The 56,196-nt window shown below is 61.3% G+C and carries 55 protein-coding genes, 1 tRNA gene and 1 riboswitch (2 of these 57 cut by a window edge); of the genes, 39 read left to right on the top strand and 17 right to left on the bottom strand.

All coding sequences use genetic code 11. The features are described 5' to 3' along the window. The 8 genes from hslO to ACR0JN_RS10215 form a co-directional block, all read left to right on the top strand. Positions 1 to 125 carry the end of an Hsp33 family molecular chaperone HslO gene (gene hslO / locus ACR0JN_RS10250; RefSeq protein ID WP_480818072.1) on the top strand. It extends 862 nt beyond the left edge of the window, so 125 of the gene's 987 nt are visible here — the last part of the coding sequence; its start codon lies off the left edge, out of view; it ends in the stop codon at positions 123 to 125. Beyond that, complete coding sequence (locus tag ACR0JN_RS10245; RefSeq protein WP_480885420.1) at positions 100 to 714, top strand: CoA pyrophosphatase; 615 nt, start codon at positions 100 to 102, stop codon at positions 712 to 714. The genes hslO and ACR0JN_RS10245 overlap by 26 nt, the downstream gene beginning before the upstream one ends. After that, on the top strand, positions 711 to 1,865 hold the full coding sequence (locus tag ACR0JN_RS10240) for a CCA tRNA nucleotidyltransferase (RefSeq protein WP_480885419.1): 1,155 nt from the start codon (positions 711 to 713) through the stop codon (positions 1,863 to 1,865). Before ACR0JN_RS10245 ends, ACR0JN_RS10240 begins: the two co-directional genes overlap by 4 nt. Before the next feature lie 196 nt (positions 1,866 to 2,061). Beyond that, positions 2,062 to 3,900, top strand: coding sequence for an ABC transporter ATP-binding protein (locus tag ACR0JN_RS10235; protein ID WP_480885418.1), 1,839 nt, complete (start codon positions 2,062 to 2,064; stop codon positions 3,898 to 3,900). Then, on the top strand, positions 3,897 to 5,729 hold the full coding sequence (locus ACR0JN_RS10230) for an ABC transporter ATP-binding protein (protein WP_480885417.1): 1,833 nt from the start codon (positions 3,897 to 3,899) through the stop codon (positions 5,727 to 5,729). The genes ACR0JN_RS10235 and ACR0JN_RS10230 overlap by 4 nt, the downstream gene beginning before the upstream one ends. Positions 5,730 to 5,868: 139 nt before the next feature. Next, positions 5,869 to 7,098 (top strand): class I SAM-dependent RNA methyltransferase, encoded by a 1,230-nt coding sequence (locus tag ACR0JN_RS10225; protein ID WP_480885416.1) that lies wholly within the window; start codon positions 5,869 to 5,871, stop codon positions 7,096 to 7,098. Between the two features lie 21 nt (positions 7,099 to 7,119). Further along, positions 7,120 to 7,905, top strand: a complete 786-nt coding sequence (locus ACR0JN_RS10220; RefSeq protein WP_480885415.1) for an ion transporter — start codon at positions 7,120 to 7,122, stop codon at positions 7,903 to 7,905. Between the two features lie 56 nt (positions 7,906 to 7,961). Further along, a complete protein-coding gene (locus ACR0JN_RS10215; RefSeq protein ID WP_480818065.1) occupies positions 7,962 to 8,480 on the top strand; it encodes a L,D-transpeptidase family protein in 519 nt (172 codons plus the stop codon). Here the strand turns inward: ACR0JN_RS10215 and ACR0JN_RS10210 are convergent. The 7 genes from ACR0JN_RS10210 to cysQ all read right to left on the bottom strand — a co-directional run bounded on the left by ACR0JN_RS10210 (position 8,464) and on the right by cysQ (position 16,487). Further along, the gene (locus tag ACR0JN_RS10210; RefSeq protein WP_480885414.1) at positions 8,464 to 9,909 is read right to left on the bottom strand and encodes a nodulation protein NodH; all 1,446 of its coding nucleotides are present in this window, start codon (positions 9,907 to 9,909) and stop codon (positions 8,464 to 8,466) included. The two genes, ACR0JN_RS10215 and ACR0JN_RS10210, sit on opposite strands and share 17 nt — an antisense overlap. 6 nt (positions 9,910 to 9,915) lie before the next feature. Continuing rightward, on the bottom strand, positions 9,916 to 11,616 hold the full coding sequence (locus ACR0JN_RS10205; RefSeq protein WP_480885413.1) for a DUF5927 domain-containing protein: 1,701 nt from the start codon (positions 11,614 to 11,616) through the stop codon (positions 9,916 to 9,918). Further along, positions 11,613 to 12,599 carry a glycosyltransferase family 2 protein gene (locus ACR0JN_RS10200; protein WP_480885412.1) on the bottom strand — a complete coding sequence of 329 codons (987 nt, stop codon included), beginning with the start codon at positions 12,597 to 12,599 and terminating at the stop codon, positions 11,613 to 11,615. Before ACR0JN_RS10200 ends, ACR0JN_RS10205 begins: the two co-directional genes overlap by 4 nt. A gap of 188 nt (positions 12,600 to 12,787) precedes the next feature. Next, complete coding sequence (locus tag ACR0JN_RS10195; protein WP_480818061.1) at positions 12,788 to 13,876, bottom strand: glycosyltransferase family 2 protein; 1,089 nt, start codon at positions 13,874 to 13,876, stop codon at positions 12,788 to 12,790. After that, positions 13,836 to 14,819, bottom strand: a complete 984-nt coding sequence (gene galE, locus ACR0JN_RS10190) for a UDP-glucose 4-epimerase GalE (RefSeq protein WP_480818060.1) — start codon at positions 14,817 to 14,819, stop codon at positions 13,836 to 13,838. The genes ACR0JN_RS10195 and galE overlap by 41 nt, the downstream gene beginning before the upstream one ends. A gap of 70 nt (positions 14,820 to 14,889) precedes the next feature. After that, the gene (locus tag ACR0JN_RS10185) at positions 14,890 to 15,690 is read right to left on the bottom strand and encodes a 3-deoxy-manno-octulosonate cytidylyltransferase family protein (protein WP_480885411.1); all 801 of its coding nucleotides are present in this window, start codon (positions 15,688 to 15,690) and stop codon (positions 14,890 to 14,892) included. Further along, positions 15,690 to 16,487: a 3'(2'),5'-bisphosphate nucleotidase CysQ gene (gene cysQ / locus ACR0JN_RS10180; protein WP_480885410.1), complete on the bottom strand. Its 798-nt coding sequence runs from the start codon at positions 16,485 to 16,487 to the stop codon at positions 15,690 to 15,692. Before cysQ ends, ACR0JN_RS10185 begins: the two co-directional genes overlap by 1 nt. A 122-nt stretch (positions 16,488 to 16,609) precedes the next feature. On the opposite strand from cysQ, the gene ACR0JN_RS10175 reads away from it, so the two are divergent. Then, a complete protein-coding gene (locus tag ACR0JN_RS10175; RefSeq protein ID WP_480818057.1) occupies positions 16,610 to 17,431 on the top strand; it encodes an ABC transporter permease in 822 nt (273 codons plus the stop codon). Here ACR0JN_RS10175 and ACR0JN_RS10170 read toward each other — a convergent pair. Then, a complete protein-coding gene (locus ACR0JN_RS10170) occupies positions 17,428 to 18,030 on the bottom strand; it encodes an alpha-ketoglutarate-dependent dioxygenase AlkB family protein (protein WP_480885409.1) in 603 nt (200 codons plus the stop codon). The genes ACR0JN_RS10175 and ACR0JN_RS10170 overlap by 4 nt on opposite strands. Before the next feature lie 214 nt (positions 18,031 to 18,244). Here ACR0JN_RS10170 and dnaK point away from each other — a divergent pair, with 214 nt between their 5' ends. The 13 genes from dnaK (at position 18,245) to radC (ending at position 29,849) form a co-directional block, all read left to right on the top strand. After that, on the top strand, positions 18,245 to 20,152 hold the full coding sequence (gene dnaK / locus ACR0JN_RS10165; protein WP_480818055.1) for a molecular chaperone DnaK: 1,908 nt from the start codon (positions 18,245 to 18,247) through the stop codon (positions 20,150 to 20,152). Positions 20,153 to 20,226: 74 nt separating this feature from the next. After that, positions 20,227 to 21,375, top strand: a complete 1,149-nt coding sequence (dnaJ, locus tag ACR0JN_RS10160; protein ID WP_480818054.1) for a molecular chaperone DnaJ — start codon at positions 20,227 to 20,229, stop codon at positions 21,373 to 21,375. 174 nt (positions 21,376 to 21,549) lie between these two features. Then, positions 21,550 to 21,656: riboswitch (TPP riboswitch) on the top strand. Positions 21,657 to 21,701: 45 nt separating this feature from the next. Further along, a complete protein-coding gene (gene thiD, locus ACR0JN_RS10155) occupies positions 21,702 to 22,505 on the top strand; it encodes a bifunctional hydroxymethylpyrimidine kinase/phosphomethylpyrimidine kinase (RefSeq protein ID WP_480885408.1) in 804 nt (267 codons plus the stop codon). Beyond that, on the top strand, positions 22,502 to 23,479 hold the full coding sequence (locus ACR0JN_RS10150; protein WP_480885407.1) for an FAD-dependent oxidoreductase: 978 nt from the start codon (positions 22,502 to 22,504) through the stop codon (positions 23,477 to 23,479). Before thiD ends, ACR0JN_RS10150 begins: the two co-directional genes overlap by 4 nt. Further along, positions 23,463 to 23,657, top strand: a complete 195-nt coding sequence (thiS, locus tag ACR0JN_RS10145) for a sulfur carrier protein ThiS (RefSeq protein WP_480885406.1) — start codon at positions 23,463 to 23,465, stop codon at positions 23,655 to 23,657. Before ACR0JN_RS10150 ends, thiS begins: the two co-directional genes overlap by 17 nt. 3 nt (positions 23,658 to 23,660) lie before the next feature. Beyond that, positions 23,661 to 24,425, top strand: a complete 765-nt coding sequence (locus tag ACR0JN_RS10140) for a thiazole synthase (RefSeq protein ID WP_480885405.1) — start codon at positions 23,661 to 23,663, stop codon at positions 24,423 to 24,425. Then, positions 24,422 to 25,018, top strand: coding sequence for a thiamine phosphate synthase (locus tag ACR0JN_RS10135; RefSeq protein WP_480885404.1), 597 nt, complete (start codon positions 24,422 to 24,424; stop codon positions 25,016 to 25,018). Before ACR0JN_RS10140 ends, ACR0JN_RS10135 begins: the two co-directional genes overlap by 4 nt. Further along, positions 25,015 to 25,980, top strand: a complete 966-nt coding sequence (locus ACR0JN_RS10130) for a HesA/MoeB/ThiF family protein (protein ID WP_480885403.1) — start codon at positions 25,015 to 25,017, stop codon at positions 25,978 to 25,980. The genes ACR0JN_RS10135 and ACR0JN_RS10130 overlap by 4 nt, the downstream gene beginning before the upstream one ends. Before the next feature lie 18 nt (positions 25,981 to 25,998). Next, positions 25,999 to 26,934, top strand: a complete 936-nt coding sequence (locus ACR0JN_RS10125; protein WP_480885402.1) for an ABC transporter substrate-binding protein — start codon at positions 25,999 to 26,001, stop codon at positions 26,932 to 26,934. After that, positions 26,931 to 27,605 (top strand): thiaminase II, encoded by a 675-nt coding sequence (gene tenA, locus ACR0JN_RS10120; protein WP_480885401.1) that lies wholly within the window; start codon positions 26,931 to 26,933, stop codon positions 27,603 to 27,605. Before ACR0JN_RS10125 ends, tenA begins: the two co-directional genes overlap by 4 nt. Then, a complete protein-coding gene (locus ACR0JN_RS10115; RefSeq protein ID WP_480885400.1) occupies positions 27,602 to 28,327 on the top strand; it encodes an ABC transporter ATP-binding protein in 726 nt (241 codons plus the stop codon). The genes tenA and ACR0JN_RS10115 overlap by 4 nt, the downstream gene beginning before the upstream one ends. Next, positions 28,324 to 29,058, top strand: a complete 735-nt coding sequence (locus ACR0JN_RS10110; protein ID WP_480885399.1) for an ABC transporter permease — start codon at positions 28,324 to 28,326, stop codon at positions 29,056 to 29,058. The genes ACR0JN_RS10115 and ACR0JN_RS10110 overlap by 4 nt, the downstream gene beginning before the upstream one ends. Positions 29,059 to 29,093: 35 nt before the next feature. Then, the gene (gene radC, locus ACR0JN_RS10105; protein WP_480885398.1) at positions 29,094 to 29,849 is read left to right on the top strand and encodes a RadC family protein; all 756 of its coding nucleotides are present in this window, start codon (positions 29,094 to 29,096) and stop codon (positions 29,847 to 29,849) included. Positions 29,850 to 29,917: 68 nt separating this feature from the next. Here radC and ACR0JN_RS10100 read toward each other — a convergent pair whose 3' ends face one another. From ACR0JN_RS10100 to secA, 3 genes are all read right to left on the bottom strand, one after another. Continuing rightward, complete coding sequence (locus tag ACR0JN_RS10100) at positions 29,918 to 31,474, bottom strand: phosphate ABC transporter substrate-binding/OmpA family protein (protein WP_480885397.1); 1,557 nt, start codon at positions 31,472 to 31,474, stop codon at positions 29,918 to 29,920. Between the two features lie 24 nt (positions 31,475 to 31,498). Next, complete coding sequence (locus ACR0JN_RS10095) at positions 31,499 to 32,425, bottom strand: hypothetical protein (protein WP_480885396.1); 927 nt, start codon at positions 32,423 to 32,425, stop codon at positions 31,499 to 31,501. Positions 32,426 to 32,525: 100 nt separating this feature from the next. Further along, positions 32,526 to 35,243 carry a preprotein translocase subunit SecA gene (secA, locus tag ACR0JN_RS10090; RefSeq protein ID WP_480885395.1) on the bottom strand — a complete coding sequence of 906 codons (2,718 nt, stop codon included), beginning with the start codon at positions 35,241 to 35,243 and terminating at the stop codon, positions 32,526 to 32,528. Between the two features lie 176 nt (positions 35,244 to 35,419). Between secA and ACR0JN_RS10085 the strand changes: the two genes are divergently transcribed. From ACR0JN_RS10085 to mutT, 3 genes are read left to right on the top strand one after another with little or no spacing between them, the layout of a single operon-like run. Continuing rightward, positions 35,420 to 36,268, top strand: a complete 849-nt coding sequence (locus tag ACR0JN_RS10085; RefSeq protein ID WP_480885394.1) for a peptidylprolyl isomerase — start codon at positions 35,420 to 35,422, stop codon at positions 36,266 to 36,268. A 4-nt stretch (positions 36,269 to 36,272) separates the two neighbouring features. After that, complete coding sequence (gene argJ, locus ACR0JN_RS10080; protein WP_480885393.1) at positions 36,273 to 37,499, top strand: bifunctional glutamate N-acetyltransferase/amino-acid acetyltransferase ArgJ; 1,227 nt, start codon at positions 36,273 to 36,275, stop codon at positions 37,497 to 37,499. Then, positions 37,496 to 37,894: an 8-oxo-dGTP diphosphatase MutT gene (gene mutT / locus ACR0JN_RS10075; RefSeq protein ID WP_480885392.1), complete on the top strand. Its 399-nt coding sequence runs from the start codon at positions 37,496 to 37,498 to the stop codon at positions 37,892 to 37,894. Before argJ ends, mutT begins: the two co-directional genes overlap by 4 nt. 82 nt (positions 37,895 to 37,976) lie before the next feature. Here mutT and ACR0JN_RS10070 read toward each other — a convergent pair whose 3' ends face one another. Next, the gene (locus tag ACR0JN_RS10070) at positions 37,977 to 38,366 is read right to left on the bottom strand and encodes a hypothetical protein (RefSeq protein ID WP_480818037.1); all 390 of its coding nucleotides are present in this window, start codon (positions 38,364 to 38,366) and stop codon (positions 37,977 to 37,979) included. Between the two features lie 323 nt (positions 38,367 to 38,689). Between ACR0JN_RS10070 and ACR0JN_RS10065 the strand changes: the two genes are divergently transcribed. From ACR0JN_RS10065 to ACR0JN_RS10020, 10 genes are all read left to right on the top strand, one after another. Next, on the top strand, positions 38,690 to 40,663 hold the full coding sequence (locus ACR0JN_RS10065; protein ID WP_480885391.1) for an AMP-binding protein: 1,974 nt from the start codon (positions 38,690 to 38,692) through the stop codon (positions 40,661 to 40,663). A gap of 79 nt (positions 40,664 to 40,742) precedes the next feature. Then, on the top strand, positions 40,743 to 41,561 hold the full coding sequence (locus ACR0JN_RS10060) for an ABC transporter ATP-binding protein (RefSeq protein ID WP_480885390.1): 819 nt from the start codon (positions 40,743 to 40,745) through the stop codon (positions 41,559 to 41,561). Between the two features lie 29 nt (positions 41,562 to 41,590). Continuing rightward, a complete protein-coding gene (locus ACR0JN_RS10055; RefSeq protein WP_480818034.1) occupies positions 41,591 to 42,577 on the top strand; it encodes a branched-chain amino acid ABC transporter permease in 987 nt (328 codons plus the stop codon). Between the two features lie 3 nt (positions 42,578 to 42,580). Beyond that, positions 42,581 to 42,838, top strand: coding sequence for a hypothetical protein (locus tag ACR0JN_RS10050; RefSeq protein WP_480818033.1), 258 nt, complete (start codon positions 42,581 to 42,583; stop codon positions 42,836 to 42,838). Between the two features lie 3 nt (positions 42,839 to 42,841). Next, complete coding sequence (locus ACR0JN_RS10045; RefSeq protein WP_480885389.1) at positions 42,842 to 43,918, top strand: branched-chain amino acid ABC transporter permease; 1,077 nt, start codon at positions 42,842 to 42,844, stop codon at positions 43,916 to 43,918. 74 nt (positions 43,919 to 43,992) lie between these two features. After that, the gene (locus ACR0JN_RS10040; RefSeq protein ID WP_480885388.1) at positions 43,993 to 45,276 is read left to right on the top strand and encodes an ABC transporter substrate-binding protein; all 1,284 of its coding nucleotides are present in this window, start codon (positions 43,993 to 43,995) and stop codon (positions 45,274 to 45,276) included. Positions 45,277 to 45,348: 72 nt separating this feature from the next. After that, a complete protein-coding gene (locus ACR0JN_RS10035) occupies positions 45,349 to 46,182 on the top strand; it encodes an ABC transporter ATP-binding protein (RefSeq protein WP_480885387.1) in 834 nt (277 codons plus the stop codon). Positions 46,183 to 46,201: 19 nt separating this feature from the next. Next, positions 46,202 to 47,422, top strand: coding sequence for a phenylacetate--CoA ligase family protein (locus ACR0JN_RS10030; protein WP_480885386.1), 1,221 nt, complete (start codon positions 46,202 to 46,204; stop codon positions 47,420 to 47,422). A gap of 120 nt (positions 47,423 to 47,542) precedes the next feature. Then, positions 47,543 to 49,207, top strand: coding sequence for an ABC transporter permease (locus ACR0JN_RS10025; RefSeq protein WP_480885385.1), 1,665 nt, complete (start codon positions 47,543 to 47,545; stop codon positions 49,205 to 49,207). A 73-nt stretch (positions 49,208 to 49,280) separates the two neighbouring features. Next, positions 49,281 to 49,631 (top strand): DUF2794 domain-containing protein, encoded by a 351-nt coding sequence (locus tag ACR0JN_RS10020; RefSeq protein WP_480611930.1) that lies wholly within the window; start codon positions 49,281 to 49,283, stop codon positions 49,629 to 49,631. On the opposite strand, the gene ACR0JN_RS10015 is transcribed toward ACR0JN_RS10020, so the two are convergent. From ACR0JN_RS10015 to ACR0JN_RS10005, 3 genes are all read right to left on the bottom strand, one after another. Next, on the bottom strand, positions 49,628 to 50,365 hold the full coding sequence (locus ACR0JN_RS10015) for a C40 family peptidase (RefSeq protein ID WP_480818027.1): 738 nt from the start codon (positions 50,363 to 50,365) through the stop codon (positions 49,628 to 49,630). The genes ACR0JN_RS10020 and ACR0JN_RS10015 overlap by 4 nt on opposite strands. Further along, positions 50,362 to 51,741, bottom strand: a complete 1,380-nt coding sequence (locus tag ACR0JN_RS10010; RefSeq protein WP_480885384.1) for a leucyl aminopeptidase family protein — start codon at positions 51,739 to 51,741, stop codon at positions 50,362 to 50,364. The genes ACR0JN_RS10015 and ACR0JN_RS10010 overlap by 4 nt, the downstream gene beginning before the upstream one ends. 65 nt (positions 51,742 to 51,806) lie before the next feature. Further along, complete coding sequence (locus ACR0JN_RS10005) at positions 51,807 to 52,232, bottom strand: hypothetical protein (RefSeq protein ID WP_480818025.1); 426 nt, start codon at positions 52,230 to 52,232, stop codon at positions 51,807 to 51,809. A gap of 107 nt (positions 52,233 to 52,339) precedes the next feature. Between ACR0JN_RS10005 and ACR0JN_RS10000 the strand changes: the two genes are divergently transcribed. After that, positions 52,340 to 52,990: a carbonic anhydrase gene (locus tag ACR0JN_RS10000; protein WP_480818024.1), complete on the top strand. Its 651-nt coding sequence runs from the start codon at positions 52,340 to 52,342 to the stop codon at positions 52,988 to 52,990. 76 nt (positions 52,991 to 53,066) lie between these two features. Then, positions 53,067 to 53,603: an SRPBCC family protein gene (locus ACR0JN_RS09995; protein ID WP_480885383.1), complete on the top strand. Its 537-nt coding sequence runs from the start codon at positions 53,067 to 53,069 to the stop codon at positions 53,601 to 53,603. 29 nt (positions 53,604 to 53,632) lie between these two features. Here the strand turns inward: ACR0JN_RS09995 and ACR0JN_RS09990 are convergent. Then, positions 53,633 to 53,709: transfer RNA gene (locus tag ACR0JN_RS09990), tRNA-Arg, on the bottom strand. Between the two features lie 115 nt (positions 53,710 to 53,824). Between ACR0JN_RS09990 and ACR0JN_RS09985 the strand changes: the two genes are divergently transcribed. After that, on the top strand, positions 53,825 to 54,850 hold the full coding sequence (locus ACR0JN_RS09985) for a LacI family DNA-binding transcriptional regulator (protein ID WP_480885382.1): 1,026 nt from the start codon (positions 53,825 to 53,827) through the stop codon (positions 54,848 to 54,850). A 3-nt stretch (positions 54,851 to 54,853) separates the two neighbouring features. Next, positions 54,854 to 56,068, top strand: coding sequence for a winged helix-turn-helix domain-containing protein (locus tag ACR0JN_RS09980; RefSeq protein ID WP_480885381.1), 1,215 nt, complete (start codon positions 54,854 to 54,856; stop codon positions 56,066 to 56,068). 3 nt (positions 56,069 to 56,071) lie between these two features. On the opposite strand, the gene ACR0JN_RS09975 is transcribed toward ACR0JN_RS09980, so the two are convergent. Further along, positions 56,072 to 56,196: the 3' end of a fumarylacetoacetate hydrolase family protein gene (locus ACR0JN_RS09975; protein ID WP_480885380.1), read on the bottom strand. Its footprint extends 574 nt past the window's final position; 125 of the gene's 699 nt are visible here — the last part of the coding sequence; its start codon lies beyond the right edge, outside the window; it ends in the stop codon at positions 56,072 to 56,074.

Raw genomic sequence — 56,196 nt, 5'->3', positions numbered from 1 at the left:
AGGACATCGAAAAGATGACTACGCCCGAGGGCGATGTGACCGCCGACTGCCAGTTCTGCGGCGCGCATTATGTGCTTGATCCGGCGACGGTCGGCTTTGATGCCGATGATGCTACAGGTGCATGACCCCAGCGCCATGATCCGGGCGGCATTGGGCCGCCCCGGTCACGGGTCCAGCGATTTTGACCTGAACCCGGAAACCGTTCTGCCGCCGGGGCGCAAGCTCCGCCCGGCGGGGGTTCTGGTGCCGATCTCGGTCACAGGTGACTCGCCGCGTCTGATCCTGACGAAGCGGTCCTCGGCCCTGAAACACCATCCCGGCCAGATCGCCTTTCCGGGCGGTAAGCAGGACGAAGGCGATGTGGATGTCACCGCCGCTGCCTTGCGTGAGGCGCAAGAGGAAATCGGCCTGCCCCGGGACTTGCCCGAGGTTCTGGGCTTTTTGCCGACGCATGAAACGGTGACCTCGTTCTCGGTCACGCCGGTGGTTGCGATCATCCGGCAAACGTTTCAGGTCATCCCCGAGCCGGGCGAGGTGGATGAGGTGTTCTCGGTGCCGCTCTCTCATGTGTTGGACCCGGCAAATTATCTGATCGAGTCGCGCCGCTGGCGTGGCCACAGGCGAAAATACTTCACAGTGCCCTTCGGTCCCTATTACATCTGGGGCGCGACGGCTCGCATCCTGCGGGGGCTGGCAGCACGGGTGAGTGAATGAAGCAGATCAAAGCGCCGTGGGTTTCGGAACCTGCGACTCAGGCGGTATGTGCCGCGCTGACCGGATCAGGCGCGCAGGCGTTATTTGTCGGCGGCTGCGTGCGTAACGCGCTGCTGGGCGCGCCGGTCTCGGATATCGACATCGCCACCAATGCGCGCCCGGACAGGGTGGTCGAACTGGCGCAGGGCGCGGGCCTCAAGGCGATCCCAACCGGGATGGATCACGGCACGATCACCGTGGTCAGCCAGGGCATCCCGCACGAGATCACAACCTTCCGCCGCGATGTCGAAACCGACGGGCGGCGCGCCGTTGTGGCGTTTTCTGACACGGTCGAGGAAGACGCGGCGCGGCGCGATTTCACCATGAACGCGATCTACGCCCGGCCCGATGGCTCCGTGTTAGACCCGCTTGACAGCCTGCCGGATCTTGAGGCGCGGCATGTGCGTTTCATCGGAACGGCGTCGCATCGCATTCGCGAGGACTACCTACGCTCGCTGCGCTATTTCCGGTTTCACGCTTGGTACGGCAACCCCGAGGCCGGGTTCGATGCCGACGCGCTGGCGGCGATTTCGGCAAATCTGGAGGGCTTGGCAGGGTTGTCTCGAGAACGGGTCGGGGCGGAATTGTTGAAACTGCTGGGCGCGCCCGATCCGGCCCCGTCTGTGGCGGCGATGCGCAGCACTGGTGTTCTGGCACAACTGCTGCCGGGGGCGGATGACCGGGCGTTGGCATCCCTGATCCATCTGGAACAGGCCGCAGGGGCGGCACCGGACCCAGTGCGCCGACTGGCTGCCATCGCAACCCCCGAAGATGCCGCCACCCTGCGCCTGAGCCGCGCGCAACTGCAGCGCCTGACCCGGATGCGGGACGAGGCCGCCGGGACAACCAGTGTCGCCGAACTGGGATACCGATACGGGGATGAGGGCGGCTTGCACGAAACCCTGCTGCGCTGCGCCTTTCTGGAACAGCCATGGTCCGACGACCTGAAAACCGCGCTGCATCATGGGGCCGCCGCGCGGTTCCCGATCAAGGCCGCAGACCTGATCCCCGATTTCACCGGCCCCGCGCTAGGCAAAAAACTGGCTGAGCTCGAGGCGCGCTGGATCGCCTCGGGATTTGCCCTGACCCGCGACGATCTGCTGTCAGAATAGCGGGAAGTCTCAAAAGGGGATGACAAATTCGCGCGTTTGTGGTTACGTGCGCCTGTACCTGATTTGGAGGGAGGCATGCGAATGTATTACGGGATCTGGTTCGGCTAAAGCCGGAACGCTCGACCCGTAAGGGTGGTGTTCTGGCGCCATCTTTCTTCGCACGTCCTTATGTACCCGCTCAATCGGAGCACCCTCCATGTTTCGCTATTTCGAAAACCTTGTTGACCCTTTTGTTGCCTATACGGAATCCGACAGGCCGCCGACGCGGCTGTGGCCGTTCATGCTGGACTACTCGCGCCCGTTTTTCCGGGTGTTCTTCTGGGCGGGGCTGATCTCGGTCATCGTGGCAGGGGTCGAGATCGGGCTGATCTATTATATGGGCCGTGTTGTCGACTTGCTGGGTGGGTCTCCGTCCGAGGTCTGGCAGGACCACGGGACCGAGTTGCTGCTGATGGCCGCATTTGTTCTGTTTCTGCGGCCCCTGTTGCATCTGGTCGATGTTCTGTTGCTGAACAACACGATCCTGCCGAATTTCGGCACGCTGATCCGTTGGCGCGCGCATAAGCACGTCCTGCGCCAATCGGTCGGCTGGTTCGAGAATGATTTTGCCGGGCGCATCGCCAACCGCATCATGCAGACCCCACCTGCGGCGGGTGAGGTGGTGTTTCAGGTCTTTGACGCCATCTCCTTCTCGCTGGCCTACATGATCGGTGCCGCGATCCTGCTCTACGCCGCCGATCCGCGGCTGCTGATCCCGCTGCTGATCTGGTTTGCCTTCTACGCCCTGCTGGTGCGCTGGACGGTGCGGCGGGTCGGGCCTGCGTCCAAGGCGGCCTCGGACGCGCGGTCGACCGTGACCGGGCGTGTGGTGGACAGCTATACCAACATCCATTCGGTCAAGATGTTCGCCCATGACACGCAGGAACTGGACTACGCGCGCGAGGCCATTGAAGAGACCCGCCGCACCTTCCAGATTGAGATGCGAATTTTCACCATCATGGATGCCGTGCTGGTGGCGCTGAACGGTCTGCTGATCGTTGGCGTCGTGGGTTGGGCGATTTCGCTTTGGATGCAGGGCAGCGCCTCGGTCGGTGTGGTCGCGGCGGCAACCGCCCTGACCCTGCGTCTGAACGCCATGACCGGCTGGATCATGTGGGCTCTGACCAGTTTCTTCCGCGAATTGGGGATCGTCTCGGAAGGGATGGAAACGATTGCCCAGCCCATCGATCTGCTAGATGTGTCTGGCGCGAAAGCGCTGAATCTGACCCAAGGTGAGATTCAGGTGCGCGACCTGTCGCATCATTACGGGCGCACGACGGGCGGGCTGGATCACATCAGCATGACCATCCAACCAGGTGAAAAGATCGGCCTGATCGGGCGGTCCGGGGCCGGGAAATCGACCCTGGTGAAGCTGCTTTTGCGGTTTTACGATGTCGAACGCGGTGTGATCCTGATCGACGATCAGAACATTGCGCACGTGACGCAGGACAGCCTGCGCCTGCATATCGGCATGGTGCAGCAGGACAGCGCCTTGCTGCACCGCTCGGTCCGCGACAACATCCTCTATGGTCGTCCGAACGCGACCGAGGCGCAAATGATTGCCGCCGCAAAACAGGCCGAGGCGCATGAGTTCATCCTTGACCTGCAGGACCCGCAGGGGCGCACCGGCTATGACGCGCATGTTGGCGAGCGGGGCGTGAAACTGTCGGGAGGTCAGCGGCAGCGGGTGACGCTGGCCCGGGTAATCCTGAAAGACGCGCCGATCCTGCTGTTGGATGAGGCGACATCCGCCCTAGATTCCGAGGTCGAAGCATCCATTCAGGAGACCCTCTACGGCATGATGCAGGGCAAAACCGTGATCGCCATTGCTCACCGGCTAAGCACCATCGCCCAGATGGACCGCATTCTGGTGATGGATGCGGGCCGGATCGTCGAAGAGGGTACCCATGCTGATCTGCTGGCGCAGGGCGGTCTTTACGCCCAGTTCTGGGCGCGGCAATCTGGGGGCTTCATGAACCCGGAGGCCGCTGAATGAGGATCGCCGACCTCATCAACCCGTTCAAGGACACCGAAACGCCCCCGCCGCAAACGCTGGGGGCGTTCATCCGCTGGAGCTTGTCCGGGGCCTGGCCGATGCTGTTCGTCGCGGCCTTCTTCTCGGCCTTTGCCGGCACGATGGAAGCTGGAACGGCGTGGATTCTGGGCCGGGTGGTCGATATCGCGACCGCCAGCGGGCCCGAGGATTTTTTGCGCGCCGAGAACCTGTGGCTGATCTTTGGAGCGGTGGCGTTTTTTATGCTGCTGCGCCCGGTTTTCTTCGGGCTGTCCGCACTGTCGAACAACTACATCGTCATGCCCAACATCACCCCGCTGGTTCTGGCCAAGCTGAACCGTTGGACGTTGGGCCAGTCCGTCACCTATTTCGACGACGATTTCGCCGGACGGATTGCCCAAAAGCAGATGCAGACGTCGAACGCCATGGCCTCGGTCGTGTCGGAGACGATCAGCGCGATTGTCTTTGCGCTGGCCTCACTGGTCGGCTCTTTGCTTTTGTTAGGGTCTATTCACCCGCTGGTGATGCTGCCCTTTGCTGCCTGGCTTGTGGTCTATTTCCTGCTGGTGCGCTGGTATCTGCCGCGCATCCGCTTGCGCTCGGCCGCGCGGGCTGGGGCACGGGCGATGGTGTCGGGGCAGGTGGTGGATACGATCACCAATATCAAGACCGTCAAGCTGTTCGCCCATGCCGAGTTCGAGGATCAGGCGGCGCGAAACTCGATGGTCGACCTGCGCGAGAAGTCGTTGGATTTCGGGCGGCTCTCGGCCAGTTTCCGGTTCATCCTGATGACGCTGGCGGGCATCCTGCCGGTGCTGCTGTTGGGGGCTACCCTGTGGCTGTGGCAGTTCGGCATGGCGACGCCCGGGGATATCGTGGCGGCGGGCGCGATCTCGATCCGGATTGCGCAGATGACCGGCTGGGTCAGTTTTACCCTCATGGGCCTTTACGCAAATGTCGGCGAGATCGAGAACGGTATCAACACCCTCGCCAAGCGCGACCGGGTCGAGGATGCGGCGCAGGCCACGGATTTGGTCGTGACCGAGGGCGGTATCACCTTTGATGCAGTCAGCTTTGCTTACGGTCGTGATATCGGCGGTGTCACTGATCTGAATCTGGCCGTACAGCCCGGTGAGAAACTGGGCATCGTGGGTGCCTCGGGGGCCGGGAAATCAACTCTCGTTTCTCTGCTGCTCAGGCTCTATAACGGGGAAAAAGGCGCGATCCGCATTGATGGGCAGGATGTCTCGCAGGTCACGCAGGACAGTCTGCGCCGCCAGATCGGCATGGTCACGCAGGAAACCGCGATGTTCAATCGCTCTGCGCGCGCGAATATCCTCTATGGCCGCCCCGACGCATCTGAGGCCGAACTGATCGAAGCGGCGCACAAGGCCGAGGCGCATGAGTTCATTCTGGGATTGCAGGATGCGCATGGGCGCACGGGCTATGATGCCCATCTGGGCGAACGGGGCGTGAAACTCTCCGGCGGTCAGCGGCAACGCATCGCGTTGGCCCGCGCCATTCTGAAGGACGCGCCGATTCTGGTGCTGGATGAGGCAACCTCGGCGCTGGATTCCGAGGTTGAGGCCTCGATCCAGACCGCTCTGCATCGGGTGATGCAGGGCAAAACGGTTCTGGCCATCGCCCATCGTCTGTCGACGCTCAGCGAGATGGACCGGATCGTCGTTCTGGATCACGGACGGATCGTGGAAAGCGGCACGCATGAGGCGCTGTTGGAACAAGGCGGGCTTTACGCCCGGTTCTGGCATCGCCAGTCTGGCGACTTCATTCAGGCGGAAGCTGCCGAATAAGGGGCTTTTTGCAGTTCTGACAATCAAGCATCGAGATGCGCGTTCGACCGAAGGGAGAGGCAGCGTATTTCGATCCAATACAAATGCAAAAGACCCAAAGGGGTTTTTTTGTCCGCAAAGCCCGGCTATCAGGCCGGTCATGAGGCAGAACTTCACCATTAACCGTTTGGGGCATCAGGGCGACGGCATCGCCGAGGGTCCGGTCTACGCCCCGCGCACCCTGCCGGGTGAGGAGGTCAGCGGTGGGCTCGACGGTCAGGTTCTGACCGATATCCGCATTGAAACGCCCTCGGATCAACGCGTGAAACCGCCCTGCCGCCACTACAAGGCTTGCGGGGGGTGCCAGTTGCAGCACGCCTCGGACGCGTTTGTGGCCGATTGGAAAGTGGCGGTGGTGCGCAACGCGCTGGCCGCGCAGGGGCTTGATGCCCCGATGCGGCCCATTCGCACCTCGCCCGAACGATCCCGCCGTCGTGCGACCATTGCCGTCAGGCGGACAAAAAAGGGAACGCTGGCCGGATTCCATGGCCGCGCCTCGGACACGATCACTGAAATCCCAGATTGCCACCTGCTGGACCCGGCCCTGATCGCCGCCATTCCCGTGGCCGAGGCGCTGGCGGTTCTGGGCGGTAGCCGCAAGGGCGTGCTGGCCGTGACCCTGACCCTGTCCGAATCCGGTTTGGACGTGGCGGTCAAAGGCGGCAAGCCGCTGGACGGCCCGCTGGAACTGGCGCTGGCGCAGGCGACCGAGAAGCACGGGCTGGCGCGGCTCAGTTGGGACGGTGAGGTGATCGCCATGCGTCACCCGCCCGTGCAGCGGTTCGGAAGCGCCGAAGTGACGCCGCCGCCGGGGGCCTTTCTGCAGGCGACGAAAGATGGAGAACAGGCTCTAACACAGACGGTATCCGAGGCAACCGAAGGCGCAAAACGCATTGTCGATCTGTTTGCAGGCAGCGGAACCCTCTCGCTACCGCTGGCACAATCAGCGGAAATCCACGCGGTCGAAGGCGAGGCCGCGATGACGCAAGCGCTGGATCAGGGCTGGCGTCGCACCCAGGGCCTGAAACGCATCACCAGCGAGGCGCGTGACCTGTTTCGCCGTCCTCTGATGCCGGATGAACTGAAAGCTTTTGACGCCGTCGTTCTGGATCCGCCCCGTGCCGGGGCCGAGGCGCAGGTGGCCGAACTGGCGCAGGCCAAACGCCCGGTCATCGCCTATGTCTCGTGCAACCCGGTCACGTTCGCACGGGATGCTAAAACGCTGGTTAACGCGGGCTACACCCTTGAATGGGTACAGGTCGTTGACCAATTTCGATGGTCGTCACATACGGAACTTGCCGCGCGGTTTGTGCTGAACCCCGCAACTTGAGCAGACAGGAAAGAGGCAGACATGGGGTTCAAGCAGCGGTTGCTGTCCATTATCGAAGCGCCCGCCTTCGGGCGGTTCATCACCGGCGTTATCATCTTTAATGCGATCCTGCTGGGGATGGAGACCTCACCCACCCTGATGGAGGCCGCGGGCCCCCTGATCGTGATTCTGGATAAGCTGTGCCTTGCCATCTTCGTGGCCGAGATTGCGATGAAACTGATCGCCACGGGTCGTCGGTTTTTCACAAGCGGTTGGAATATCTTTGATTTTCTGATCGTCGGCATCGCTTTGGTGCCCAGCGCGGGCAGCCTGTCGGTGCTTCGGGCGCTGCGGATTCTGCGGGTCTTGCGGGTGATTTCGGTCGCGCCGCGCCTGCGCCGGGTGGTCGAAGGCTTTATCTCGGCCCTGCCGGGCATGGCCAGCGTGTTCCTGTTGATGGCGATCCTGTTCTACATCGGCGCGGTGATCTCGACCAAGCTGTTCTCATATTCCTTCCCCGACTGGTTCGGCGATCTGGGCCTGTCGGCCTATACGCTGTTCCAGATCATGACGCTGGAAAGTTGGTCCATGGGCATCGTCCGCCCGGTGATGGAGGTCTATCCCTATGCCTGGCTGTTCTTCGTTCCCTTCATCATGGTTACCACCTTCGCGGTGGTGAACCTGCTGGTGGGTTTGATCGTGAATTCGATGCAGGATGCGCATCATGCGGAAGACGAAGTGAAAACCGACGCTTACCGGGATGAGGTGCTGGAGCGGTTGGAAAACATCGAACGCCGCCTGATTGAGCAGGCAAACAGCAAAAAGTGATTTCAGTTTTCAGGAATTTTGGCATAATGCTGAAAAAAAACAGCAGGCAGTGAAACATGGATCGTCGAGCATTTGGATTGGGTGCAATGGCTACGCTGAGCCTTTCGGCTTGTGCTTCAGCCAACCCTAGATTTCTTACTTATGATGGGCCGGAAGTAACCTCATTGGTGGTCAACAAGGGTGCGCGCAAGCTGTACCTTTTGCATAACGACAAGATTTTGAAGGAATACGAGGTGGATCTGGGCTTTGCGCCAGGTGGCACCAAGACCAAGAAAGGTGACGGTCGCACGCCCGAGGGCACTTATCTGATCGACCGCCGCAACCCGCGCAGCCGTTATCATCTGTCGCTGGGGATTTCCTACCCGAACTCTGCCGACCGGGCGCAGGCCAAGGCCGCCGGGGTCGATCCGGGTGGTGATATCTTTATCCACGGACAGCCCAATCTGCGATCCGAGTTCAAACGCGCGAAAAAGACCCCCGACTGGACGGCGGGTTGCATCGCAGTGAAAAACGAAGAGATCGAAGAGATCTACGCGATGGTCAACGAAGGCACCGTGATCACCCTGCGCCCGTAAGCGGTTTCCACGCGTCAAAGCCGAATTGCACATAGTCCTGCTGGTAGGTTTCGGCCGCCAGCGCCTCAAGCTGTGCGTCGTATATCTGGTCGAGCGTATAGGGCGTTTCCGGTGCGCAGCTTTCCACGGTCGGCGATTTAGTGTGGCCCAGACCGCGGGCCAGATCGGGCAGGGCTGTGGCAATTTCTTCTTCCCGCAAGATCAGGTCGGGCAGGGCAAAGCCCGACATCCCCTCAAGCACGCGGGACTGGCTGCACCATGTCCCGTCCACCCGGATCGGGGTCTGGCCGTTCAGGTTGTGGCGCAGAAACCGCAGGAAGGCGGCGAAGGCCTCGCGGTGCTGATCGAGCGAATAGTTGTGGTCACGCAGTTGACCGGGGATTGGAAGCTTGAACTTGTTGCGCAGCGTGTTGCGGATGATCTGATAACTGCCGGGGTCCTTGTTCAGAATGCGCGTGCAAAAGGCGGTATGCGCGCGGGCCAGCGGGTGACGCAGGACCGTGAACTTGCGATGGCCGGGATGCGAGGACATCCAGCGCCGCGTCTGTTTGCGGTTGCGGTCGGTCAGCAGCCCCTCGGGTTTGACCCCGTCCAGCTTTGCCAGCCAATCGGTAATCGCAGGTTCGATCCCGCTGCGGATGGGCAGATACATCAGCGGCGTTTTCGGTGCGGCGACGTAAAACACCACCGCATGCCCGCGCCGGGGTTCGAAATCCGGGGTGTGGTGCAGGGAAAACCTGTCGAGCTGAGACAGGGCCTGCTCCATCTCCACAGGGTTGGTGACTTTGTCCTGCGCCGTGCCGGGGTTTTGCGGCTTCAGCGTGTCGTCCGGACGATCCAGCCGCGCCCCGACCCCCAGCCAGGCGGCGAGGCCGTTCAGAACGTCCAACTGGCTCAAGTCATCGTAACTCAGGCAAAACGCCACCTGCCCCGAGGTCTGAAGCCGGTGCTGCAGCATCTGATGATAGCGTTGCTGTTGATCCAGATACTCCGCGAATTCATTGGCCAGAAAAGTGACCTTGGCGTCGAGGCGGCGTTTGATGTTCTTCAGCTGCCACTGCTTTGTCTCGCGCGCAATTTTCAGCGACAGGTAGCTGTCCAGCGGATTGCGGGTCAGGATGATCTTGGCGCAGCGCGGATCGTCCAGCGCCATGTCCAGAACGCGCGGGTCATGATCGTGGAAATAGCGAAACCCGTTCAGCGCGCCCGGCGCCGTTCGAATGGCCTGGATCAGCCGGGCCGGGTCTTCGTCGCGGTCGTCCAGCGTGACGCCCAGCAGATCTTGCGATTTTACCTTGCCGATGAAATGCGGGTTGAACGCCTCGCCATGACCGGTCACGCCGTCCAGCGCGTTCAGGTTGGCCTCGAGCAGGTTTGAACCCGTGCGCATGGCGGCCAGAATGATGAAATAGTCAAACTTGGCGGTCATGGGCGGTTATTGCACCAGATAGGGTTTGCGATAGGGTCTGGTCTGGGTGCCGAACACGTCATCCACCGGGAAATCGCCCATCAGTTGCGGGTGCATCCCCTGATTCTTGAGGTTCTGCAGGAATTTCCCAAAGCCCGACAGATCGACCATTTTCGGGGTTTCGATCAGATGCGGCGGATGGGGCGTCCCGATCTCTTCGATGATCGTGTGCAGCAGTTCCATCGGGGATTCGATGAACTCTACCAACGACCAGCGGCGCATCCGCGCCTTGGTCCAGACCGAGGTCAGAACCTCAAGCTGTTTGGTCTCGATCTGCTGCAGGCGGGCGGCCTCGGTCCGGATGTCGGCGAAATTCATGTTCGAGCGGAACAGAGGAATGGCCCAGGCCCCGGTGATGACCGAGATCTGGGCGTTCTTGTCGCGGGCCAGAAACCAGTTGATCTCTTGCGTGTCGGTCGGGCCGAACTGAAAGCACTGCCGCTCGCCCCGCGTGTTCCAGATCAGGTTCGACAAAAACGCCGTCGGGTTGTAGTCGCGCAAGGTGGCGCAGTCGCTGAGCGCACCATGGGTGATAGTTTCGCCGTTGGCGAACTCGGCCCGATCGGGGCCAAACAGATGCCCGTGCACGCGGGTTCCGGTGGCGGCGGTCAGCCAGGGCTGAAAATCTTCAAACAGTTCGGTGAACCCCTGAAACACCGAATAGGGCGATGAGGTCAGGCCGTTTTCCGACCCGTGCCGCGGAAAGCGGCCCTGCATATACAGCCCGTCGCGGCCGCGTCTGCGCCGTTCGACCGCCTTGGCGAAGACGCGGTCGATCTTGCCGGGGTTGGGTTCCGCAGGTTTCATTGCGCAGGTCTGATCGGTCAGAAAGGCCTGATACAGCCGCTCGGCCCGCCACCAGATTTTGCGGGCGACAAAGCAATCGGACCGGCGCAGCAATTGCAGGTGATCGTCGTAGAAGATGTGCGGGCGGCCTTCGTGGTCGAACTTGGACAGGGTCAGCGACCGGCTTTCGATATGCGTGGAATAAAGCCGCGCCAGCGTCTGGAAATAGCTTTCGTCGGGTATCCAGACCCGGCGGAAATAACGGTCATAGAGCTTGCGCTTGGGGTCCTGCAGGATCGCCGACAGGGTCTGGCGAGTCAGGCACCACCACTGGCTGCCCATATGCGGCACCAGCCCTTCGGGGATCTGGCGGCGCATGCCCAGCGCGCGCTGCAATTTTACATAGGCGTCGAACAGCTTGCGCTGCCTGCGCCAATAAAACGGAAACCGGAGGGTGAAGCGTTCGTGATCCAGCCCGCCAATGGTCCAGCTGACATCCGCTGTCGTCGCGCTTTCGATAAAATCGACACGGGGTCTGTCGGACAGGTAGTCGACTAGCTCCTGCACCGGGCGCAGGGGCAGGCACGCGCCCGAGGACAGAAACACATGGCGCACGTCCGGGAACCGGTCGAGCATCATCGCGGAGGCGGATTGCGAGGCGGCAACGATGCCCCAACCGCCCCATTCGCAGGTATGCCGGTCCGAGAACAGGATCAGCGGATTGTCAGCACAGGCCTCAACGAATGCGGAATAGGCACTATTAGGCACTTTGCCGTCCACATGGATCACCACCGGACAGCCCGAGGCCGCCCAGTGCCGCGCCACCTGCTCGGCCCGGTCCAGCGCTGTATGCACCAGCATGACGATGCCCAAGCTGCTCATGCCCAGTTTCCTTTCGACATGAGGCCCAGAATCTCCAGCTGTCGCCAGTTGATGTAGCGTTCGGACCAGTCGCAGTGAAAGACCGGGCTGTCCTGCAACTGCGTGGCATAGGCGCGGTATTCCGATGAACTGCTGAAATGCTGGCCGCGCTGCATCTCTTCGCGCGCCTTGTCGCCCAGCGTGCTGATCAGCTTGGCATGCAACAGCGCGCCGCTGATCTTTTCGCCGCCCCATTCGTCATAAACCTGATTCAGCCCGCGCGGCAGCAGCGCATGGGTGGAACTGACATAAACATAGCGCCGGTCCCATTTCACCAGCGGGATCTTGTTCAGCGCGGGCGCTTTTGACGGGTTGTCGCGAAAGAACACCCGCGCGCGTGGGCCACCTTGAATCCAAAGGTTCCGGTAATCGGGGTTCTTGCTGATCACGTAATTGCCCGCATCGAACCAGTTTGCGGCCTCGAACGGGTTCTGGCCTTCGCGGTAGGGGTCTGCGTCCACCGGGCCTTCGGGATACATGTCGATCAGCATGGTGCCGAAACTGCGCACACCGGTCATATCCAGCCAGTCGGTCAGCGCGCGGATGGGGCGGGTGTCGCAGAACGGGTAGACAAAGAATTCGTCCGGGTCGACGGTCAGAACCCAGTGTTTATGCGCATATTTCCGCAGTAGGTAGTTGGACCAGTCCAGCCCGTAGCCCGCTTTTTTATAGCTGGTCTTGGTTTGCCAGACCGAAACATCCGGCTGTGCTTCCAGAAACGCGGCCGTGCCGTCGTCACTGTCATTGTCGACGAACAGAAAGTGATTGATGCCCAGCGTGCGGTAGTAGTCCAGAAAGAACGGCAGGCGGATTTTTTCGTTGCGCACCACGCTCATCAGCAGGACATCGTCGCGGCGGATGGTCTGCGTGTTGTTGCTGACCGGCTTCAATTGCCGCCGTTTGCGCAGACAACGCACCAGACGGCGCTTGCGCCGCAACCTCATTCGGTATGATTCCAACAGGCTCACGCGACTGCCAAACCTATACTCCTACGCGAGCATGCCCGGGGCTGGTTCAGGCCAGAGTGGTGCCGGGCAATTGCCGTGTTATGACATTTTTGCATGTTTCGAGGCAATGAGTTTAAAACCCGTTAGTTCCCCCTAGTGGTTTTTAGCCGACGTCCCGGGCCCGTTCAGGCAAATCCGCCGGAATTCATCAGACCCAGAGCCTGCATCTGTTCCCAATCGGTGTATTTGACCGAGTGTGAAGTCCACATGTCGGGCTGATTAACAATGTCGTCGTAATAGCCTGCAAACTGGTCCGGATCGTGAAAATGCTGCCGCCTTTGTTTCTCGATCCGGGATTTTTCGATGATTTCGGGCAGGAACTTGGTGTGCAGCAAAATGCCCGAGGGGGTCTGACCGTCTGGCCCGTCATAGCCCGCGTTCAGGTGCCGGGGCAGGATGGAATGGCTGGAAATGACGTAAGCATACCGGCGCGACCATCGGATCAGGGGGATTTTGTTCAGCGTCGGCGATTTGCGCGGTGTGTCGGCAAAGAAAACCCGCTCGCGCGCGCCGCCCTGCAGCCACAGATTGCCCATCGGGCTTTGCCGCACGGCCCGGTAGGGGCCGGGGTCGAACCAATTGACCAACTCGGTCGGGTCGGTTTCGGGATCATAGCTTTGCGTGCCCAGCGGGCCCTTGGGATAAAGGTCCAGCATCAAAGCGCCAAAGGTGGTCCGGCCTGTGTCGTCCAACCATGCGGTCAGGTCGTGCAGGGATCGCGCCTCGTGATGGGCATAGATCAGCAACTCATCAGCGTCGACCATCAAGGTCCAGTGCCCGTGGCCGTAGCGCATTTGCAGCCAGGTCAGCCACAGCATCCCATAGCGCGCTTCGCGGTAGCTTGCTTGGGTCTGCCAGACCGAGACATCCGGTTGCCGCAACAGATACTCGGTACTGCCATCGTCGCTGCCATTGTCCACGAACAGAAAGTGGTTCACCCCAAGGCGGCGGTAGTGATGCAGGAACCACGGCAGGCGGGTGATTTCGTTGCGCAGGGCGGTAAAGGCCAGAATGTCGCCGGGGCCGATCCGGTTGGTGCGGTCGCTCAGGCTGGTCAAGTCGCGGCGGCTTCGGAAGGAGTGCCACAACAGCCTGCGCCGTTTCCACCGCAACCGATAGCTCTGCGCCCAGCTTATGGGCGGCAGTGTCTGGGCCGCGCTGGTCACAGACCCCTCACTTGTCGTAGTGGCCGTTCTGATGCCAGCGCCAGGCATCGCCGATCATCGTCTCTAACGTTGATCGTTTTGGCGTCCAGCCCAGTTCGGCCTCGGCCCGTACTGAGCCCGAGACAAGCTTGGTGCAATCGCCCGCCCGGCGCGGCCCGACCGAATAGGGCACGGGGCGATTGGTGACGCTGCGCGATTGTTCGATCACTTCCAGCACCGAAAAACCCGAGCCGGTGCCAAGGTTGAACACCCGGCTGCCCTTGTCCTGTTCCAGCCAGTTCAGCCCCAGTACATGGGCATCGACCAGATCGCAGACATGGACGTAATCGCGAATGCAGGTGCCGTCGGGCGTGTCGTAATCGGTGCCGAACACGGTCAGCCCGTCGCGCTTGCCGTCGATGGCGTCGAGCATCAGCGGCACCAGATGGGTTTCGGGGCGGTGGAACTCGCCCACCTCGCCATCCGGGTCCGCTCCGGCCACGTTGAAGTAGCGAAAGATCACGCTGCGCAGGCCGTGGGAGGCTTCGAAATCCCGCAGGATGTCTTCGATGGCACGTTTTGAAGCGCCATAGGCGTTCAGCGGGTGTTGCGCGGCGGTTTCGTCCAGTACCACATTGTCCTGATCGCCATAGGTCGCGCAGGTCGAGGAGAACACGAAGTTCAGACAACCTGCCGCCACCGCCGCCTCGATCAGGTTCAGCGAGCCGGTGACATTGTTCGACCAGTAGCGCCCCGGCTCGCGCATCGCCTCGCCCACCTGGCTGAGGGCAGCGAAATGCATGACGGCGGCGGGCTGGTATTCGGCAAACACCTCGTCCAGACGCGCTCGGTCCAGCAGATCGCCCTGCGCGAAGGGGCCGAATTTCACCGCGTCCTGCCAGCCGGTAACCAGATTGTCGAAGGTTACCGGCGTGTAGCCCGCCTGCGCCAGAGCCTTGCAGGCATGCGATCCGATATAGCCCGCACCGCCGGTTACAAGAATGTTCGTCATGATTTGCTCACCGTCAAGAATCCCGGCGTGTGTAGGGGGTTTGGGCGCTCAGCGCCACCGGGAAAACGGATCAATCCAACCCCATCGCGGCCATCATCGCCTCGATCTTGGGCACGTCCTGGGGGTTGTTCAATTCCCAGAACTGGCGGCCTTTGGCCTCGACCTCGACGCACAGAACGGTGCGACCGTTTTCCATGAACCGCAGTTGCTCCAGCCCCTCAAGCTGTTCCAGCGGGCCGGTGGACCATGTGGGATAGGCAGCAAGCGCGTCGGGGCGATAGGCATAAACGCCAACATGGTGGAACACAGGCGTCGGTTCGTCATCTGCATAGGTCTGCGCGGTGTAGGGTACGACCTCTTTCGAGAAATACATCGCACTATGGTCGGCAGCGAACACAGCGGTTGTCCCACCGACCCGCCCGTGTTTGCGGTCGTTCAGAAGGCCGTTCAGGGCCGCGCCATCACAGCGCAGCACCGGCGTGGCAACGCCCGCATCCGGTGCGGCGCGCAGGCCGGTGATCAGGTCTTCGACAAACCAATGCGGGGTCAGGGGGGCGTCGCCCTGCAAGTTGACCACGATATCGTAGCCTCCGCCCAGAACTTCCAGCGTCTCGGCGCAGCGTTCGGTGCCGTTGAAACACGTGTCCGAGGTCATCACCACCTCGGCGCCAAACCCCTCGGATATCTCGCGGATACGGTCGTCGTCGGTTGCGACCACCACCTTATCCACGCCCGAGACCGATTTCGCCGCCCGCCACGACCGTTCGATCAGCGTCATCGCGGTACCATTCGCTCCGGTCAGCGGCACCAAGGGCTTGCCCGGATAGCGGGATGAGGCATAACGGGCGGGGATCGCGATCAGAACGGACATCAGGCCTCCTTCAGCTCAACACCCGGAGCGTAGGCGATGAAGAACGGGTTTGCATAGGTGTCCTTGCCATAGGTCAGCGGGCTATGATCGTCGAACCGCACCACTTGACCGCCTGCACCCGCCAGCACCGCGTGGCCCGCAGCAGTATCCCATTCCATCGTCCGGCCCACACGGGGGTAGAGGTCAGCCTCACCCGTCGCGACCAGACAGAATTTCAGCGATGAGCCCGCGCTTTTGCTGTCAGCTACCTGATATTTATTGATGTAATCTTCGGTCGCCTGATCACGATGCGATTTGGACGCGACGATCAGAAGCGCGGAATTGTCCGGGTTAGACACTGATATTGGCGTTAGCGTACCTGCCTGCGCCTTATCCAGCGCGCCGGTTTCCTCGACCGACTGGCCATCGGCCTGCGTGTAGAACATGCGTCCTTTGGCCGGGGCGTAGACTACGCCGCGGGTCGGAACCCCGTTTTCCACCAGAGCGATATTGACGGTGAAATCGCCGCGCCGATTGATGAACTCCTTGGTTCCGTCCAGCGGATCAACAATCAGGAACGTATCGCCTTTTTCTGAATGCGATTCCGCCTGTTCCTCGGTCACCAGCAGGATATCGGGAAAGGCGTCGCGCAACCCGGCCGAGATCAGGGCATCGGCAGTCTCATCCGCTTCGGTCACGGGGCTGGCGTCGGATTTGACCTTTACGTCGAAATCATCCGAGTTGTAGATCTCCATGATCCTGTCGCCTGCTTCCAGGGCCAGACGCCGGATAACGGGGATAAGCGCGTCGTAGGTCACAAAAAAGCTCCGTTCCTGTGGTTTGTTGATCCAAGATCCTGACGGACTTATGATGTGCCGGTTACGGAACGGCAAGACAATGATGCCAGATTGAGGGCAACAAAGCAGGAAAGACCCACCACGTGTTCTATTTCGACCGCAACAAAACGCTGCTGGGCGGTGCGTTCACCACGGCGGAACTGGTGTTCCATGGCGTGGTGCGTGATGTGCGCGCCAGGCATTCGAATGCGGTTGTGGCGATTGTGCTGAACATTCTGCAGATCGTCCTGATGGCAATGGTGTTCTATCTGATCATGTCCTTCATGGGCACGCGCGTGGCGAAAATCCGGGGCGAGTTCATTCTGTATCTTCTGTCCGGCGTTTTCCTGTTCATGACCCATATTCAGGGCGTCAGCGCGCTGTCTAAGCTGGGCGGGCAAAACAATCCGATGATGTTGCATTCACCGATGAACGCGATGGTTATGATCCTGTCCGCCGCGTTTGGCACGCTGTACAAGCAGTTGATGTCCATTCTGGTGATCCTGTTTGTCTACAGTGTCGGCGTTGCGCCACTGGAGATGCAGGATCCCGGCGGTGCTTTTGCGATGCTGATCCTGGCCTGGTTCACCGGCTGCGCCGTGGGGCTGGTTTTCATGGCGATGAAACCGTGGTTTCCGACAACCGCAGGCATGCTCAGCAATATCTACCGCCGTATGAACATGGTGTTTTCCGGCAAGATGTTTGTCGCCAACGCGCTGGGCGGGGGGCTTTTGATGATGTTTGCCTGGAACCCGCTGTTTCACGTGATCGATCAATGCCGCGGCTTTGTGTTCCGCAATTATTTTCCACGCAACACCAGTTGGGAATATGCGCTGTGGGTCGGGATTGCCTTGCTAATGATCGGGCTGCTGGCCGAGTTCTACACCCGCCAGCATGTCTCGAAAAGCTGGAACGCCCGACGCTAGTTTGCCACCCGCATCGTCAGGTTGATCCGCCCGCCTTTCGCCAACAGCTTGGATGATCCGAACCGGATACGGTCCACCCCGTGATAGGCCAGCCGGGCCGGTCCCCCCATGATCACTACATCGCCCGAGTTCAGCCAGAGGGATTCGGTCTTGCCGCCGCGCGTCAGATTGCCGATCCGGAACAGCGCATCATCGCCCAGCGAGACGGACAGGACCGGCCAGGAAAAATCCGCCTCGTCCTTGTCCTGATGCAGACCCATCCGGGCGCCCTCGCCATAATAGTTGATCAGGCAGCAATCCGGCGCACGATCTGTGCTGACAAGATCGCGCCAGATATCAAGGATCGGGTTTGGTATACCCGGCCACGTGCCGCCCTTGGGGTGTTCGGACTGATATCGATACCCGCCTTTGTCCGTGACCCAACCCAGCGCCCCGGCCGAGGTCATGCGCACCGACATTTCCTTGCCCGAGGGCGTCACCGGGCGAAACAGCGGCGCAGCTTTCAGAATCGGGCGCAGCAGGTCGATCAGCCGCGTCTGAGCAGCCCCATCCAGATAGCCCTTTCTGATATCGAAATCCCGCAAAAGCAGCCGCGTCATTCCAGAAACCCCATTCCTTTCCAAATCCTTGCCAAAAAAGGCCTCAGATTCCCGAAAACCTGCGTTTTACGGTGCTTGCAGGCCCTTGGTCTGGCCCTTATATACGCCGGGACGCGCGATGGTGTAGTGCTGTCGCGCACATCAGATCGGGGACAGGATGCCGTAACGGGTCCGGCCCTCGGGACATCGCCTTGAAGAGAAAGGGATTGCAAAAATGGGAAAAGTAATCGGGATTGACCTCGGCACCACCAACTCGTGTGTGGCCATCATGGACGGCTCGCAGCCGAAGGTCATCGAAAACGCCGAAGGGGCGCGGACCACGCCCTCGATCGTCGCCTTCACCGAAGATGAGCGTCTGGTCGGTCAGCCTGCAAAACGTCAGGCGGTCACCAACCCCGACAACACGATCTTTGGCGTCAAGCGTCTGATCGGTCGTCGTGTGGATGATGCCGAAGTCGAAAAAGACAAGAAAATGGTGCCCTACGCCATCGTCGATGGCGGCAATGGCGACGCGTGGGTTGAAGCCCGCGGTGAAAAGTACTCCCCGAGCCAGATCTCGGCCTTCACGCTTGGCAAGATGAAGGAAACCGCCGAGAGCTATCTGGGTGAGGACGTCACACAGGCGGTCATCACCGTTCCCGCATACTTCAACGACGCCCAGCGTCAGGCCACCAAAGACGCCGGTAAAATCGCCGGTCTGGAAGTGCTGCGGATCATCAACGAACCGACAGCGGCTGCTCTGGCTTATGGTCTGGACAAGGAAGAAACCCAAACCATCGCGGTTTATGACCTTGGCGGCGGTACCTTCGACGTGACCATTCTGGAAATCGACGACGGCCTGTTCGAGGTCAAATCGACCAACGGCGACACCTTCCTGGGTGGTGAAGACTTTGACATGCGCATCGTCAACTACCTGGCGGATGAGTTCAAAAAAGAGCATGGCGTCGATCTGTCTGCCGATAAGATGGCCCTGCAGCGTCTGAAAGAAGCCGCTGAGAAAGCCAAGATCGAGCTGTCCTCGACCTCGCAAACCGAAATCAACCAACCGTTCATCTCGATGGGTTCGAACGGCCAGCCGCTGCACATGGTCATGAAACTGACCCGTGCCAAGCTGGAATCGTTGGTTGCGGACCTGATCAAAAAGTCGATGAAGCCCTGTCAGGCGGCCCTGAAAGACGCAGGCCTGTCGGCTGGCGACGTCGATGAGGTCGTTCTGGTCGGTGGTATGACCCGGATGCCGAAAGTCATCGAAGAGGTCACCAAATTCTTCGGTAAAGAGCCGCATAAAGGTGTGAACCCGGACGAAGTGGTTGCCATGGGCGCCGCCATTCAGGCTGGTGTTCTGCAGGGCGACGTCAAAGACGTGGTTCTGCTGGACGTGACCCCGCTGTCGCTGGGCATCGAGACGCTGGGTGGCGTGTTCACCCGCCTGATCGACCGCAACACGACAATTCCGACCAAGAAGTCTCAGGTCTTCTCGACCGCCGAAGACAACCAGAACGCCGTGACCATCCGCGTGTTCCAGGGTGAGCGTGAAATGGCTGCGGACAACAAGATCCTGGGTCAGTTCAACCTCGAAGACATCCCGCCCGCACCCCGCGGCATGCCTCAGATCGAGGTGACTTTTGACATCGACGCCAACGGTATTGTCTCGGTTTCGGCCAAGGACAAAGGTACGGGCAAAGAGCAGAAGATCACCATTCAGGCCTCGGGCGGTCTGTCCGATGACGATATCGAAAAGATGGTCAAGGACGCCGAAGAGAACGCGGAAGCCGACAAGGAACGCCGCGAGCTGGTCGACGCCAAGAACCAGGCGGAAAGCCTGATCCACTCGACCGAGAAGTCGATGGAGGAACACGCCGACAAGGTCGACCCGACCACCATCGAAGCCATCGAGCTGGCCATTGCCGCACTGAAGGACGAACTGGAAACTGAAAATGCCGACAAGATCAAGTCCGGCATCCAGAACGTGACTGAGGCTGCGATGAAGCTGGGTGAAGCCATCTACAAGGCGGAGGCCGAAGAGGGCGAAGAAGAGCCCGCAGCTGCGGATGCGGCTCCTGGCGATGATGACATTGTCGACGCCGAGTTCGAAGATCTGGACGACGACAAGCGTAACTAACGGGTAACCGGGCCAATGCGGGCCGGTCCGGACACCGGGCCGGCCCAAATACGTTGAGGCATAAGGAAACACTGATGTCAAAACGCGACTATTACGATGTGCTCGGCGTAGCCAAGGGCGCATCGGCGGACGAGATCAAAAAGGGTTTTCGCAAGAAGGCCAAGGAACTGCATCCCGACCGCAACAAAGACAACCCGGATGCCGAGGCGCAGTTCAAGGAAGCCAACGAGGCTTATGACGTGTTGCGCGATGCAGACAAAAAAGCCGCCTATGACCGCTTTGGCCACGCCGCCTTTGAAAACGGCATGGGTGGCGGTGGCCGTCCCGGCGGCGGCTTCGGTCAGGGCGATTTCTCCAGCGCCTTCTCGGACGTGTTCGATGACCTGTTCGGCGATTTCATGGGTGGTCAGCAACGCGGTGGCGGTGGACGCCGCGCCGCGCGCGGGTCCGACCTGCGCTACAACCTGCGCGTGACGCTGGAAGAGGCTTTTTCCGGCCTGCAGAAAACCATCAATGTGCCCGCCGCCGTGGCCTGTTCGGCCTGTGACGGTTCGGGCGCCGAAGGCGGTGTCGAACCGACTACCTGTCCCACTTGTTCTGGGATGGGTAAGGTCCGTGCGCAGCAGGGCTTCTTCACCGTTGAACGGACATGTCCAACCTGTTCCGGTCTGGGCCAGATCATCAAGAACCCCTGCAAATCATGCAATGGCGCAGGTCGCGTCGAAAAAGAACGCGCCCTGTCCGTCAACATCCCCGCAGGGGTCGAAACCGGCACCCGCATCCGCCTTGCGGGCGAAGGCGAAGCCGGAATGCGCGGCGGCCCTCCGGGCGATCTCTATATCTTTGTCGAGGTCTCGGACCACAAACTGTTCGAACGCGACAGCGTGAACCTCTATTGCCGCGTGCCGGTCAGTATGGCCAAGGCGGCACTTGGCGGTTCGATCGAAGTGCCGACAATCGATGGCGGCCGCGGTCGCGTACAGATTCCTGCAGGCAGTCAGTCTGGCCGCCAGATGCGCTTGCGTGGCAAGGGCATGCCCGCTCTGCGTGGTGGGAGTGTCGGCGACATGTTCATCGAGCTGGCCGTAGAAACGCCGGTCAACCTGACCAGCCGCCAGAAAGAACTGCTGAAAGAATTTGATGATCTGGGGGAAGACAACCATCCGGAATCGAAAAGCTTTTTCTCATCCGTCAAATCCTTCTGGGATGGAATGAAAGGCTGATAGGTCGGAATTCGGGGGCTCTGCCCCCGCCGCGTCAGGCCGCGACTCCCCCGGGATATTTAGAGCCAGATGAAGCAGGGGATCCGTTCTTCATCTGGCCAAAAATATCCCGGAGCGCGAGGCAGAGCCTCGCAAAAACCCCTTGATTCTTTGTGCTGCGCCTGAGATGTTCCGCGCCAACCGTTGGGGTGCCCTTTTGAAAGGGCTGAGAGGTGCGGCTGCATCAACCCATCGAACCTGATCCGGGCAATTCCGGCGGAGGGAACGGTCTTAACACGTCAGACGTTTTCCACGCCCCCGTTGCCCAACAGAGATGGAGCACACGGATGGCACCTATTGCGATGACGATTGCCGGGTCGGACAGCGGCGGCGGAGCCGGGATTCAGGCAGACCTGAAAGCCATGTCGGCGCTAGGTGTCTATGGGGCCAGTGTGATTACCGCTGTGACCGCGCAGAACACGCAGGCCGTGACAGCGGTGCATGGCATCCCGCTGGATGTCATCACCGCGCAGATCGATGCGGTTCTTGGCGATCTGGACGTGCGCGCGATCAAGATCGGGATGCTGGCCACGCCCGAGATCATTCACGCCGTCGCAGGGGCGATTTCGGAATTCGAGGGACCCATTGTGCTGGACCCGGTGATGATCGCGAAATCAGGGGACGCGCTGCTGGCTGATGAAGCGGTGCAGACTCTGCGCGAAGTCCTGCTGCCGCGCGCGACGGTGCTGACACCGAACCTACCGGAGGCGGCGCGCCTGCTGGATCAACCCTCTGCCGAGACGCCGGAAGATATGATCGCGCAAGGCCTTGCGCTGTGCGGGCTGGGGGCGAAGTCCGTTCTGATGAAAGGCGGGCATGGGGCCGGGGATGTCTGTCATGACCTTTTGATGGATAGCTCGGGTGTGGTGGGGGAATTCCAAGCGCCGCGGCAGAACACGAAGAATACCCATGGCACGGGTTGCACCTTGTCCTCGTCGATCGCTGCGGGGCTGGCCCAAGGTCTTTCCCTGACAGACGCGGTGGCGCAGGCGCATCATTATCTGCAAGGCGCGATCTCGGCGGCGGACGATCTGAGGATCGGGCAGGGGCACGGTCCCGTGCATCACTTCCATCGGATCTGGCCTGCGTGACCGTCTGGTCCGTCATAGGCGCGGGTGTTGCCGGATTGGCTGTCGCCAGCGAGCTTGTCTCGCGCGGGGTGGCGGTGCAGGTGTTCGATCCCGGTGGTCTTCCGGGCCCGCACGGGTGTTCGTGGTGGGCTGGCGGGATGCTGGCGCCGTGGTGCGAATATGAAAACGCCGAGGAACCTGTCTTGCGGCTGGGCCAGCAGGCCATCGATTGGTGGGCGGCCCGGACCGCGGTGCAGCGGCGGGGGACATTGGTGGTTGCCAATACGCGCGATGTGCCGGACCTGCGCCGGTTTGCGCGCCGGACGCAGGGGTTTCAGGATGTAGATCAGGCAGAAATCAGCGATTTAGAGTCTGATCTGCACGGGTTCGGCAAGGGCCTCTATTTCAAGGACGAAGCGCATGTGGAGCCGCGACAGGCGTTGCGCGACCTGTACGGCGACCTGAAGGACAAGGGCGTCACGTTTCACCGGAAACTCGCCCCCGCCCGACTGGACCAGGCCATCGATTGCCGCGGCCTGCATGCCCGTGAGGTGCTGCATGATCTGCGCGGCGTGAAGGGTGAGATGCTGGTGATCCGCTGCCCGGACGTGACCCTGACCCGGCCCGTGCGGCTGCTGCATCCGCGCATGCCGCTCTATATCGTGCCGCGCGGCGACGGCATCTACATGCTGGGCGCGACGATGATCGAGTCCGAGGATAGCAGCCGGATCACCGCACGCTCGATGCTGGAACTGCTCAGTGCGGCCTATGCGCTGAACCCTGCATTCGGCGAGGCCGAGGTTCTGGAAATCGGCGTCGATCTGCGCCCGGCATTTCCCGATAACCTGCCGCGTATCCGGCGCTTGGGGCGGACGATCTATGCCAATGGCCTCTATCGCCATGGCTATCTGCTGGCCCCGGCGCTGGCGCAGGGCGTCGCCGACCTGGCGCTTGAGAACAAACATTCGGAGATGGTCGATGAAGATCGTGTTTAACGGCGAGACGCGCGAGGTGCGGGCGGAAACGCTGGCCGAGGTGCTGGAGGAATGCGGACTCTCGGGCCGAGTCGCGACGGCTGTGAACGAAAGCTTTGTGCCCTCCAGCCTGCGCGCGGCTCATAAACTGGCCGATGGCGACCGAGTTGAGGTCGTCGCGCCGATGCAGGGAGGCTGACGGATGAAACGGTTTTATGGCACCGAGCTGCCCAACCCGCTGATGCTGGGCACCGCGCAATATCCCAGCCCGGCCATACTGGAACAGGCGTTCCGCGAAAGTTGTGCGGGAGTGGCCACAGTGTCTCTGCGCCGCGAATCCGGCGCGGGGCAGACCTTCTGGCAGATGATTCAGGACCTCGGCGTTCTGATCCTGCCCAACACCGCGGGCTGCCACACGGTGAAAGAGGCCGTGACCACCGCCCAGATGGCACGCGAGGTGTTTGATACCAACTGGATCAAGCTGGAACTGATCGGCCACACGGACAGCCTGCAGCCGGATGTGTTCCAACTGGTCGAGGCCGCGCGCATTCTGACCGAGGATGGGTTTCAGGTCTTCCCCTACACCACCGACGATCTGATCGTGGGCGAGCGTCTGCTGACCGCCGGGTGCGAGGTGCTGATGCCCTGGGGTGCGCCGATTGGCTCGGGGCGGGGGTTGAACAACGAATACGCTCTGCGCGCGATGCGGGCTGAATTTCCTGATGTGCCGCTGGTCATCGACGCAGGTATCGGCCTGCCTAGCCACGCCGCCCATGCGATGGAACTGGGCTATGATGCCGTTCTGCTGAACACCGCCGTTGCCCGCGCCGGGGATCCGGCAATGATGGCCCGCGCCATGATGCGCGCGATTGAGGCCGGGCAACTGGCCCATCAGGCCGACCCGATCGAGGCGCGCGATATGGCCGAACCCTCAACCCCAGTGATCGGAAAGGCCTTTCTGTCATGACGCTGGATCGTTTCTATCCGATCTTTGATCACTCTGACTGGTTGCGCCGGATGCTGCCTTTGGGCGTGAAGCTGGTACAGTTGCGCGTCAAGGATCAGCCCGAGGGTGTGGTGCGCGACCAGATTGCCACCTCGCGCGATCTGTGCCGGGACCATGGCGCGGTGCTGGTGGTGAATGACTATTGGCAGCAGGCGATTGATCTGGGCTGCGATTGGATTCACTTGGGGCAGGAGGATCTGGACGATGCCGATCTGAAAGCCATCCGTAGGGCGGGGCTGAAGCTGGGCGTCTCGACCCATGACGATGATGAATTGGAACGGGTGTTGGCCATGGACCCCGATTATGTCGCTCTGGGCCCGGTCTATCCGACCATCCTGAAAAAGATGAAATGGCATCAGCAGGGCCTGCCGCGTGTGACCGAATGGAAGGCGCGCGTTGGCGATATCCCTCTGGTCGGCATCGGTGGGATGAGCGTCGAACGCGCGCCTAGCGTCCTGCAGGCGGGGGCGGATATCGTCTCGGTCGTCACCGATATCATCCTGAACGACGACCCCGAGGCGCGGGTGCGCCAATGGATCGAGGTCACCAGATGAGCCGTTATGCCCGCCAAACCCTGCTGTCCGAGGTCGGGCCCAAGGGGCAGGCGCTTCTGTCCTCGACACGGGTTCTGGTGGTGGGGGCCGGAGGGCTGGCTGCGCCGGTCTTGCCGCTGTTGGCCGGGGCTGGAGTCGGGCGGATCACCATTGCGGATGGGGATACGGTCGACCTGTCGAACCTGCACCGCCAGACGTTGTTTGCCGAGGCGGACTGCGGCCAGCCCAAAGCCGAAATCGCTGCGGATCGGTGCCGCGCCTTAAATGGCGAAATCGCCGTGGCTGGTCAGAAAGGGGCTCTAACAAGTGAAAATTCAGCCAGTTTTGTGGCGCAAGCAGACGTGATCCTCGATTGCGCCGACAGCTATGCGGCCAGCTATATCCTGTCGGACACCTGTCTGGCGCAGGGCAAACCGCTGATCAGCGCCTCGGTTCTTGGGCTGTCGGGTTATGTCGGTGGGTTTTGTGGCGGTGCGCCATCGCTGCGGGCGTTGTTCCCTGATGCGCCTGATAGCGGGGCCAGTTGTGCCACCGCAGGCGTTCTGGGCCCGGTGGTTGGAACCATCGGTACGATGCAGGCGCAGATGGCGCTGAATCTGATTTTGGGCATCGATCCGTCGCCTCTGGGTCAGATGGTCCAATATGATGGCCGCACCTTACGCAGCAGCGGGTTCCGCTTTGATGATGCCCCCGAACCCAATAGCTGTTTCCGCTTTCTCTCGGCCAGCCAACTGACGGCTGAGGACCAGATCATCGAACTGCGCGACGTTGACGAAGCACCGACCCCTGTGCATCCCAGCGCGCAGCGCGTTTCGCCCGAAGGATTGTACAAAATGGACCCTAACAAGGGAAAACGACTGGCGCTGTGTTGTGCCACCGGCCTGCGCGCATGGCGCGCTGCCGAACAGATTAAACCGGATTGGCCGGGCGAGATTGTCCTCGTCGCGGCCTCAACCTCGTGAAAGAAGGAAACGCGAGACATGAAGAAACTGATCGCTGCAATTGCCCTGCTGGCCGCCGCGCCCGCCTGGGCCGAGGACAAGATGACCGTCCTGCTGGACTGGTTCATCAACCCCGATCACGGCCCCATCATCGTGGCGCAGGAAAACGGCTATTTCGCCGAGCAGGGGCTTGAGGTTGAAATCGTCCCGCCCGCCGACCCGTCCGCCCCGCCTCGTCTAGTGGCCGCCGGTCAGGCTGATCTGGCCGTGTCCTACCAGCCGCAATTGCACCTGCAAATCCACGAAGGCCTGCAGCTGAAACGTGTGGGCACTCTGGTCGCGACGCCGCTGAACTGCCTGCTGGTGCTGCAGGACGGCCCGATCAAATCGCCCGCCGACCTCAAGGGAAAGAAGATCGGCTTTTCCGTTGCCGGTGTGGAAGAGGCCGTTCTGGGCACCGTGCTGGGCAAATACGGCGTGACGCTGGACGAGGTCGAGATGATCAATGTGAACTTCTCGCTCTCGCCTTCGCTGATGTCCGGACAGGTGGATGCGGTGATCGGTGCCTACCGGAACTTTGAGTTGAACCAGATGGACATCGAAGGCGTCCCCGGCACCTGTTTCTATATCGAGGAAGAAGGCGTGCCGCCCTATGACGAGCTGATCTATGTCGCCAACCCCGAGACGATGGATATCGACAAAGTCACCCGTTTCCTCGCCGCGACCGAGAAGGCCACGCAATATATCGTCAACAACCCGGAAAAAAGCTGGGAGATTTTCGCCGCCACCTCGACCGAACTACAGGACGAATTGAACGCCCGCGCCTGGGTCGACACGCTGCCGCGCTTTGCCCTGCGCCCGGCGGGTCTTGAGGCCGGTCGCTATGCCCGGTTCGAGCAATTCCTGAACGACAGCGGCATGATCGACAGCATCAATCCGGTCAGCGACATCGCCATCGACGTGACCGCGCAATGAGCGGGTATGGCAAAGCCTTCGCCCTGATGCGCGATGCCGCGCAGGGCCCGTGGCGGGACTATACCCGCCACGCCTTTGTCGAAGGGTTGAAGGACGGAACGCTGCCGCGCGCGGCGTTCCTGCACTATCTGCGGCAGGATTATGTGTTCCTGATCCATTTCTCGCGCGCCTGGGCGCTGGCGGTGGTGAAATCGGAAACGCATATGGAAATGCTGACCGCCGTTGGCACCGTGAATGCGCTGGTCGCCGAGGAAATGCAGCTGCATATCGGCATTTGCGAGGCGGCAGGGATCTCGCAAGAGGACCTGTTTGCAACCCCCGAACGGGCCGAGAATCTGGCCTATACCCGCTTCGTGCTCGAGGCAGGGTACAGCGGTGATCTGCTCGACCTGTTGGCGGCGCTTGCGCCCTGCGTGATGGGCTATGGCGAGATCGGCGCGCGGCTGGCGGTTGAGGCGACCTCGGACACCTATCGCGACTGGATCAACACCTATGCCGGTGAGGATTACCAAGGCGCGTGTCAGGCGGTCGGGGAACTGCTGGATCAGGCCCTAACACGGCGTATTGGGGCAGATTTCGAAGCCTCTCCGCGCTGGGATCGTCTGTGTGAGACCTTCAAGACGGCCACAGCTTTGGAGGTTAATTTCTGGCAAATGGGCCTGACGCCGTGACCCAAGCGCCCGATCTGACCATCAGCGGCACGGCCACTATCGACGGCGCGACCTTGTTCGCGCCGTTGACCCTGACCCTCGGGTCCGGGGCGTGGACTTGCCTGCTGGGCGGATCGGGCGTTGGCAAAACCACCGTTCTGCGGCTGATTGCCGGTTTGGAGACGGGGGCCGAATTCAGCGGTCAGATCAGCGCCAGCGACGGCCAGCCAGTACCCGAGCGCGTGGCCTATATGGCGCAGGACGATCTTTTGCTGCCTTGGGCGACAGTGGCACAAAACGTCTCGCTGGGTGCGCGTTTGCGGGGCGAAACCGTCGATCTGAACCGCCGGGATCGGCTGATCGAGCGGATGCGCCTGCAGGATCACCTGACCAAGAAACCTGCCGAACTTTCGGGCGGTCAGCGGCAACGCGTGGCCCTCGCCCGGACGCTGATGGAGGACCGCCCCATCGTGCTGCTGGACGAGCCCTTTTCAGCCCTCGACGCCCGCACCCGTGCCGACATGCAGGATTTGGCCGCCGAGGTACTACAAGGCCGCACCGTTCTGCTGGTCACCCATGACCCGGCCGAGGCCGCGCGTCTGGGCCAGTCCATCGTGGTGATGACCCAGCACGGCCTGACGCCCTGCGATCCGCCCGCAGCCCCCGCGCCGCGCCATGTGGACGATCTTGAGACCTTGGAAACGCAAGGCGCGCTGCTGAAACTGCTGCGGGAAGGGGCATGAAAGCCCTATCCGCCCTTGCTGCAACCGTGTTTGCGCTGGCCGTCTGGCAGGCGATTGTCAGCCTGACAGGCCTGCCGAAATTCATCCTGCCGGGCCCGGCGCTGGTCGCCGAGACATGGTGGCAGAACCGCTGGCTGATTGCCGAGCACACATGGATCACGGCGGTTGAGGTGGTCATCGGTCTGGCCGTCGGAACCGTGTTGGGCGTGGTGACAGCGCTGCAATTGGCCAACTCGCGGGCCGCGCGGGTTTTGGTGCAGCCGATGCTGGTGTTCACGCAGGCGCTGCCGGTCTTTGCGCTAGCTCCGTTGCTGACCCTGTGGCTGGGCTATGGGCTTTGGTCCAAAGTCGCGATGGCGGTTCTGATCATCTATTTCCCGATCACCTCATCCTTTTTTGATGGACTGATGCGGACCCCTGCGGGCTATCTGGACTTGGCCCGCACCATGCAGGCGAGCCCGCGCAGCGTTCTGTGGCATATCCGCATTCCCGCCGCTTTGCCTTCGCTTGCTTCCGGGATGCGCCTCGCGGCGGTTTATGCACCAATCGGGGCGGTGATTGGCGAATGGGTCGGGTCCTCACAGGGGTTGGGCTATCTGATGCTGCTGGCCAATGGCCGTGCCAAGACCGATCTGATGTTCGCGGCGATGCTGACGCTGGGCGTGTTCTCGATTGTACTGCACATGATCATCCGCCGCGCCACCGCGCGCATGGCGGGTGAGGCGCGTTAACACTTCGGAAACTGATTCTGCGTCAGGGTAGGCCCATGACACAGGACGCCTTTGCCGAAGCCCCCATGCTGTTCGATACGGACGAAGCGCCCGCGCAGCCGCTGCCCTCTGGTCGGTTACCCTCCTACATCAAAGACCACCGCAAGCGGCTGCGCGAACGGTTCATGTCTGGCGGTTCGGGCGCGATGCCCGATTATGAGTTGCTGGAACTGGTCCTGTTCCGCTCGATCCCCCGGCAGGACGTGAAGCCGCTGGCGCGGGCGTTGTTGGACACGTTCGGCGACTTCAACCGCGTCCTGACCGCGCCCGAGGAGCGGCTGCGTCAGATCAAGGGCGTCGGCGATACGGTGATCACCGACCTGAAAATCCTTGAGGCCTGCGCCCATCGCATGGCCCGTGCACGGGTGATGCAGCGGCATGTGATCTCGGGCTGGGACGCGCTGGTGGACTACTGCCACACGGCCATGGCCCATCGCGAGACCGAGCAATTCCGGGTGTTCTATCTGGACCGCAAGAACGTGCTGATCGCCGATGAAGTACAGGCCAAAGGTACGGTCGACCACGTGCCTGTCTACCCGCGCGAGGTGGCGAAACGGGCGTTGGAGCTGAACGCTTCAGCGCTGATCCTGGTGCACAACCATCCGTCGGGCGATCCGACGCCATCGCAGTCGGATATCGACATGACCAACCGGATTCAGGATGCTTGCGTCGCGCTGGGCCTGACCCTGCATGATCATTTGATCATCGGGAAATCGACCGAGCTAAGCTTTCGGTCGCAGGGGTATTTGTAGGGGGCGTTGCCCCCTCTTGGCCCGCTGGGCCAATTCACCCCACCGTATTTGGCAACAAGAAGAAGGGGTTATTGCACCCAGACCTCGACCCGGCGGTTGACCTTGCGGCCCCATTCGGTGTCGTCGCAGGCCATCGGCATGGCTTCGCCGAAGCCTTCCACAGTGATCTCGATGCTGTCGGGAATGTCGGTTTCGACGGCGGCCAGCACGGCATTGCGCACGGTTTGCGCCCGGCGCAGGGCGATTCTGGAATTGGCGGAGGCCGCGCCGTCGCCATCGCTGAACCCGGCAAACACCAGTTTGCGGGCGTTGATCGCCCCGGATTCGAGTGCTTGCGCCAGGTGCTGGATGTTCGCGCGTGATTGCGCGTCGGGGCGTGACGAGCCGGGTTCAAAACGGAACGACAGCGACAGGCGCGACATCGGTCGCAGCGTTTCGATCATGCGTTGCAGTTCTTCCAGCCCGACCTCGGCCCCGCCATTGACGATGGCGTTGGACAGGCGATTGCCCTGCAGGCCGATCCCCATCGTCTCGGGCGACTGGTCCACATAGCCCGCCTGCCGGATTGCCATCAGGGCATCGGCACTTTGGCTATAGGCCAGGAATTGCCGAGCGATCCGGGGCAGTCGCCGCGCGGGCAGGTACAGGAACATCGGCGCGGTCAGGGGGTAGTCCTCGGTCTTGATCGACTGGCGCGTTGCGGCAAGCGCGTGGCCGCAACCGCCCGTCAGCGGTAACATCCGCGCGGCATCGGCCGAAGCCTGAGAGGCGATGCCGATGGCAAACGGGTCCTTGGCCACCGCGCGGACCAGATCGCTGTTTCGGGCATGGCGGGTCACGGTTTCGGCCAGAGTCCCGCCTGCGGGCTCCAGAAGCTGATCGGTCACGGCCTGCGCCAGCCCAGACCCTTGGTCCGGCATGTGCAGCGCAATCGGTGCGTCGGGGCCGCCCAGCCCGGACCAGTTGGTGATCTGGCCGGACAGAACCTGCGCCAGATCCGACGGCGATATCTGCTGCACGACGTTGTCCGGGGCCACCACCGGCACGATCGCATCCAGCGCCACTACCCGGGATCGGCGGGCCAGTGTCAGATCGCCCAGCCCCGCGTCCTCTGCCGCGTTACGCTCAGTGTCGCGAATTTCGCGCAGGGCCATCACGATGTCGGTGGCGTTCGAGGTCAGATCGGCAAAGCCCTGATCCGTGGTGCCAACGCGAAAGAACAGCCGCGCCAAAGGCGCGGGCTGCCCGGGCTTATGCAGCTCGTACATGAATGTGTCGGGGCTGACGCGTTTGGGCGTGGCGGTCAGCCCTTCGTGTCGGGCAAAGCCAACGATCAGGGCGGGCAGAACGGTTTCGGCCATGACGGACGAGCCGGAAAACCGCAGCTCAGCCACGAAATCGGTCAGGCTGGGGCAGGCGGGGCCGTCGCAGGTGACGCCCGAGCCGTCTACCGTCAACTCTCCGAACTGGGTATCGACGCGGTAGAATTCGCCGTCAAAGCTCAGGAAAGTGCCGGTGACCTCGACCTTGCCGTCATGCGAGGTCAGGGTGATGTCCTGCGCGGCGGCCGCAAAGGTCAGCGTCAGCCAGAACACTGCAGCCATCGCAGCACGTAGAAATGTCATAAGAGTGTCGAGCCTGCCCGCGGTTTACTTTGCCGCGATTGTCAGGTCTTGGAACAGATTATTCAACACCAGAAACTCGCCGGCCTGCGAACAGTCTGGCAGGGCTAGTGTCAGATCGCGCGAGCGCAGGCGGCGGTCGGCGCGCAATTCCAGCGACTGCACGTTCAGGTCGCGCCCGCAGTTGGTTTCGGTGACCTCCGCCTCGACCGTCAGAGCGATTGAGCCGGACTGGTCCGACTGGCCTGCGGGGAAGGAATAAACCTCGATATTCTTGGCGTCGCCAAAGCCCGCGTGGCCCAGATGCACCACGGTGCCCGCGCCATTGGCCTTATCATCCGCCCAGACATGGCCCTCCGCGCCGTAGCTGGCCCCAAATTCCAGCGCGTGGATCTGCAGGTTGGTGTCGCCCTGCCATTGCAGCGCAACGCGGTCATATTGCGCGATATCGGTGACATGCGTGGTGGCGACGGTCCCGGTCTGGTCCGCGAAGGACACCAGAAAGATTGCGTATTCCGACAGGGCCGGAATGGTCAGGGTCAACGCGCCCCTGTCATCCGTCATCTGCGTGACGGTCAGGCCGCTGTGGTGAATCTCGAGCCGTTCATTGCCGTGACAGGGCGCTTTGATCGCAAGGCGCGCGGTGGCACCTGGAAGCGCGGTTGCCCGGGCGCTGAGCGCGCAATTGCCGCGTTTGCGCTGGGCGCCGGGTGTGATCTGAATACTGCGGGTTTTAGGTGCAACACTGGCCGGGGTGGCATCAGCGGACGGGGAAGAGGTCAGCGTAAAGCTGTCCAGCCCCGCCAGGACCGAGGCCTGTTCGGCGGATGCAACAGAAACACCCTGCGTCGCAGCATCAGGCTGCGCAGCGGTTCCATTCTGCATCATGTAACCAATGGCCAAAGCACAGGCGACTGTGCCGCACATGGTCACGTAGTTTCGGACTACAAACAAAACACCCTCCCCAGTTGAAGGAGCGAGTCGCACTTTCTTTAAGAATCGCGGCCAATTTGTGGCCGCGAGACGGAGTGATTGTGGTTGCAGTCAGGTGACGTTAGGTTAACCGCCCATGGCAATGTTTGAACTTCTTGCCTGATCCGCAGGGGCATTTGTCGTTGCGCGACGGGTTGCCCCAGGTCGACGGATCATCCTCGACAAAGCCGGGCAGCGCATCGCCCGAGGCTTCGGCCTCGGCCACCGCTTCGGCCCGTTCCGCGGCCTGATCGACCGCTTTTTGCGTCTGGGCCTGCTGCGCCGCCATCTGCGCCAACATTTCCTTTTGCTCTTCCTCGGTCAGCGGGCGCACGCGGGACAATTGCTGGGTCACAGTTTCGCGCAAGGAATCCAGCATGCTTTCAAACAGCTGGAAGCTTTCGTTCTTGTATTCGTTCAGTGGATCGCGCTGGGCGTAGCCTCGGAACCCCACGACCGAGCGCAGATGTTCCAGCGTCAGCAGATGCTCGCGCCATTTGCCGTCAATGGTCTGCAGCAGCACCTGCTTTTCGATGTTGCGCATGTTCTCGGGGCCAAAGGCGACGGCCTTCTGCGCCATCATTTCGTCCGCCGCCTTGACCAGACGTTCGCGCATCTGTTCGTCATCGACGCCTTCTTCGGCGGCCCAGTCCTGAACCGGCGCGTCGATGGTCAGCTTGTCCTTGACCGCCTCGTGCAGGCCATCGGTATCCCACTGATCGGCATAGGATTTCGGCGGCATGTATTCGTCAATCAGGTCGTCGATCACCTGTTCGCGCATGTCCGAGACGATCTCGGACAGGTCGTCCGCCGACATGATCTCGCGCCGCTGGCTGAACACCACTTTCCGTTGGTCGTTCATCACGTCGTCAAACTTCAGAACGTTCTTGCGCATGTCGAAATTGCGGCCTTCGACCTTGGACTGGGCGCGTTCCAGCGACTTGTTCACCCAGGGGTGGATGATCGCCTCACCCTCTTTCATGCCCAGCGTGGTCAGCACCTTGTCCAGACGTTCCGAGCCGAAGATGCGCATCAGGTCGTCTTCGAGGCTCAGGTAGAACACCGTGCGGCCCGGGTCGCCCTGACGGCCCGAGCGGCCCCGCAACTGGTTGTCGATGCGGCGGCTTTCGTGCCGTTCCGAGGCCATGACATAAAGACCACCGGCCTCGAGCACCTTTTGCTTTTCTTCCGCATGGCGCGCCTCTTGCGCGGCGCGCAGTTCGGCGGGGTCTGCCTCGGGGTTTTCGGCCAGCGCCTGCAGCACTTTCATTTCGACGTTGCCGCCCAACTGAATGTCGGTGCCGCGCCCGGCCATGTTTGTGGCGATGGTCACCGCCCCCAAACGGCCCGCATCGGCCACGATCTGCGCTTCCTGCTCGTGCTGGCGGGCGTTCAGAACGTTATGTTCGATGCCTTCCTTGGTCAGCATCTGGCTCAGCAGTTCGGATTTTTCGATCGAGGTGGTGCCCAGCAGAACCGGCTGACCGGTTTCCTGCGCCTTTTTGGTCTGTTCGATCATCGCGCCGTATTTCTCGACCGCGGTGCGATAGACCTGATCGTCCTTGTCTTCGCGGGCAATCGGCTTGTTGGTCGGAACTTCGACCACGCCGAGGCCGTAAATCTCGGCAAATTCCTCGGCCTCGGTCAGCGCGGTGCCGGTCATGCCGCCCAGCTTGCTGTACAGTCGGAAGTAGTTCTGGAAGGTCACGCTGGCCAGCGTCACGTTTTCCGGCTGAATTTGCACGCCTTCCTTGGCCTCAATCGCCTGATGCAGACCTTCGGACAGGCGGCGGCCAGGCATCATGCGGCCGGTGAATTCGTCGATCAGGACAACGTTGCCGTCGCGGACGATATAGTCCTTGTCACGCTGGAACAGCTTATGCGCGCGCAGGCCCTGATTGACGTGATGCACCACGGTGGTGCTTTCGGGATCATACAGCGAATGGCCTTCGGGGATCAGACCGTTGGACAGCAATTGCTGTTCAAGAAACTCGTTGCCTTCGTCGGTGAAGGTTACGTTGCGCGATTTCTCGTCGATGGAATAGTGATCCTCGCCCAGCGTCGGGATCAGCGCGTCGATGGCGGTGTACAGTTCGGACCGGTCCTGCGAGGGACCCGAGATGATCAGAGGCGTCCGCGCCTCATCAATCAGGATCGAGTCCACCTCGTCCACAATCGCAAAATTGTGGTGCTTCTGATAGAGCTGCTCCAGATCGGCCTTCATGTTGTCGCGCAGGTAATCGAACCCAAGTTCGTTATTGGTGGCATAGGTGATGTCGCATTTATAGGCGGCCATCTTCTCGGCATCCGCCTGACCGGACCAGATCACCCCGGTGGTCATGCCCACCGCACCGAACACCTTACCCATCCATTCCGCGTCGCGCTTGGCCAGGTATTCGTTGACCGTGACGATATGCACGCCCTTGCCGGTCAGTGCGTTCAGATAGGCGGGGAAGGTGGCGACCAGCGTTTTGCCCTCACCGGTTTTCATTTCCGAGATATTGCCCTGATGCAGGAACACGCCACCCATCAGCTGCACGTCAAAGGCGCGCAGACCCAGCGCGCGGCGGGCGCCTTCGCGCACATTGGCAAACGCTTCGGGCAGCAGGGTATCCAGGTTCTCGCCATCCAGCGCCCGCTGGCGCAGCTCGGCGGTCTTTTCCACCAGCGCCTCATCCGGCATTTTCTCGAACTCGGGCTCCAGCGCGTTGATCTTTTCGATCAGGGGGCGGGTCGCCTTGATCTTGCGGTCGTTCGGTGTTCCGAACACCTTTTTGGCGAGCGTTCCGAGTCCCAGCATGTTCACTCCAGCGGATCTGTTCTTGTCTTGGTTGCGACAGGCTTGCCCACCTTGCGCGCAACCCATAGATACGGGGGGTGAAAGGCGGCCCTGTCCAAGGCTTCAAGGCGATGTAAGCGGCAGGTTCCTGAGTGTCAACGCCGCGCCCTGCCGCGGCAAAGAAATAGGATGATTCCATGCCCAAAGGCCTCACTTTTCTGCCATCGCTGGCCCTGACCGCCGTGATGGCGCTGCCGCTGGCCGCCCAGACCGCGCCCGATGCTGGTACTGTTGTCGCCCGCGTGAACGGGGAAGAGATCACATTGGGTCACATCATCGCCACCGCATCGAACCTGCCGGCGCAGTATCAGCAGCTGGAAGATGCGGTTCTGTTCGATTTCATTCTGGAACAACTGATCCAGCAGGAGTTGCTGAGCCAGCAGCAGGTGGGTCTGTCGACACGCGGCGCGCTGACACTGGATAACGAAAAACGCTCACTTCTGGCGGTTCAGACCGTCAACACCCTGACGGCTGAGGCTGTGACGGACGAAGCGGTGCAGGCCGCCTATGACGCGCAATTCGCCGATTTCGCGGGCGAGGATGAATTCGACGCCAGCCATATTCTGGTCGAGAGCGAAGAAGAGGCCAAAGACATCAAGACGCAACTGGATGACGGCGCGGATTTTGCCGAACTGGCGCGCGAGAAATCTACCGGCCCGTCCGGCCCCAATGGTGGCGCGCTGGGCTGGTTCGGCAAGGGCCAGATGGTGCCGGAGTTTGAAGCGGCTGTGCTGGGGCTTGAAAAGGGTCAGGTCTCGGACCCGGTGCAGACCCAGTTCGGTTGGCACCTCGTCATCCTGAACGACACCCGCAAAACCGAAGCGCCCGAGTTGGCCGAGGTGCAAGGTGAGCTGGTTCAGACCCTGCAGCAAGAGGCGGTTCAGGCCCGCATCGACGAGTTGACTCAGCAATCGCAGATCGAACGCCCGGCTTTGGAAGGTGCAGGCCCCGAGGTTATGCGGCAACTGGACCTGATTCAGGAGTAACCCCGTGGCCACGATCACCAAGGTTTCCCCGCTGGCCCCGGCGGCTTTTCCCGAACTGCCCGCCATCGACGGCGTACGTTTCGCCACCGTCGAAGCCGGCGTGCGGTATCAGGGCCGAACCGATGTCATGCTGGCCGTGCTGGACCCCGGCACTTCGGTGGCCGGAGTTTTCACCCGCTCCGCCACCCGCGCGGCCCCGGTGCTGGATTGTCAGGACAAGATCGGCGGCCCCAGCGACGGGCCTGCGGCGATCCTTGTGAACTCGGGCAATGCCAATGCGTTTACGGGCCACTACGGGCAGACCTCGGTGGCTGAGGTGACGCAGGCCGTCGCCACGGCGACCGGCGTGCCCGTCGACCGTGTCTTTACCTCATCAACCGGCGTGATCGGCGAACCGTTGCCGCATGAGAAGATCGTATCGCAGCTTGAGGCGCTGAAATCGGGCCTCAGCCGCCACGCCATCGAAGACGCGGCGCGCGCCATCATGACCACGGATACCTTCCCGAAAGGAGCCTCGGCGCAGGTCGAGATTGACGGTAAAACAGTCTCTATTGCCGGGATTGCGAAGGGGTCCGGCATGATCGCTCCTGACATGGCGACGATGCTGGTCTATATCTTCACCGACGCGCAGGTCGAACAATCGGCGCTGCAGGCGATGCTGAGCGCCCAGACCGACCGCACCTTCAACTGCATCACGGTGGACAGCGATACCTCGACCTCGGACACGCTGCTGCTCTGCGCTACCGGAGCCTCGGGCGTCGATGTCACCGGCAACGCCGCTTTTGCGGACGCTTTGGAAACGGTGATGCTGAACCTCGCGCAGCAAGTGGTGCGCGACGGTGAAGGGGCCACGAAATTCGTAGAAATTCGTGTGACCGGGGCGGCCACGGACGCGGATGCCAAGGTGCATGGTCTGGCGATTGCCAACTCGCCGCTGGTGAAAACGGCGATTGCGGGCGAAGACCCCAACTGGGGCCGCGTGGTCATGGCCATCGGCAAATCCGGAGCCGCCGCCGACCGCGACCGTCTGAGCATCTCCTTCGGAGACATCCTTGTGGCCGAAAAAGGCTGGGTTAGTCCCGATTACAGCGAAGAAGACGCTGCCGCCTATATGAAAGGCCAAGACTTGGTGATCGCCGTCGATCTGGGCTTGGCCGAGGGAAAATCCACCGTCTGGACCTGCGATCTGACCCACGGTTATATCGAGATCAACGCGGATTATCGCTCGTGAAAACAGTTCTGGTATCTGCCGTCGCCCTGATCGACATCGAGGGCCGCGTCCTGCTGGCCCAACGCCCCGAAGGCAAATCCATGGCCGGCCTCTGGGAATTCCCCGGCGGCAAAATCGAACGCGGCGAAACCCCCGAGGCCGCCCTGATCCGCGAACTGCACGAGGAACTGGGCATCGATACCTGGGCCTCCTGTCTCGCGCCGCTGACCTTCGCCAGCCATAGCTATGATGATTTCCACCTGCTGATGCCGCTGTTTGCGTGTCGCAAATGGGAGGGTATTCCGCAGTCGAAAGAGGGTCAGGCGCTGAAATGGGTGCGCGCGAATGACCTGCGGAACTATCCGATGCCTGCGGCGGATGTGCCGTTGATTCCGATTTTACGGGATTGGTTGTAGAGTATCGCGAGTTATCTTTGCCGGGTCTGTATGGGAATTGCACACACAACAAAACGGCGATCCGTTGCTCATATTTTGCAATCTATTCGATGTGTGCCGCCGACAGTTTGACAAACCCAACCGATTTATTGACGCCATTTCTAACATAGGCCTCGTCTGCGGTATCATAAAGCGGACTGGTCCTGGCAGCCCTTCCGTATCTAACCATTGCGTGCCGGGTTTCATCGTAGAACTTAAAATTGCTAGCGCCGCCTACGATCTGAAACAGTACAAAGCTTTCTGATGGCGTCATAATGACCTCGAAATCTTCCATCGCGATCCTGCAAGCTTCCATCTTTTCGCAAGTAAGACGAAAAGCCACTTCATCATTTTCAATTTTGACGTGTCCCTGAATCTGTACCGATGAGGCCTGCGCCCCTGATCCGATAAACACGCATACAACGGCGAAGAATGCATAGAAAATTCTGTTCATCAATTTCTCCAAAAGGCATCAAGAATTGCCTTGAATAGAGCATGCAAAACGATTGGACAGCAAAACATTTAGAACAAATCACGACAAGAATTGTGGTATTGAGGAAGATGCACTCGCGCCACTGAGCCATCCACTCATTTTGAATTACACCTTTGTTCAGTAGCGCCCGACCTCCTGTAACAATTCGTAAGAATTGAGAAAACATCAGGCAAAACTTGGCACTGATCGTGCCTTCGCCCCTTATTGGGGCATGGCGCCCGGGCGATGGCTTGGACCCGCCATTTCCGGCCCAAGGGAGGGGTCGGGTGGGGAGGAGAGAAAGATTGGCTCAGACGCAGTCGGGCGCCGACGGGATGCAGTCCCTTCCGGCGCTGTTACATCGCAATGCGACTCAGTTCGGAGATGCTCCGGCGTATCGGGAAAAGGAATTCGGGATCTGGCAATGCTGGTCCTGGGCTGAAACGGCCAAGGAAATCCGCGCAATCGCGCTTGGGTTTCTGGAACTGGGCGTCGAAAAAGGCGATCATATCGCCGTCATAGGCCGCAACCGTCCGGCGCATTATTGGTCGATGGTGGCGGCGCAGATGGTGGGCGCGGTTCCGGTGCCGCTGTATCAGGACTCGGTCGCCGAAGAGATGGCCTATGTGCTGGAACATTGCGGCGCGAAATATGTGGTCTGCGGCGATCAGGAACAGGTCGACAAGGTCATCGAGATTCAGCAGAATCTGCATCAGGTCAAGCACATCCTCTATACCGACAAGCGCGGCATGCGGAAATACGACCACAGCCAGATGAACGCGCTGGAAGACATCATGGCAGAGGGCAGCGCCGGTCACGCGCGGTTCGACACCGAGCTGGACAAGCGCATCGCGGCGATCACCTATGACGATACCTGTGTGATGCTCTATACTTCGGGCACGACGGGCAAGCCCAAGGGCGTGGTGCTGTCGAACCGCAATGTCATTGAAAGCGCTAAGAATTCGGCGGAATTCGACCACCTGACCCGGAACGAGGATATTCTATCCTACTTGCCGATGGCCTGGGTGGGGGATTTCATCTTCTCCATCGGTCAGGCCTATTGGTGCGGCTTCTGCGTGAACTGCCCCGAAAGCGCCGACACGATGATGACCGACCTGCGCGAGATCGGGCCGACCTATTTCTTTGCCCCGCCGCGCGTGTTCGAGACTCAGCTGACCAATGTGATGATCCGCATGGAGGACGCAGGTAAGCTGAAGCGCAACATGTTCCACCACTTCATGGCCCATGCCAAGAAAGTCGGAGGTCTGCTGCTGGACGGTAAGCCGGTGGGTTTTGGCGACAAGCTGAAATACGCGCTGGGCAACATGCTGGTCTACGGCCCGCTCAAGGATACGCTGGGCTATGGCCGGTTCCGCGTGGGCTATACGGCGGGGGAAGCGATCGGGCCGGAGATATTCGATTTCTATCGCTCTTTGGGCATCAACCTGAAGCAGCTTTACGGCCAGACCGAAGCGACCGTGTTCATCACTGTGCAGCCCGATGGTGAGGTGCGGGCCGATACAGTCGGCGTGCCCGCGCCGGATGTGGAGTTGAAGATCGACGACACAGGTGAGATTCACTACCGATCGCCCGGTGTGTTTGTCGAGTATTACAACAACCCGGATTCCACCGCCTCGACCAAGGATTCTGAGGGCTGGGTGGCCACAGGCGATGCCGGGTTCATCGAGGAAAGCTCGGGCCATCTGCGGATCATCGACCGCGCCAAGGATGTGGGCAAAATGGCGGACGGGTCGATGTTTGCGCCCAAATATGTCGAGAACAAACTGAAATTCTATCCGGATATCCTTGAGGTCGTGCTGTTCGGCAACGGCAAGGATCGCTGCGTGGCCTTCATCAATATCGACCTGACGGCGGTGGGCAACTGGGCCGAGCGTAACAATGTAGCCTATGCCTCGTATCAGGAATTAACCGCGAATCCCCGCGTGTTAGAGACAATCAAGTCGCATGTGGAAGAGGTGAACAAATCGGTTGCAGCGGATGAAATGCTGTCGGGCTGTCAGGTGCATCGCTTTGTGGTGCTGCACAAGGAACTGGACGCGGATGATGGCGAGATGACCCGGACGCGAAAGGTGCGCCGCGGCTTTGTCGAGGAGAAATTCCACGACATCATCGACGCGCTTTATGATGGGTCGCCAAGCGTCTCGACCACGACCGAAGTGACCTATGAGGATGGTCGCAAGGGCTCGATCTCGGCGACGCTTGAGATTGTCGATGCGCCGGTTGTGTCGGTTACGCCGCATAAGGTGGCGGCAGAATGAGGGCCGTCCGAGCGCCGCTCGACCTTGCGGTCATCGCCCCGCCCGCCGTCCCGTTTTTGCGTAAGTCTGGGAGAGGCTGATGCTGGATAATTCCGAAGGATATGTCACCGAAGACGGCCGAAAGATCGGCGGTGTGGTGATGGAGATGAAGAACATCACCCTGCGTTTTGGCGGTGTGGTGGCGATCAAGGATATCTCGTTCGACATTCGAGAGGGTGAGATTCGCGCCATTATCGGGCCGAACGGTGCCGGTAAGTCCTCGATGCTGAATGTGATCTCGGGGTTCTATGTTCCGCAGGAGGGCGAGGTCTGGTTTCATGGGTCGAAACGCCCGCCGATGCGACCCTTTGAGGTGGCGCAGCAGGGGATTGCGCGGACGTTCCAGAATATCGCCTTGTTCGAAGGGATGAGCGTGTTGGACAACGTGATGACCGGGCGGCTGGGATATATGAAAACCAACATTCTGCAGCAGGCGCTGTGGAAGGGGAAGGCCGAGGCGGAAGAGACCGAGAACCGCGAGGCGGTCGAGAAGATTATTGATTTCCTTGAGATTCAGCACATCCGCAAGACCCCCGTGTCACGTTTGCCCTACGGGTTGAAAAAGCGCGTCGAACTGGCCCGCGCCTTGGCGGCAGAGCCCAAGCTGCTGCTGTTGGATGAACCGATGGCGGGGATGAATGTCGAAGAAAAAGAGGACATGAGCCGCTTTATCCTCGACGTGAATGATGAGTTCGGCACTACGATTGCCCTTATCGAACACGATATGGGTGTGGTGATGGACCTGAGCGACCGGGTGGTCGTGATGGATTACGGCAAGAAGATCGGCGACGGCACACCGGACGAGGTGCGCAGCAACCAAGAGGTCATCGACGCCTATCTGGGGGTCAGCCATGACTGATATCTGGGCAGAAATCTGGGGGGGCACCAATGCCTGAACAACTCGTATTCGCGATGGAGGTCATCCTCAACGGTCTGATGGCCGGGGTGCTTTATGCGCTGGTCGCGCTGGGCTTTGTGCTGATCTACAAGGCGTCCGGGATTTTCAACTATGCGCAAGGGGTTATGGCCTTGTTTGCGGCGATGACTCTGGTCGGAATCATGAAAGGGCAGGTGCCGTTTTCACATCTGATCAACGCGATTTTCGGCACGCATATCCATTATTTCGGCTGGAACGTTCCGGCGGTTCTGGCGATCATCCTGACCATGGCCGTCATGGTTCTGCTGGCCTGGGCGGTGCAGCGGTTCGTGATGCGCCATCTGGTCGGGCAAGAGCCGATCATCCTGTTCATGGCCACCATCGGTCTGGCCTATTTCCTGGAAGGCGTGGCTGACCTGATGTGGGGGTCCGAGATCAAGACGCTGGATGTGGGTCTACCGCAGGGCATCAACCTGTGGATCGATGAAAGCACGTTCAACATCTTCGGCTACGGCTTCTTCATCGACAATCTGGACATCGTGGCGACCGTGATAGCGGCATTGCTGGTGGCGGCACTGGTGGCGTTCAGCCAGTACACCAAACAGGGCCGGGCCATGCGCGCCGTGGCCGATGACCACCAGGCGGCTTTGTCGGTCGGGATTTCGCTGAACTTCATCTGGATAATGGTCTGGTCGGTGGCCGGGTTCGTCGCGCTGGTCGCGGGCATCATGTGGGGCACCAAGTCGGGTGTTCAGTTCTCGCTGTCGCTGATCGCGCTCAAGGCGTTGCCGGTGCTGATGCTGGGCGGGTTCACCTCAATCCCCGGGGCCATCGTCGGCGGTCTGATCATCGGTGTGGGCGAGAAGCTGTTCGAGTTTGCCATCGGCCCGATGGTCGGCGGCGCGACCGAGAACTGGTTTGCCTATGTGCTGGCGCTGATCTTCCTCGTGTTCCGGCCGCAGGGCCTGTTTGGGGAGAAGATCATTGAAAGGGTGTAGGGCATGACCAAGCTGCTCGCCATCATCAACGTGATCGCATGGGCGGGGTTCTGGGCTTTTGGCTATATCGCGCTCACCTCGGACGATCTGACCGAAGGCCAGCTGACCATTGCCGCGATCCTGGCCTTTGCCGGGCTGATCATGGGCGTTCTGGCCTATCTGAAACTGGTGCGCGCGTCCGAGGCGACCGGGTACGCCAAAGGGTCCAACCAACTGGATGCCGTTGCCCGCAATCGGGCGCAGGAAGAATGGGGAAAGTAAGACATGTTCTATCGTGAGGCCGGGGACTTCAAAGTCTCTTACGTGGATGACAGCCAGACCTTCCCGATCAAGTTTGACCGGTATCGGTATTATGTGGTGCTGGCGGTGGCGTTCGGGATCATCCCCTTCATCATCAACGATTACTGGGCCAACGCGCTGCTGCTGCCCTTTCTGATCTACGCCATCGCGGCGATCGGCTTGAATATTCTGGTGGGCTATTGCGGGCAGGTCAGCCTGGGCACCGGCGGGTTCATGGCTGTGGGGGCTTATGCCTGTTACAAACTGATGACCGCCTTTCCGGATGTTTCCATGTTCATCCACATTATTCTCGCCGGAGGGGTTACGGCGATTGTCGGCGTGCTGTTCGGCCTGCCGAGCTTGCGGATCAAGGGGTTCTATCTGGCGGTGGCCACGCTGGCGGCGCAGTTCTTCCTTGTGTGGCTGTTCAACCGGGTGCCGTGGTTTTACAACTATTCGGCCTCGGGCCAGATCAACGCGCCCGAGCGGGACGTGTTCGGCATCATCATCACCGGGCCCAACGCACCCGCGTGGGCCACCTATCTGTTCTGCCTGATTTTCCTGACGCTCTGCGCCGTGATCGCGCGCAACCTGACGCGCGGCACCACGGGCCGGAAATGGATGGCGATCCGCGATATGGACATCGCGGCCGAAATCATCGGCGTGAACCCGCTAAAGGCCAAACTGACCGCCTTTGCCGTCAGTTCGTTCTTTGTCGGTGTCTCGGGTGCGCTGTTCTTTGCGGTCTATCTGGGCGCGGTCGAAGTGGGCGAGGTGTTCGGCATTCAGAAATCCTTCCTGGTGCTGTTCATGATCATCATTGGCGGGCTGGGATCGATATTTGGCTCATTTGCCGGGGCGGCGTTCCTTGTGGCGCTGCCGGTCGTGCTGAAACTGCTGGGCGCGGACTGGCTGGGCTGGCCCACCGATATCGTGGCGCATCTGCAGTTGGTGATCGTCGGCGGGCTGATCGTTATGTTCCTGATCCTGGAACCACACGGGCTGGCGCAGCTGTGGCGTCTCGCGAAAGAGAAACTCAGACTCTGGCCGTTCCCGCACTAGGCGGGCCGGCCCAATCAAAAAACGGGTGCAAAGCCCGAATCCAACATCGGACTAACCAAGGGAGGAGACACCCGATGAAATTGAAACTGGCAACCTTGGCGCTGGGCGCCGTAATGGCGGCAGGCCCGGTCATGGCCGACCTGGTATTCCCGTCGCTCAGCTACCGGACCGGTCCATACGCAGCGGGTGGCATCCCCTTTGCGGATGGCTACGCCGACTATTTCACTTTGCTGAACGAACGCGACGGTGGCATCGGTGGCGTCAGCGTCAGCGTCCCGGAATGCGAAACGGCCTATAACACCGAAAAAGGTGTTGAATGCTATGAGGCGACCAAGGACAGCGGCGCGCTGGTGTATCAGCCGCTTTCGACCGGGATCACCTATCAGCTGATCCCCAAACTGGCGGTCGACAAGATCCCGATGCTGACCTCGGGTCTGGGCCGGACCTCGGCCAAGAACGGGTCGGTGTTCGAATGGGTGTTCAACTTCCCGGCCAACTACTGGGATGGCGCATCCGGTGCGATCAACCACATTCTGGACCTGAACGACGGCGACATTTCGGGCAAGAAGATTGCTCTGGTCTATCACAACTCGGCCTATGGCAAGGAGCCGATCCGCACGCTGGAGGAGCTGTCCGAGAAGCACGGCTTTGAACTGGTGGCCCTGCCGGTCGACCACCCAGGTCAGGAGCAGAAGTCGCAATGGCTGCAGATCCGCCGCGACCGTCCCGATTATGTCCTGATGTGGGGCTGGGGCGTGATGAACCAGGTGGCCGTGCAAGAGGCCGCGAACATCCGCTACCCGATGGAGAACTTCATCGGTGTCTGGTGGTCCGGTTCGGAAAATGACGTGCTGCCTGCGGGTGAGGCCGCCAATGGCTATAAGGCGCTAACCTTCCACAATGTCGGGTCCGACTATCCGATCTATGACGACCTGAAGACACATGTATATGACAAGGGGCTGTCGGCCGGGGCCGGGGATCAGACCGGTACGGTTCTGTACAACCGCGGTGTCTATGCCGCGATGCTGGTCGCCGAAGCCGCCAAAAAGGCGCAGGAGATTCATGGCGTGGCCGATATCGACTCGACCATGATGCGCGACGGCATGGAGGCACTGGTGATTGACGAGGCGCTGATGGCCGAACTGGGCCTGCCGAATTTCGGCCCAAGCTTCGCAGTGGCCTGTGACAACCATGGCGGTGATGGCCTTGTGGGCGTGACCCAGTGGGATGCGGCATCAAAAACATGGTCGCTGATTTCCGACTTCAAACAGTCGGATCAGGACGTCATTCAGCCTCTGATTGATGCGGATTCGTCTGCTTATGCGTCTGAAAACAACATCGAAGGGCGCTGCAGCTAAGGCGCTTTGACAAAACCGGGGCGGCTGTTCGCGGCCGCCCCGAACCCCACACTCGCACAAGGACACGCGCAGATGCTGGATGCGGCACAATCCACCGAAGTGCAGGCCGAAACCCTGCTTGAAGTGAACAATATCGAGGTGATCTACAACCACGTGATCCTCGTGCTGAAAGGTGTCAGCCTGACGGTCCCCAAGGGCGGCATCACCGCGCTGCTGGGCGGTAACGGGGCGGGCAAGACGACGACACTCAAGGCGGTGTCGAACCTGCTGCATTCGGAACGGGGCGAGGTCACGAAGGGAACGATCACCTATCGCGGCTCCAGCGTGCATGAAAGCGACCCTGCCGATTTGGTGCAAAAAGGTGTGATCCAGGTGATGGAGGGCCGTCACTGTTTCGAACACCTCACGGTCGAGGAAAACCTGCTGACAGGGGCCTATACCCGCAAGGATGGCTCGGCCGCGATCCAGCAGGATCTGGAACTGGTTTACAATTATTTCCCGCGTCTGAAGGAACGCCGCCGGAGCCAGGCGGGCTATACCTCGGGCGGGGAACAGCAGATGGTGGCGATGGGCCGGGCGCTGATGTCGCGGCCCGAGACGATCCTGCTGGACGAACCCTCGATGGGTCTGGCCCCGCAGCTGGTCGAAGAGATTTTCGGCATTGTAAAGGACCTGAACGAGAAAGAGGGCGTGTCCTTCCTGCTGGCCGAACAGAATACCAATGTGGCTCTCAGGTTTGCCCATTACGGCTATATTCTGGAATCCGGGCGCGTGGTGATGGACGGCCCCGCCGCCGAACTGCGCGAGAACCCGGACGTAAAGGAATTCTATCTCGGCATGTCCGAAGAGGGGCGCAAGAGCTTCCGAGACGTGCGTTCGTACCGCCGCCGCAAACGGTGGCTGTAAACGGATGGAGGATCAGGTGATGACGACATATTACGACACGCTCGAAACCCGGTCCGCCGACCAGCGTGCCGCTGATCAGTCGCAGGCATTGCGCGTTCAGATCGACCGGGCGAAATCCGCCCCGGGGTTCCAGGCGCATCTGGCCGGGGTCGATGTCGGTGCCGTTGTCTCGGTCGAGGATCTGCCGAAACTGCCGGTGCTGCGCAAATCCGATCTGGCACAGGCGCAGGCGTCGCGCCCTCCGTTCGGCGGGTTCACCGTGAAACCGGCGCGGCATTTTCATCATGTGTTTCAGTCTCCGGGTCCGATCTATGAACCGGGCAGTACTGACCCCGACTGGTGGCGCATGGGGCGGTTCCTGCATGCGGCAGGGGTTGGTCCGGGCGATATCGTGCATAACTGTTTCGGCTATCACCTGACCCCGGCGGGCATGATCTTTGAAAGCGGCGCGCGGGCGGTGGGGGCCTCGGTCCTGCCTGCGGGCACCGGCCAGACTGAACTGCAGGTGACCGCTGCGCGCGATGTGGGCTGCACCGCCTATGCCGGGACGCCGGATTACCTGAAGGTTATTCTGGACAAGGCCGACGCGATGGGCGTCGCCCTGAATTTCTCGACAGCCGTTGTGGGCGGCGGCGCGCTGTTCCCATCCCTGCGTCAGGACTATGCGGATCGCGGGATTTCCTGCCTGCAATGTTATGCCACTGCCGATCTGGGCAATATCGCTTATGAAAGCCCGGCGATGGATGGAATGATCATCGACGAACACGTGATCGTCGAGATCGTCACCCCCGGCACCGGAACCCCGGTCGCACCCGGTGAGGTGGGCGAGGTCGTTGTGACCTCATTAAACCCCGACTATCCGCTGATCCGGTTTGCCACCGGCGATCTGTCGGCGATCATGCCAGGCGTGTCGTCCTGTGGTCGCACCAACCTGCGGATCAAGGGCTGGATGGGCCGCGCCGATCAGACCACCAAGATCAAAGGCATGTTCGTGCGCCCCGAACAGGTGGCCGCGCTGGTCGACAAGCATGATGAGATCGTCAAGGCCCGCGTCATCGCCGCGCGTCAGGGGGAAATGGACACCATGACTGTCCAGATCGAAAGCCCCTGCAGCAATGACAGCGCTTATGCCAAATCCGTGGCCGAGGTGTTGAAACTGAAAGGCGCGATCGAGATCGTCGCCCCCGGTTCCCTGCCCAAGGACGGTCTGGTGATCGAGGATCAGCGGGTCTACGAGTGACAAAACCCATCTCTGCGGCAGTAAGTGCCGCAGATTTGTTGCTCGGCCCACTGGTGTTTCTTAGCGTTTTGGTCGATTAAAGGCGGGCCTTTTTGCCTTTGCCAGTCACAAGCCGGGATGATGGCCCAGATCGACTATTCTCAGAACGGATCGCGAAATCGCGGCGTGCGCGGCACCCGGCTGCTGGCCGGGGTTGCGTATTTCGTGTCGGCGGCCTGTCTGTTGCCGATGGTGGCGGTTGTTCTGGCGGCGCTGACCGGTGGGACGGATACGATCTCGCATCTGATGGACACGGTGCTGCCGCGCTACACCGCGACCACGCTGATCCTTGTGGTACTGGTCGCGGCGGGGACGTTCTCCATCGGAACCGGGGCGGCGTGGCTGGTGACGATGACGCGTTTTCCCGGCGCGCGGTTGCTGGAGATCGCGCTGGTTCTGCCGCTGGCCTTTCCGGCCTATGTGCTGGCCTATGCCTATACGTTCATTCTGGATCACCCCGGCATCGTTCAGTCCACCCTGCGCGATGTGACCGGGTGGGGGCCGCGCGATTACTGGTTCCCCGAAATCCGCTCGACCGAAGGCGCGGCGGTGATGCTGATCCTTGTCCTTTATCCGTATGTCTACCTGCTGGCGCGGGCGGCGTTCCTGCAGCAAAGCGCCACCGCCTTTCTGGCCGCGCGGGCGTTGGGCAACAACCCGTGGCTGGCCTTCCGGCGTGTCTCATTGCCCATGGCGCGCCCGGCGATTGCCGGAGGGGTGCTGTTGGCGATCATGGAGACTATCGCCGATTTCGGAACCGTGTCCTATTTCGGCGTGCAGACTTTTGCCACCGGCATCTATACCAGCTGGTTTTCCATGGCCGACCGGGCGGCGGCAGCGCAGTTGGCGCTGTGCCTGCTGGTCTTTGCACTGGTCATGGCCGTGGCCGAACGCACCCAGCGCGGCAAGGCAAAATACTATCAGGCGGGCAAGCAACACGCGGCGCAGCCGGCGGCGATTTTGACCGGCTGGAAGGCGGTCGGGGCGTTCTTGCTGTGCGCTATTCCGGTTCTGTTCGGGTTTCTGCTGCCGGTGATCATTCTGGTCGAGATGGGGCTGGAATCGGAACAGAATCTGCTGTCGCAGCGGTATCTCGATTTCATCCAGAATTCGCTGATCCTTGCGGGCACGGCAGCGGTCATCACCGTCTGCGCGGCCATCAGCGTCGGATTTTTCCAACGGCTCCGGCCCGGGCGCGCCTCGTCTTCCACCGCCTATATTGCGCGGTTGGGCTATGCGGTGCCGGGCGGAGTGATTGCGGTGGGGCTGATCGTGCCCTTCGCGGGGTTCGACAACGCGCTGGACGCGTGGATGCGCGAGACCTTCGATGTCTCGACCGGGCTGCTGGTGACGGGCTCAATCTGGCTGCTGGTGGCGGCCTATATGGTGCGGTTCCTCGCCGCCGCCCTCAGCGCCTATGAAGGCGGGCAGAGCACGGTGCACGCCAATATGGACGCTGCTGCCCGGTCTTTGGGCCAGACGCCGCTGGGGACGTTGCGACGGGTGCATCTGCCGATCCTGACGCCATCGTTGCTGACCGCGCTGCTGATCGTGTTTGTCGACGTGATGAAGGAACTGCCCGCCACCCTGATCATGCGGCCCTTCAATTTTGACACGCTGGCGGTACAAGCCTATCGGCTCGCCTCGGACGAGCGGTTGGAGGGTGCCGCCGTGCCTTCGCTGGTCATTCTGGCGGTGGGTTTGCTGCCGGTGATCCTGATCTGCCGTCAGGTCGGGCGCAGGTAACACTCGCGCCGCAATTCGCGACCAAACGCGCATCGGGCTTGATTCGAATGCGATTTCCGGCAAGGCTTGGGGCATGAACATGCAGCCTCCCAGCCGGTTCTCTGCCAACTCGGCCCAGATGCCCGTCGCGTTCGACCGGCGCGAGATGTCCCAGATCATGTCCGTTTACGGCCGGATGGTCGCCGCCGGAGAATGGCGCGATTACGGCATTTCCAACCTGCGCGACATGGCGGTGTTTTCCATTTTCCGACGCACCGCAGAGCACCCGATCTACCGGGTCGAAAAGGACCCGCGGCTGCGGTCGAAACAGGGCATGTATTCAGTCGTCGGCATGGACGGGCGCATCCTGAAACGCGGGCAGGATCTGCGCACGGTGCTGCGGGTGCTGGAACGCAAGCTGATCCGGGCGGTTAACCCGGATTAGAGCCGTTTATGCGCAGTCACGGGCCCGTCGCCCTGCGCCAAAATACGCGCAATGGCCTGATCCATCGGCTCATATGAAACAGCCATATGGTGGGCATTGGCATGCAGGATCATGTTGTCGCCAGAGACCCACGCCACATGCCCTTTCCAGAACAGAAGATCGCCGCGTTGGGCTTTTGCGCCTTCGGGCTGGGCCTTGCCCACAGCGCGTTCCTGATCGCCGCTGTCGCCAGGGCAGGTGATACCACAGGCCAACAACGCGGCCTGCACCAGGCCGGAGCAGTCGACGCCGAACCGGCTGTTGCCGCCCCACAGGTAGGGCGTGCCCAGAAACAACTCGGCCACCGCGACCGGGTCGCTCATTCTGTTTGCGATGGGCGTGGTGTGAACAGTTGGAATGAACCCGCGTTCAGTTTCCAGGAACTTGCCCTGTTCCGAGGTGGCCCGAACCTTGCTGCCAAAACTCAGCGCGGCCAGATCGGGGCTTTTGATATCCGCCTGCGTGTAGGCGTGGGTTGAGGGCGCGGTGATCCAGTGGGTCGCCTCGGTGTCTTCACCCAAATGCTCGGACCGAACCCATCCCGGATAGCCGTCCTTGTCTGCGGTGATCCGACTCCACCCGTCGCGTTCCTGCGCGACCTGCACCGTATCGCCAAAGATCACCTGCCGGTCGCGCGGCCCGTCCGGGCTGCGCCACAGGTCAACGACCGGTTCGAGGATGCGCTTGCGGGTCACAGGCCCAAAACCTCGGGCAGGGCAGTCAGGATCGCGCGGGGCCCTTGGCCGAGGCCTCCTTTGCTGCGGCCCGGGGCTTTGCTGGGCTGCCACGCGTAAATGTCGAAATGCATATAGGCGCTGTGTTCAACAAAGCGCCGCAGGAAAAGCGCGGCGGTGATCGACCCGGCAAATCCGCCCGACGGTGCGTTGTCCAGATCGGCGATGCCGGGTTCGATCATCGCCTCGTAGGGTTCGTGAAACGGCATCCGCCAGACCGGATCGGCGGCCTGAGGGGCGCTGGCCACCAGCGCCGCTGCAGTGCGGTCGTCATCGGTGTAGAACGGGGCCAGATCGGGGCCCACGGCCACCCGCGCCGCGCCGGTCAGGGTGGCCATCGAGATCACCAGATCGGGCCGCCCCTCATCCGCCAGCGCCAGCGCATCGGCCAGCACCAGCCGCCCCTCGGCATCGGTGTTGTTGATCTCGACCGTCAGGCCCTTGCGCGAGGTCAGGATGTCTCCGGGCCGGAAGGCATTGCCCGAGACCGCGTTTTCAACCGCTGGGATCAGCACCCGCAATTGCAGCGGCAGGTCCAGCGCCATGATCATCCGCGCCAGTCCCAGCACATTGGCGGCCCCGCCCATGTCCTTTTTCATCAGGCCCATGGAACTGCCTGGTTTCAGGTTCAGGCCGCCGGTGTCGAAACACACGCCCTTGCCCACCAGCGTCAGCTTCGGCCCGCTGCTGCCCCAGTTCATGTCGATCAGCCGGGGCGCTTGCGCCGCCGCGCGGCCGACCGCGTGGATCATTGGGAAATCCTGTTTCAGTGGGGTGCCGAGGGTCACGTCGCAGGTCGCGCCGAACTCCTGCGCCAAGCCTTCGGCGGCTGCCTGCAACTGCTCGGGTCCCATATCCGAGGCAGGTGTGTTGACCAGATCGCGGGTCAGCGCCTCGGCCTGCGCCATGACCTCGATCCGGGCGGCATCGACGCCGTCGGGCGCGATCAAGGCTGCCCCCGAGGGCGATTGCCCGGCATAGCGGTCATAGGCGTAACCGGTCATCAGCCAGCCGAAACACTCCATCTCCAACCGGTCGGAGGGCACGCCTGATGCGATGTGGTAGGTACCCTTGGGTAAAGCCTCAGCCGCTGCGGCCAGAGGGAACCGTTTACGCGCCCGCTTGGCGCTTGTCCCGTATCCGGCCAGCGCCATCTGCGACGCGCCATCCGGGCCGGGCACCAATAGCGTTTGCCCCAGCGCGCCGGTGAACCCGTTGCTGGCCACCCAGCTTTGCACATGATCCGGCTGAGCCTGCAGCCACGCCTCAAGCTCGGGCTGCGCGATCACTTGAAGCGGCAGGGATGGGTCAGAGGGCGGGGCAAAGGACAAGGTCATCAGACGTCTCGGGCTAGTTCAAATCGCCCCCAGACTAACGGCCCACCGCCTGCCCGCAACCCCCGTCAGACCGACATATCCTGCTGATCCCAGACCGCCGTCAACGACCGTTCGCCCACGCGGATCAGCCGACCCAGCGTGGCACCTGTCGCCACCGCATCCCCGGCATCCACCGCCTGTGCCACGTCGCCCGCAACACGGGCCAGCGCGGTCATGCCGATCTGGTCCGATATGGCCACCAGCGATCTGGCGCATTTGCGCAGGCCGACCCAGTCGCGCTGCCGCCAGAAGCGTTCGCAATTCGACAGGCGCACCGCCAGTTCCTCGACCGTGCGGCACAACACGTCCAGCGCGTTCTTGTCGCCCAGTTGCCGGTACAGCCCGTTCAGCTGCTCGGAATCCAGACGCACGGATTCCGTGTGTTCCAGTGTGAGTATCTTGTCCACCACATTTACCCCAATCGTCACGCCCCCACGGCGCAGCCCGATCATGCGGCGCAATTCCTTTGCAAAACCTTGCGCCGAATTTGGATAATGGCTCGAATTTTTCGCGAATTCGGTATAGAGCATCCGGCAGCACAAAGAACAGGGACGCCGAAATGGACTTAGCCAAACCTCTACCGACCTATCTGGTGAAACGGTATCACGGCTGGAAGGCCACCACATATTCCGAAAATCAGGTCTGGTACCGGCGGCTTGCGACCGAAGGCCAACGCCCGCGCGCAATGGTAATTTCCTGCTGCGACAGCCGGGTGCATGTGACGTCGATGTTCGGCGCGGATCAGGGCGATTTCTTTATTCACCGCAATATCGCCAACCTCGTGCCCCCTTACGCGCCCGATGGCGACCACCACGGCACCAGCGCCACAATCGAATATGCGGTCACAGCGCTGAAAGTGGCGCATCTGATCGTGCTGGGGCATTCGCAATGCGGCGGCGTGCAGGGCTGTATCGACATGTGCAAGGGTCAGGCCCCGCAACTGGAAGCGAAAGAAAGCTTTGTGGGCCGCTGGATGGACATCCTGAAACCCAAATACGAATTGGTCGCGGATGTGGAAGACAGCGTAGAACAAGCGCGTCTGTTTGAACGTCAGGCGGTTGTGGCCTCGCTCGAGAACCTGATGACCTTCCCATTTGTGTCGGCGGCGGTGGAACAGGATGCGCTGAGCCTGCATGGATTGTGGACGGATATCGGCGAGGGCGGGTTGGAATGTTTCGACCCGCATCAAAAGAAGTTCGTCCCGGTCTGACCCCACGCCATTTGGGGTCCTTTGCCCTGCGGTTTTGATGTAAGCTCTGAACATTGGTTTATGTTCGGAGCTTCCCATGACTTGGTTAAAACGCATTTTCGGCGGTCTGATCGTCATTCTTCTGATTCTGGTCTGCGTCTCGTACCTGCTGCCCGGCAAAGCCGAGGTCTCGCGCAGCGTCCTGATCGACGCCCCGTCCGAGGCCATCTTTCCCTATGTAAACTCCATGCAGGAGACTGAAAAATGGTCGCCCTGGCTGGAGCGTGATCCCGAAACCAAGCTGAGCTATTCCGGCCCCGAGGCGGGCGTCGGCAACACGCTGAACTGGAGTTCCGACAATGATCAGGTCGGATCCGGGACGCAGGAAATTATCGAAAGTGTGGAAAACCAATCCGTCATAACCGCGCTGGATTTTGGCTCGATGGGCACGGCAACCGCATTTTTCACCCTGCAACCCGAGGGCGCGCAGACAGAGGTCACGTGGGGGTTTGACTCCGACCTCGGGCTGAACCCCATGGCCCGCTGGATGGGGCTGATGATGGATGGCTGGGTCGGCGGCGATTATGAGCGCGGGCTGGACAATCTGAAGGCGCTGGTCGAAGCGCAGGGGTGAGGGTAGGTGCCTGTGAAACCGGGCTTTTCTGGCGACCCCGGCAGGATTCGAACCTGCAACCTGCCCCTTAGGAGGGGGCTGCTCTATCCAGTTGAGCCACGGGGCCGCGCAAGGCTCTCTGTATCGCGGATTTTTCGGGTTGTCATGGGCTTTGCACAATTGTTGTACTCGCAGCCCTGTTCACGCTACCATCCGGCCAAACAACAACGCAGGTGCCCCCCGTGAACACAGAAACCAAACGCCCCCTAACCCTTCGCGATGTGTCCGAGGCCTCGGGGGTGTCCGAGATGACGGTCAGCCGGGTTCTTCGCAACCGGGGCGATGTGTCCGACGCAACCCGCACCCGGGTTCTGGCGGCGGCGAAAGAGCTTGGATATGTGCCCAACAAGATCGCTGGCGCCTTGGCGTCAAGCCGGGTGAATCTGGTGGCAGTGATCATCCCCTCGCTGTCGAACATGGTCTTCCCCGAGGTGCTGACCGGCGTCAATCAGGTTCTGGAAGACACCGAATTGCAGCCGGTTGTCGGCGTCACCGACTATCTGCCCGAAAAAGAAGAGAAGGTGCTGTACGAGATGCTCTCGTGGCGGCCCTCGGGCGTGATCATCGCCGGGCTGGAACATACAGATGCGGCCCGCGCCATGCTGGATTCGGCGGGGATTCCGGTGGTCGAGATCATGGATACCGATGGCAAGCCGGTGGATGCGATGGTCGGTATATCGCACCGCCGCGCCGGGCGTGAAATGGCGCAGGCGATCCTGAAGGCCGGGTATGAGCATATCGGGTTCATGGGCACCAAAATGCCGCTGGATCATCGGGCACGGAAGCGGTTCGAAGGGTTTACGGAAGTGCTGGGCAAGCACGGGATCGAAATCGAGGACCGCGAGTTTTATTCCGGCGGATCGGCGCTGGCCAAGGGCCGCGAGATGACGCAGACAATGTTGGAACGCTCGCCCGAGCTGGATTTTCTGTATTATTCCAACGACATGATCGGGGCGGGTGGGCTGCTTTATCTGTTGGAGCAGGGTATTAATGTTCCGGGCCAGATCGGGCTGGCCGGGTTCAACAATGTGGAACTTTTGCAGGGCCTGCCGCGCAAGCTGGCAACGATGGACGCCTGCCGATTGGAGATTGGCCGCAAGGCCGCCGAGATCATCACCGAACGGCTGAACGACCCCAATTCCGAGATCGAGACCCGGGTCACTCTGACCCCGAAAATCAGCTTTGGCGATACGCTGAAACGGCGCTGACGGGTGGCGTTGCCGCAGCTTGACAACCGGGCGGCCCGGGCGGTGTTCATGCACCGTCATGCACTTTCTGAACAGCCTGCGGGCGGGGCGAAGGGCGAGGACCTTCTGGATCTGATCCGGCGGCTGGGCTTTGTGCAACTGGACAGCATCAACACCGTGGCGCGCGCCCATGACATGATCCTGTTTTCGCGCAGGCCCTCGTATCGCAGCCAGAACCTCAAACGCCTGTACGAACGCGATCGCGCGCTGTTCGAACACTGGACCCATGACGCAGCGGTCATCCCGATGGAATTCTACCGCCACTGGCATCTGCGGTTTTTACGCGACGCGGACCTGCTGAAAGCGCGGTGGAAGAACTGGCGGCGCGACGGGTACGAGCAGCGGTTCGCAACCGTTTTGCAGCATATTCGCGATCACGGTCCGGTGTCGTCCTCGGACGTGGGCAAGGACGAACAGAAAGGCTCGGGCGGCTGGTGGGACTGGCACCCGTCGAAAACCGCGCTGGAGTTTCTTTGGCGCTCTGGGGCCCTGACGGTCACGGGCCGTGACGGGTTTCAGAAACGCTATGACCTGACCGAGCGGGTGATCGAGACGCATCTGTGCCCCGGCCAGTCCCCCTGCGATGCGGAGGCGACGGTGGACTGGCTGTGCAACGCCGCGCTGGACCGGCTGGGCTTTGCCACCTCGGGCGAGTTGTCGGCGTTCTGGGACACGGTCAGCCCGGCGGAGGCAAAAGCGTGGTGCGCGCGAGCTTTGGATACAGGCGATTTGGAAGAAATCGAAGTCACTTGCGCCGATGGCCGCGCGCGCAAGGTCATGGCCCGCCCGGGTCTGGCGAATGAGGCGCAGACACTGCCGCCCGCGCCCGGGCGTATCCGGGTGCTCAGCCCGTTTGACCCGATGCTGCGCGACCGCAAGCGGGCCGAACGGCTGTTCGGGTTCCACTACCGGATCGAGGTTTTTGTTCCGGAACCCAAGCGGACCTATGGCTATTACGTCTTTCCCCTGCTGGAAGGTGACAAGCTGATCGGGCGCATCGACATGAAAGCCCATCGCGACAGTGGCGCATTGCGGGTTCGGGCGCTGTGGCGGGAACGCACGGTGCGCTGGTCCGAGGCGCGTAGTCGCCGCTTGCAGGCCGAGCTGGATCGGGTGCGTCGCTTTGCTGGTCTGTATCAGGTGGAGTTCGCCAAGGACTGGCTGAAAGACCCTAAATAGGGTCTATTCCGGATCCGACAGCGTCAGCCGGATCGGGTTCAGCCCGTCAATTCCGCCTTCGATGACATCGCCCGGACCAACTGGCCCAACTCCTGAGGGCGTTCCCGTCAGGATCAGGTCGCCGGGCC

It is taken from the genome of Ruegeria sp. G12 (genome assembly GCF_056533565.1).
Note: the sequence above shows the minus strand (reverse complement) of the source record. Positions and strands in the feature narration are given on the sequence as shown.

What these genes read in the sequence shown, in the direction of transcription:
- ACR0JN_RS10005 (WP_480818025.1), bottom strand. Translation starts at nt 52,232, where the DNA reads ATGATCGGGCTGCGCCGTGGGGGCGTGACGATTGGGGTAAATGTGGTG.
- ACR0JN_RS10060 (WP_480885390.1), top strand. Translation starts at nt 40,743, where the DNA reads ATGCTGGATAATTCCGAAGGATATGTCACCGAAGACGGCCGAAAGATC.
- ACR0JN_RS10000 (WP_480818024.1), top strand. Translation starts at nt 52,340, where the DNA reads ATGGACTTAGCCAAACCTCTACCGACCTATCTGGTGAAACGGTATCAC.
- dnaJ (WP_480818054.1), top strand. Translation starts at nt 20,227, where the DNA reads ATGTCAAAACGCGACTATTACGATGTGCTCGGCGTAGCCAAGGGCGCA.
- secA (WP_480885395.1), bottom strand. Translation starts at nt 35,243, where the DNA reads ATGCTGGGACTCGGAACGCTCGCCAAAAAGGTGTTCGGAACACCGAAC.
- ACR0JN_RS10110 (WP_480885399.1), top strand. Translation starts at nt 28,324, where the DNA reads ATGAAAGCCCTATCCGCCCTTGCTGCAACCGTGTTTGCGCTGGCCGTC.
- ACR0JN_RS10100 (WP_480885397.1), bottom strand. Translation starts at nt 31,474, where the DNA reads ATGACATTTCTACGTGCTGCGATGGCTGCAGTGTTCTGGCTGACGCTG.
- ACR0JN_RS10225 (WP_480885416.1), top strand. Translation starts at nt 5,869, where the DNA reads ATGAGGCAGAACTTCACCATTAACCGTTTGGGGCATCAGGGCGACGGC.
- ACR0JN_RS10170 (WP_480885409.1), bottom strand. Translation starts at nt 18,030, where the DNA reads ATGACGCGGCTGCTTTTGCGGGATTTCGATATCAGAAAGGGCTATCTG.
- ACR0JN_RS10240 (WP_480885419.1), top strand. Translation starts at nt 711, where the DNA reads ATGAAGCAGATCAAAGCGCCGTGGGTTTCGGAACCTGCGACTCAGGCG.
- radC (WP_480885398.1), top strand. Translation starts at nt 29,094, where the DNA reads ATGACACAGGACGCCTTTGCCGAAGCCCCCATGCTGTTCGATACGGAC.
- ACR0JN_RS10055 (WP_480818034.1), top strand. Translation starts at nt 41,591, where the DNA reads ATGCCTGAACAACTCGTATTCGCGATGGAGGTCATCCTCAACGGTCTG.
- ACR0JN_RS10045 (WP_480885389.1), top strand. Translation starts at nt 42,842, where the DNA reads ATGTTCTATCGTGAGGCCGGGGACTTCAAAGTCTCTTACGTGGATGAC.
- ACR0JN_RS10245 (WP_480885420.1), top strand. Translation starts at nt 100, where the DNA reads ATGCCGATGATGCTACAGGTGCATGACCCCAGCGCCATGATCCGGGCG.
- ACR0JN_RS10070 (WP_480818037.1), bottom strand. Translation starts at nt 38,366, where the DNA reads ATGAACAGAATTTTCTATGCATTCTTCGCCGTTGTATGCGTGTTTATC.
- ACR0JN_RS10130 (WP_480885403.1), top strand. Translation starts at nt 25,015, where the DNA reads ATGAGCCGTTATGCCCGCCAAACCCTGCTGTCCGAGGTCGGGCCCAAG.
- thiS (WP_480885406.1), top strand. Translation starts at nt 23,463, where the DNA reads ATGAAGATCGTGTTTAACGGCGAGACGCGCGAGGTGCGGGCGGAAACG.
- ACR0JN_RS10135 (WP_480885404.1), top strand. Translation starts at nt 24,422, where the DNA reads ATGACGCTGGATCGTTTCTATCCGATCTTTGATCACTCTGACTGGTTG.
- ACR0JN_RS10140 (WP_480885405.1), top strand. Translation starts at nt 23,661, where the DNA reads ATGAAACGGTTTTATGGCACCGAGCTGCCCAACCCGCTGATGCTGGGC.
- ACR0JN_RS10030 (WP_480885386.1), top strand. Translation starts at nt 46,202, where the DNA reads ATGACGACATATTACGACACGCTCGAAACCCGGTCCGCCGACCAGCGT.
- galE (WP_480818060.1), bottom strand. Translation starts at nt 14,819, where the DNA reads ATGACGAACATTCTTGTAACCGGCGGTGCGGGCTATATCGGATCGCAT.
- ACR0JN_RS10210 (WP_480885414.1), bottom strand. Translation starts at nt 9,909, where the DNA reads ATGACCGCCAAGTTTGACTATTTCATCATTCTGGCCGCCATGCGCACG.
- dnaK (WP_480818055.1), top strand. Translation starts at nt 18,245, where the DNA reads ATGGGAAAAGTAATCGGGATTGACCTCGGCACCACCAACTCGTGTGTG.
- ACR0JN_RS10235 (WP_480885418.1), top strand. Translation starts at nt 2,062, where the DNA reads ATGTTTCGCTATTTCGAAAACCTTGTTGACCCTTTTGTTGCCTATACG.
- ACR0JN_RS10220 (WP_480885415.1), top strand. Translation starts at nt 7,120, where the DNA reads ATGGGGTTCAAGCAGCGGTTGCTGTCCATTATCGAAGCGCCCGCCTTC.
- ACR0JN_RS10035 (WP_480885387.1), top strand. Translation starts at nt 45,349, where the DNA reads ATGCTGGATGCGGCACAATCCACCGAAGTGCAGGCCGAAACCCTGCTT.
- ACR0JN_RS10040 (WP_480885388.1), top strand. Translation starts at nt 43,993, where the DNA reads ATGAAATTGAAACTGGCAACCTTGGCGCTGGGCGCCGTAATGGCGGCA.
- ACR0JN_RS10200 (WP_480885412.1), bottom strand. Translation starts at nt 12,599, where the DNA reads ATGAGGTTGCGGCGCAAGCGCCGTCTGGTGCGTTGTCTGCGCAAACGG.
- ACR0JN_RS09995 (WP_480885383.1), top strand. Translation starts at nt 53,067, where the DNA reads ATGACTTGGTTAAAACGCATTTTCGGCGGTCTGATCGTCATTCTTCTG.
- ACR0JN_RS10195 (WP_480818061.1), bottom strand. Translation starts at nt 13,876, where the DNA reads ATGCCTGGCGCTGGCATCAGAACGGCCACTACGACAAGTGAGGGGTCT.
- ACR0JN_RS10025 (WP_480885385.1), top strand. Translation starts at nt 47,543, where the DNA reads ATGGCCCAGATCGACTATTCTCAGAACGGATCGCGAAATCGCGGCGTG.
- tenA (WP_480885401.1), top strand. Translation starts at nt 26,931, where the DNA reads ATGAGCGGGTATGGCAAAGCCTTCGCCCTGATGCGCGATGCCGCGCAG.
- ACR0JN_RS10085 (WP_480885394.1), top strand. Translation starts at nt 35,420, where the DNA reads ATGCCCAAAGGCCTCACTTTTCTGCCATCGCTGGCCCTGACCGCCGTG.
- ACR0JN_RS10185 (WP_480885411.1), bottom strand. Translation starts at nt 15,690, where the DNA reads ATGTCCGTTCTGATCGCGATCCCCGCCCGTTATGCCTCATCCCGCTAT.
- thiD (WP_480885408.1), top strand. Translation starts at nt 21,702, where the DNA reads ATGGCACCTATTGCGATGACGATTGCCGGGTCGGACAGCGGCGGCGGA.
- ACR0JN_RS10205 (WP_480885413.1), bottom strand. Translation starts at nt 11,616, where the DNA reads ATGAGCAGCTTGGGCATCGTCATGCTGGTGCATACAGCGCTGGACCGG.
- ACR0JN_RS10050 (WP_480818033.1), top strand. Translation starts at nt 42,581, where the DNA reads ATGACCAAGCTGCTCGCCATCATCAACGTGATCGCATGGGCGGGGTTC.
- ACR0JN_RS10020 (WP_480611930.1), top strand. Translation starts at nt 49,281, where the DNA reads ATGAACATGCAGCCTCCCAGCCGGTTCTCTGCCAACTCGGCCCAGATG.
- ACR0JN_RS10125 (WP_480885402.1), top strand. Translation starts at nt 25,999, where the DNA reads ATGAAGAAACTGATCGCTGCAATTGCCCTGCTGGCCGCCGCGCCCGCC.
- ACR0JN_RS10215 (WP_480818065.1), top strand. Translation starts at nt 7,962, where the DNA reads ATGGATCGTCGAGCATTTGGATTGGGTGCAATGGCTACGCTGAGCCTT.
- ACR0JN_RS10010 (WP_480885384.1), bottom strand. Translation starts at nt 51,741, where the DNA reads ATGACCTTGTCCTTTGCCCCGCCCTCTGACCCATCCCTGCCGCTTCAA.
- ACR0JN_RS10230 (WP_480885417.1), top strand. Translation starts at nt 3,897, where the DNA reads ATGAGGATCGCCGACCTCATCAACCCGTTCAAGGACACCGAAACGCCC.